The sequence below is a fragment of the Quatrionicoccus australiensis genome, assembly GCF_020510425.1.
In the GTDB taxonomy this organism is placed as follows: domain Bacteria; phylum Pseudomonadota; class Gammaproteobacteria; order Burkholderiales; family Rhodocyclaceae; genus Azonexus; species Azonexus australiensis_A.
Genome location: NZ_JAHBAH010000001.1, coordinates 1,351,871 through 1,408,022, shown reverse-complemented (window position 1 = coordinate 1,408,022; position 56,152 = coordinate 1,351,871). Strand labels below are relative to the sequence as shown.

Annotated in this window: 55 protein-coding genes (2 of these 55 cut by a window edge); 34 read left to right on the top strand and 21 right to left on the bottom strand. The window is 61.9% G+C overall.

Annotation, left to right across the window (positions count from 1 at the left end; all coding sequences use genetic code 11):
• Both yihA and hemB read left to right on the top strand, forming a co-directional pair.
• Positions 1-541 carry the 3' portion of a ribosome biogenesis GTP-binding protein YihA/YsxC gene (yihA, locus tag KIG99_RS06835; RefSeq protein WP_226459467.1) on the top strand. Its footprint begins 152 nt before the window's first position, so the window shows 541 of its 693 coding nt (coding positions 153-693); the start codon falls outside the window, past its left edge; the stop codon is at positions 539-541.
• A 133-nt stretch (positions 542-674) separates the two neighbouring features.
• Complete coding sequence (hemB, locus tag KIG99_RS06830) at positions 675-1,676, top strand: porphobilinogen synthase (RefSeq protein ID WP_226459466.1); 1,002 nt, start codon at positions 675-677, stop codon at positions 1,674-1,676.
• A 62-nt stretch (positions 1,677-1,738) separates the two neighbouring features.
• Here hemB and KIG99_RS06825 read toward each other — a convergent pair whose 3' ends face one another.
• From KIG99_RS06825 to ahpC, 3 genes are all read right to left on the bottom strand, one after another.
• A complete protein-coding gene (locus KIG99_RS06825) occupies positions 1,739-2,611 on the bottom strand; it encodes a transglutaminase-like domain-containing protein (RefSeq protein ID WP_226459465.1) in 873 nt (290 codons plus the stop codon).
• Positions 2,612-2,734: 123 nt separating this feature from the next.
• The gene (gene ahpF / locus KIG99_RS06820; RefSeq protein WP_226459464.1) at positions 2,735-4,288 is read right to left on the bottom strand and encodes an alkyl hydroperoxide reductase subunit F; all 1,554 of its coding nucleotides are present in this window, start codon (positions 4,286-4,288) and stop codon (positions 2,735-2,737) included.
• A 121-nt stretch (positions 4,289-4,409) separates the two neighbouring features.
• A complete protein-coding gene (ahpC, locus tag KIG99_RS06815) occupies positions 4,410-4,973 on the bottom strand; it encodes an alkyl hydroperoxide reductase subunit C (protein WP_226459463.1) in 564 nt (187 codons plus the stop codon).
• A 479-nt stretch (positions 4,974-5,452) separates the two neighbouring features.
• Between ahpC and KIG99_RS06810 the strand changes: the two genes are divergently transcribed.
• Positions 5,453-5,767, top strand: a complete 315-nt coding sequence (locus tag KIG99_RS06810) for an HU family DNA-binding protein (protein WP_226459462.1) — start codon at positions 5,453-5,455, stop codon at positions 5,765-5,767.
• 65 nt (positions 5,768-5,832) lie between these two features.
• On the opposite strand, the gene KIG99_RS06805 is transcribed toward KIG99_RS06810, so the two are convergent.
• Complete coding sequence (locus KIG99_RS06805) at positions 5,833-6,093, bottom strand: hypothetical protein (protein WP_226459461.1); 261 nt, start codon at positions 6,091-6,093, stop codon at positions 5,833-5,835.
• Between the two features lie 119 nt (positions 6,094-6,212).
• Here KIG99_RS06805 and KIG99_RS06800 point away from each other — a divergent pair, with 119 nt between their 5' ends.
• From KIG99_RS06800 to lpxC, 18 genes are all read left to right on the top strand, one after another.
• Positions 6,213-7,376, top strand: a complete 1,164-nt coding sequence (locus KIG99_RS06800) for a UbiH/UbiF family hydroxylase (protein ID WP_226459460.1) — start codon at positions 6,213-6,215, stop codon at positions 7,374-7,376.
• A gap of 9 nt (positions 7,377-7,385) precedes the next feature.
• Positions 7,386-8,090: a DsbC family protein gene (locus tag KIG99_RS06795; RefSeq protein ID WP_226459459.1), complete on the top strand. Its 705-nt coding sequence runs from the start codon at positions 7,386-7,388 to the stop codon at positions 8,088-8,090.
• Between the two features lie 350 nt (positions 8,091-8,440).
• Positions 8,441-8,887, top strand: coding sequence for a division/cell wall cluster transcriptional repressor MraZ (gene mraZ, locus KIG99_RS06790; RefSeq protein WP_226441237.1), 447 nt, complete (start codon positions 8,441-8,443; stop codon positions 8,885-8,887).
• Positions 8,884-9,810, top strand: coding sequence for a 16S rRNA (cytosine(1402)-N(4))-methyltransferase RsmH (rsmH, locus tag KIG99_RS06785; RefSeq protein WP_226459458.1), 927 nt, complete (start codon positions 8,884-8,886; stop codon positions 9,808-9,810). The genes mraZ and rsmH overlap by 4 nt, the downstream gene beginning before the upstream one ends.
• Entirely contained in the window at positions 9,810-10,085 is a 276-nt protein-coding gene (gene ftsL / locus KIG99_RS06780) for a cell division protein FtsL (protein ID WP_226459457.1), read from the top strand. Before rsmH ends, ftsL begins: the two co-directional genes overlap by 1 nt.
• Positions 10,085-11,833 carry a peptidoglycan D,D-transpeptidase FtsI family protein gene (locus tag KIG99_RS06775; protein WP_226459456.1) on the top strand — a complete coding sequence of 583 codons (1,749 nt, stop codon included), beginning with the start codon at positions 10,085-10,087 and terminating at the stop codon, positions 11,831-11,833. The genes ftsL and KIG99_RS06775 overlap by 1 nt, the downstream gene beginning before the upstream one ends.
• Positions 11,834-11,835: 2 nt before the next feature.
• Positions 11,836-13,311 carry a UDP-N-acetylmuramoyl-L-alanyl-D-glutamate--2,6-diaminopimelate ligase gene (locus KIG99_RS06770; protein ID WP_226459455.1) on the top strand — a complete coding sequence of 492 codons (1,476 nt, stop codon included), beginning with the start codon at positions 11,836-11,838 and terminating at the stop codon, positions 13,309-13,311.
• A complete protein-coding gene (locus tag KIG99_RS06765; RefSeq protein ID WP_226459454.1) occupies positions 13,308-14,678 on the top strand; it encodes a UDP-N-acetylmuramoyl-tripeptide--D-alanyl-D-alanine ligase in 1,371 nt (456 codons plus the stop codon). The genes KIG99_RS06770 and KIG99_RS06765 overlap by 4 nt, the downstream gene beginning before the upstream one ends.
• On the top strand, positions 14,678-15,781 hold the full coding sequence (gene mraY, locus KIG99_RS06760) for a phospho-N-acetylmuramoyl-pentapeptide-transferase (protein WP_226459453.1): 1,104 nt from the start codon (positions 14,678-14,680) through the stop codon (positions 15,779-15,781). Before KIG99_RS06765 ends, mraY begins: the two co-directional genes overlap by 1 nt.
• Positions 15,782-15,783: 2 nt before the next feature.
• Positions 15,784-17,136: a UDP-N-acetylmuramoyl-L-alanine--D-glutamate ligase gene (murD, locus tag KIG99_RS06755; RefSeq protein ID WP_226459452.1), complete on the top strand. Its 1,353-nt coding sequence runs from the start codon at positions 15,784-15,786 to the stop codon at positions 17,134-17,136.
• Positions 17,133-18,296 (top strand): putative lipid II flippase FtsW, encoded by a 1,164-nt coding sequence (gene ftsW / locus KIG99_RS06750; RefSeq protein ID WP_226459451.1) that lies wholly within the window; start codon positions 17,133-17,135, stop codon positions 18,294-18,296. Before murD ends, ftsW begins: the two co-directional genes overlap by 4 nt.
• On the top strand, positions 18,293-19,351 hold the full coding sequence (gene murG / locus KIG99_RS06745; RefSeq protein ID WP_226459450.1) for an undecaprenyldiphospho-muramoylpentapeptide beta-N-acetylglucosaminyltransferase: 1,059 nt from the start codon (positions 18,293-18,295) through the stop codon (positions 19,349-19,351). The genes ftsW and murG overlap by 4 nt, the downstream gene beginning before the upstream one ends.
• Entirely contained in the window at positions 19,348-20,754 is a 1,407-nt protein-coding gene (gene murC / locus KIG99_RS06740) for a UDP-N-acetylmuramate--L-alanine ligase (protein ID WP_226459449.1), read from the top strand. The genes murG and murC overlap by 4 nt, the downstream gene beginning before the upstream one ends.
• On the top strand, positions 20,751-21,656 hold the full coding sequence (locus tag KIG99_RS06735; protein ID WP_226459448.1) for a D-alanine--D-alanine ligase: 906 nt from the start codon (positions 20,751-20,753) through the stop codon (positions 21,654-21,656). The genes murC and KIG99_RS06735 overlap by 4 nt, the downstream gene beginning before the upstream one ends.
• An 8-nt stretch (positions 21,657-21,664) precedes the next feature.
• Positions 21,665-22,405 carry a cell division protein FtsQ/DivIB gene (locus KIG99_RS06730; RefSeq protein WP_226459447.1) on the top strand — a complete coding sequence of 247 codons (741 nt, stop codon included), beginning with the start codon at positions 21,665-21,667 and terminating at the stop codon, positions 22,403-22,405.
• A gap of 4 nt (positions 22,406-22,409) precedes the next feature.
• Positions 22,410-23,639 carry a cell division protein FtsA gene (ftsA, locus tag KIG99_RS06725; protein WP_226441224.1) on the top strand — a complete coding sequence of 410 codons (1,230 nt, stop codon included), beginning with the start codon at positions 22,410-22,412 and terminating at the stop codon, positions 23,637-23,639.
• A 35-nt stretch (positions 23,640-23,674) separates the two neighbouring features.
• Positions 23,675-24,856, top strand: a complete 1,182-nt coding sequence (gene ftsZ, locus KIG99_RS06720) for a cell division protein FtsZ (protein WP_226459446.1) — start codon at positions 23,675-23,677, stop codon at positions 24,854-24,856.
• An 81-nt stretch (positions 24,857-24,937) separates the two neighbouring features.
• Positions 24,938-25,852 (top strand): UDP-3-O-acyl-N-acetylglucosamine deacetylase, encoded by a 915-nt coding sequence (lpxC, locus tag KIG99_RS06715; protein ID WP_226459445.1) that lies wholly within the window; start codon positions 24,938-24,940, stop codon positions 25,850-25,852.
• Positions 25,853-25,929: 77 nt separating this feature from the next.
• On the opposite strand, the gene KIG99_RS06710 is transcribed toward lpxC, so the two are convergent.
• On the bottom strand, positions 25,930-26,364 hold the full coding sequence (locus tag KIG99_RS06710; protein WP_226459444.1) for a DUF721 domain-containing protein: 435 nt from the start codon (positions 26,362-26,364) through the stop codon (positions 25,930-25,932).
• A 10-nt stretch (positions 26,365-26,374) separates the two neighbouring features.
• Between KIG99_RS06710 and KIG99_RS06705 the strand changes: the two genes are divergently transcribed.
• The 4 genes from KIG99_RS06705 to ydiK all read left to right on the top strand — a co-directional run bounded on the left by KIG99_RS06705 (position 26,375) and on the right by ydiK (position 32,526).
• Positions 26,375-27,295 (top strand): M23 family metallopeptidase, encoded by a 921-nt coding sequence (locus tag KIG99_RS06705; RefSeq protein ID WP_226459443.1) that lies wholly within the window; start codon positions 26,375-26,377, stop codon positions 27,293-27,295.
• A gap of 107 nt (positions 27,296-27,402) precedes the next feature.
• A complete protein-coding gene (gene secA / locus KIG99_RS06700; RefSeq protein WP_264180399.1) occupies positions 27,403-30,114 on the top strand; it encodes a preprotein translocase subunit SecA in 2,712 nt (903 codons plus the stop codon).
• 60 nt (positions 30,115-30,174) lie between these two features.
• Positions 30,175-31,401 (top strand): bifunctional glutamate N-acetyltransferase/amino-acid acetyltransferase ArgJ, encoded by a 1,227-nt coding sequence (gene argJ / locus KIG99_RS06695; RefSeq protein WP_226459442.1) that lies wholly within the window; start codon positions 30,175-30,177, stop codon positions 31,399-31,401.
• Between the two features lie 27 nt (positions 31,402-31,428).
• A complete protein-coding gene (gene ydiK, locus KIG99_RS06690; protein WP_226459441.1) occupies positions 31,429-32,526 on the top strand; it encodes an AI-2E family transporter YdiK in 1,098 nt (365 codons plus the stop codon).
• Here ydiK and KIG99_RS06685 read toward each other — a convergent pair.
• Entirely contained in the window at positions 32,521-33,114 is a 594-nt protein-coding gene (locus KIG99_RS06685; RefSeq protein WP_226459440.1) for a class I SAM-dependent methyltransferase, read from the bottom strand. The genes ydiK and KIG99_RS06685 overlap by 6 nt on opposite strands.
• Entirely contained in the window at positions 33,111-33,494 is a 384-nt protein-coding gene (gene apaG, locus KIG99_RS06680; protein ID WP_226459439.1) for a Co2+/Mg2+ efflux protein ApaG, read from the bottom strand. The genes KIG99_RS06685 and apaG overlap by 4 nt, the downstream gene beginning before the upstream one ends.
• A gap of 40 nt (positions 33,495-33,534) precedes the next feature.
• Here apaG and rpe point away from each other — a divergent pair, with 40 nt between their 5' ends.
• From rpe to trpE, 3 genes are all read left to right on the top strand, one after another.
• A complete protein-coding gene (gene rpe / locus KIG99_RS06675; protein ID WP_226459438.1) occupies positions 33,535-34,236 on the top strand; it encodes a ribulose-phosphate 3-epimerase in 702 nt (233 codons plus the stop codon).
• Positions 34,236-34,907, top strand: coding sequence for a phosphoglycolate phosphatase (locus KIG99_RS06670; RefSeq protein WP_226459437.1), 672 nt, complete (start codon positions 34,236-34,238; stop codon positions 34,905-34,907). The genes rpe and KIG99_RS06670 overlap by 1 nt, the downstream gene beginning before the upstream one ends.
• A 139-nt stretch (positions 34,908-35,046) precedes the next feature.
• Positions 35,047-36,522 carry an anthranilate synthase component I gene (trpE, locus tag KIG99_RS06665; RefSeq protein WP_226459436.1) on the top strand — a complete coding sequence of 492 codons (1,476 nt, stop codon included), beginning with the start codon at positions 35,047-35,049 and terminating at the stop codon, positions 36,520-36,522.
• 47 nt (positions 36,523-36,569) lie between these two features.
• On the opposite strand, the gene KIG99_RS06660 is transcribed toward trpE, so the two are convergent.
• The 7 genes from KIG99_RS06660 to KIG99_RS06630 are packed head-to-tail and all read right to left on the bottom strand — an operon-like array spanning position 36,570 to position 44,747.
• The gene (locus KIG99_RS06660; protein WP_226459435.1) at positions 36,570-37,277 is read right to left on the bottom strand and encodes a phosphatase PAP2 family protein; all 708 of its coding nucleotides are present in this window, start codon (positions 37,275-37,277) and stop codon (positions 36,570-36,572) included.
• The gene (locus KIG99_RS06655) at positions 37,258-38,727 is read right to left on the bottom strand and encodes a glycosyltransferase family 39 protein (RefSeq protein WP_226459434.1); all 1,470 of its coding nucleotides are present in this window, start codon (positions 38,725-38,727) and stop codon (positions 37,258-37,260) included. Before KIG99_RS06655 ends, KIG99_RS06660 begins: the two co-directional genes overlap by 20 nt.
• Positions 38,724-39,734 (bottom strand): glycosyltransferase family 2 protein, encoded by a 1,011-nt coding sequence (locus tag KIG99_RS06650; protein ID WP_226459433.1) that lies wholly within the window; start codon positions 39,732-39,734, stop codon positions 38,724-38,726. Before KIG99_RS06650 ends, KIG99_RS06655 begins: the two co-directional genes overlap by 4 nt.
• Positions 39,735-39,789: 55 nt before the next feature.
• Entirely contained in the window at positions 39,790-40,383 is a 594-nt protein-coding gene (locus tag KIG99_RS06645; RefSeq protein ID WP_226459432.1) for a hypothetical protein, read from the bottom strand.
• Entirely contained in the window at positions 40,380-41,552 is a 1,173-nt protein-coding gene (locus KIG99_RS06640) for a sialidase family protein (protein WP_226459431.1), read from the bottom strand. Before KIG99_RS06640 ends, KIG99_RS06645 begins: the two co-directional genes overlap by 4 nt.
• Positions 41,549-43,294, bottom strand: a complete 1,746-nt coding sequence (locus KIG99_RS06635) for an ArnT family glycosyltransferase (protein ID WP_226459430.1) — start codon at positions 43,292-43,294, stop codon at positions 41,549-41,551. Before KIG99_RS06635 ends, KIG99_RS06640 begins: the two co-directional genes overlap by 4 nt.
• On the bottom strand, positions 43,221-44,747 hold the full coding sequence (locus KIG99_RS06630) for a glycosyltransferase family 39 protein (protein ID WP_226459429.1): 1,527 nt from the start codon (positions 44,745-44,747) through the stop codon (positions 43,221-43,223). The genes KIG99_RS06635 and KIG99_RS06630 overlap by 74 nt, the downstream gene beginning before the upstream one ends.
• A 477-nt stretch (positions 44,748-45,224) precedes the next feature.
• Here KIG99_RS06630 and KIG99_RS06625 point away from each other — a divergent pair, with 477 nt between their 5' ends.
• From KIG99_RS06625 to KIG99_RS06610, 4 genes are all read left to right on the top strand, one after another.
• Positions 45,225-45,794, top strand: coding sequence for an aminodeoxychorismate/anthranilate synthase component II (locus KIG99_RS06625; RefSeq protein WP_226441210.1), 570 nt, complete (start codon positions 45,225-45,227; stop codon positions 45,792-45,794).
• The gene (gene trpD, locus KIG99_RS06620) at positions 45,794-46,819 is read left to right on the top strand and encodes an anthranilate phosphoribosyltransferase (RefSeq protein ID WP_226459428.1); all 1,026 of its coding nucleotides are present in this window, start codon (positions 45,794-45,796) and stop codon (positions 46,817-46,819) included. Before KIG99_RS06625 ends, trpD begins: the two co-directional genes overlap by 1 nt.
• Positions 46,819-47,607 (top strand): indole-3-glycerol phosphate synthase TrpC, encoded by a 789-nt coding sequence (gene trpC, locus KIG99_RS06615; RefSeq protein WP_226459427.1) that lies wholly within the window; start codon positions 46,819-46,821, stop codon positions 47,605-47,607. The genes trpD and trpC overlap by 1 nt, the downstream gene beginning before the upstream one ends.
• A gap of 173 nt (positions 47,608-47,780) precedes the next feature.
• Positions 47,781-48,926, top strand: a complete 1,146-nt coding sequence (locus KIG99_RS06610; RefSeq protein ID WP_226459426.1) for a porin — start codon at positions 47,781-47,783, stop codon at positions 48,924-48,926.
• A 159-nt stretch (positions 48,927-49,085) separates the two neighbouring features.
• Here KIG99_RS06610 and proB read toward each other — a convergent pair whose 3' ends face one another.
• From proB to rplU, 4 genes are all read right to left on the bottom strand, one after another.
• Positions 49,086-50,204 (bottom strand): glutamate 5-kinase, encoded by a 1,119-nt coding sequence (gene proB, locus KIG99_RS06605; RefSeq protein WP_226459425.1) that lies wholly within the window; start codon positions 50,202-50,204, stop codon positions 49,086-49,088.
• A 2-nt stretch (positions 50,205-50,206) separates the two neighbouring features.
• Positions 50,207-51,298, bottom strand: a complete 1,092-nt coding sequence (gene cgtA, locus KIG99_RS06600) for an Obg family GTPase CgtA (RefSeq protein WP_226459424.1) — start codon at positions 51,296-51,298, stop codon at positions 50,207-50,209.
• Positions 51,299-51,399: 101 nt separating this feature from the next.
• Positions 51,400-51,663 carry a 50S ribosomal protein L27 gene (gene rpmA / locus KIG99_RS06595; protein ID WP_153149269.1) on the bottom strand — a complete coding sequence of 88 codons (264 nt, stop codon included), beginning with the start codon at positions 51,661-51,663 and terminating at the stop codon, positions 51,400-51,402.
• A 21-nt stretch (positions 51,664-51,684) separates the two neighbouring features.
• Positions 51,685-51,996: a 50S ribosomal protein L21 gene (gene rplU, locus KIG99_RS06590; RefSeq protein ID WP_066882854.1), complete on the bottom strand. Its 312-nt coding sequence runs from the start codon at positions 51,994-51,996 to the stop codon at positions 51,685-51,687.
• Positions 51,997-52,193: 197 nt separating this feature from the next.
• On the opposite strand from rplU, the gene KIG99_RS06585 reads away from it, so the two are divergent.
• Both KIG99_RS06585 and KIG99_RS06580 read left to right on the top strand, forming a co-directional pair.
• Positions 52,194-52,538: an FKBP-type peptidyl-prolyl cis-trans isomerase gene (locus KIG99_RS06585; protein WP_226441203.1), complete on the top strand. Its 345-nt coding sequence runs from the start codon at positions 52,194-52,196 to the stop codon at positions 52,536-52,538.
• Positions 52,535-53,653 carry a pseudouridine synthase gene (locus KIG99_RS06580; protein WP_226459423.1) on the top strand — a complete coding sequence of 373 codons (1,119 nt, stop codon included), beginning with the start codon at positions 52,535-52,537 and terminating at the stop codon, positions 53,651-53,653. The genes KIG99_RS06585 and KIG99_RS06580 overlap by 4 nt, the downstream gene beginning before the upstream one ends.
• Positions 53,654-53,734: 81 nt before the next feature.
• On the opposite strand, the gene KIG99_RS06575 is transcribed toward KIG99_RS06580, so the two are convergent.
• The 3 genes from KIG99_RS06575 to KIG99_RS06565 form a co-directional block, all read right to left on the bottom strand.
• Positions 53,735-54,157, bottom strand: coding sequence for a MaoC family dehydratase (locus tag KIG99_RS06575; protein ID WP_226441201.1), 423 nt, complete (start codon positions 54,155-54,157; stop codon positions 53,735-53,737).
• Between the two features lie 77 nt (positions 54,158-54,234).
• A complete protein-coding gene (locus tag KIG99_RS06570; RefSeq protein WP_226459422.1) occupies positions 54,235-55,434 on the bottom strand; it encodes an ABC transporter permease in 1,200 nt (399 codons plus the stop codon).
• Positions 55,435-55,436: 2 nt separating this feature from the next.
• Positions 55,437-56,152: the 3' portion of an ABC transporter permease gene (locus tag KIG99_RS06565; protein ID WP_226459421.1), read on the bottom strand. 493 nt of this gene lie beyond the right edge of the window; 716 of the gene's 1,209 nt are visible here — the last part of the coding sequence; the start codon falls outside the window, past its right edge; its stop codon occupies positions 55,437-55,439.

Genomic DNA, 56,152 nt, shown 5'->3' with positions numbered 1-56,152 from the left:
CTACGTCAGCAAGACGCCGGGCCGGACGCAGCATCTCAATTATTTCACGCTGGCCGACGGCAAGTATTTCGTCGACTTGCCCGGCTATGGCTATGCCAAGGCGCCGGAGGCGATCCGCTCGCAGTGGGAAGGCCTGATTGGCCCCTATCTCAGCAAGCGCGACCAGCTGGCCGGGCTGGTGGTGATCATGGACATCCGCCGGCCGATGACCGATCTCGATCTGAAACTGATCGACTGGTTCCGGCCGACCGGGCGGCCGATCCACATCCTGCTCTCGAAGGCCGACAAGCTGAGCCGGCAGGAGCAGACCAAGGCTCTGCGCTCCGTGACGGCGGAAGTGGCGACCTGGGGCGATGCCGAACTGTATTCGGTGCAGTTGTTTTCCAGCCTCAAGAAGGCGGGTGTCGAGGCGTGCGAAGGCGTCCTCGCCGGCTGGCTTGACATTGAAATCAAGCCCAAGGAAATGAAGCCGAAGGAAATCAAACCCAAGGAAAACAAAAGGCCCCCGGATAAGGGGGGTCCGGGGGCCAAAAAGCCTTAACAGGGTCAAGGCCGCCCGCTCAGGGAGGTGAAGCGGGAGACAGCGCGTGCCATCTGCAGTCTCTGACGTGGGTCAATCGCAAAAGTTCCGCCGGGTGCGAAAATTTTTGTTTCGAATTTATCGAGGATCAAGCATGAGTTCTACCGGACGTTTTCCAGGGACGCGCATGCGCCGGATGCGGCGTGACGATTTTTCGCGGCGCCTGATGCGCGAGTCGGTCCTGACGGTCGACGACTTCATTTACCCCGTTTTCGTCCTTGAGGGCGAAGGCCGGGTCGAGAAGGTCGGTTCGATGCCCGGCGTCGAGCGCCAGTCGCTCGATGTCCTGCTCAAGACCGCCGAGCGCGCCGTCAAGCTGGGTATTCCGGCAATCGCGCTGTTTCCGGTGGTCGATGCATCGCGGAAATCGCTGGGTGCCGAAGAGGCATTCAATCCGGACGGCCTGGTGCCGACCGTGGTCAGCGCCCTGAAGCGCGAATTTCCCGAACTGGGCGTGATTACCGATGGGGCGCTCGATCCCTACACGACGCATGGCCAGGACGGCTTGATCGACGCCAGTGGCTACGTGCTCAATGACGAAACAGTCGCCGTGCTGCAGAAGCAGGCGCTCTGCCATGCTGCCGCCGGGGTCGATGTGGTGGCGCCTTCCGACATGATGGATGGTCGCATTGGCAGCATTCGGGCGGCGCTCGACGGCGGCGGGTTCATCCATACGCGCATCCTCGCCTATTCGGCCAAGTACGCTTCCGCCTTCTATGGGCCGTTCCGCGATGCCGTGGGTTCGGCGGCCAATCTGGGCAAGGGCAACAAGTATTCCTACCAGATGGATCCGGCCAATTCGGATGAGGCGCTGAAAGAAGTGGCGCTCGATCTCGATGAAGGTGCCGACATGGTCATGGTCAAGCCCGGCATGCCGTATCTGGACATCGTGCGCCGGGTCAAGGACGAGTTCGGCGTGCCGACCTATGCCTACCAGGTCAGCGGCGAGTACGCGATGCTCAAGGCGGCGGCGCTGAACGGCTGGCTCGACGAAAAGGCGGTTGTCCTGGAAAGCCTGCTCGCCTTCAAGCGGGCCGGTGCCGACGGCATCCTGACCTACTTTGCGCTGGATGCTGCCGAGTACCTCAAGGGCTGAGGTTTGGCTGCACAAAAAAAGGACGGCCGCGGCCGTCCTTTTTTGTTTTCCGGAATCGGTATTCAGCGATTAGGTGCGTCGGTGGACAGCCCGTCCTGGCAGTGAAAGGGCTGGATCAGCTGACGTGCCGGATCTTCGATGGCTTCGATATTGAGCAGCGGCACCTCCGACTTGATGGCGCCAAAGATGGTGGCAAAGGAAATGTCGGCCGCATCGCGCCCGGTGCCGATACGCACGAAGCCCATCGGCATCGCCGTGCCGGACGGGTCGAAGATGTACCAGCGGCCGTCGAGGAAGACTTCAACGTAGGCATGGAAGTCGGTCGGTCCGAGTGCCGGGTCGGCGCCGTAATCGAGGCCGGAAGAAAAGCGGGCCGGGATGTTGAGGGCCCGGCACAGGGCGATCATCAGGTGGGCGAAGTCGCGGCAGACGCCGGCACGCTGGTGCAGCGTATCGACCGCCGAGGTGTTGAAATTGGTGCTGCCCGGTGCAAAGCGGGTGCGCTGGTTGACCCAGCGCCGGATATGTTCGACGCGCTGGTAGCCGGTCGGCAGGTGGCCGAATTCCTGGTTGGCGATTAAAGTCAGCTTGTCCGACTCGCAATAGCGGCTCGGGTAGAGGTAGGGCAGGACTTCGGTCGGCAACTCGGCTATCGGCAGTTCGCGGATTTTTTCCGGTGCCTCCTGGTGATGCCTGATATTGACTTCGGCCTGGTAGCTGATGCCGAGCAGGCCGGGTTCGGCGCGCAGGCGCAGCAGGCGGTGGCGCAGGACGGGGTCGTAATGGATCGTCGTCGGTACGGCCTGGCTGACCAGCAGCGATTCGTTGAGGACGGTCTGGCAGTCGGTGTGGGCGGCCTGGATGTTGAAGATGAAATCGGCGGGGCGGTCGAGGATTTCGTAATTGAGGCTGATCGAGAAGCGGAGGCGAACCATGACATCCTTAATGCGGTTTTGCAGCAGGCTGAAACATGTCGGTCATGGTGGGGGGAGTGGCCCGGAAATGCAACGCATCCTTGTAAAAAAGCCGGCAACCGCGTTGCGATTGCCGGCTTGCTTTCAGGCCGGGGCTGAAGTCCGGATCAGGTGGTCGAAGGCGCTCAACGAGGCGGTGGCGCCGGCGCCCATGGCAATGATGATCTGCTTGTAAGGCACGGTCGTGCAGTCGCCGGCCGCGAAGACGCCGGGTACGGAAGTCTGGCCCTTGGCATCGATCTCGATTTCGCCGCGATTCGACAGGTTGACCGTGCCCTTGAGCCAGTCGGTGTTGGGCAGCAGGCCGATCTGCACGAAGATGCCTTCGAGCTCGATGCGCTTCACCTCATCGGTGTCGCGATCCTTGTAGACCAGGCCATTCACCTTCTCGCCGTTGCCGGTGACTTCGGTCGATAGTGCCTTGGTGATCACCGTGACATTGGGCAGGCTGTGCAGTTTTTTCTGCAAAACGGCATCGGCGCGCAGTTGACCGTCAAACTCGAGCAGCGTGACATGACCGACGATGCCGGCCAGGTCGATCGCCGCCTCGACGCCGGAATTGCCGCCGCCGATCACCGCGACGCGCTTGCCCTTGAACAGCGGACCGTCGCAGTGCGGGCAGTAGGCAACGCCTTTGCCGCGGTACTCCTGCTCGCCGGGCACGTTCATTTCGCGCCAGCGGGCGCCGGTGGCGAGAATCACCGATTTGCTCTTCACCGAGGCGCCGTTTTCCAGCTTGATCTCGATGAGCTCACCGGGGATCAGCTGGCTGGCGCGCTGCAGGTTCATCACGTCGACCGGATATTCCTTGACGTGTTCCTCAAGGCCGGCGACCAGTTTCGGGCCTTCGGTGGCTTTCACCGAGATGAAGTTCTCGATGCCGACGGTGTCCATCACCTGGCCGCCGAAACGCTCGGCGAGCAGACCGGTGCGGATGCCCTTGCGGGCTGCGTAAATGGCCGCCGAGGCACCGGCCGGGCCGCCGCCGATGACCAGCACGTCGAAGGCTTCCTTGGCGGCGATCTTTTCGGCGTCACGCGCCGCGGCGCCGGTGTCGAGTTTGGCGATGATTTCCTCGACGCTCATGCGCCCGGCACCGAATTCCTCGCCGTTGAGGAAGACGGTCGGCACCGCCATGATCTTGCGCCGTTCGACTTCGTCCTGGAACAGCGCGCCGTCGATCATCGTGCTCGTCACGCCGGGGTTGAGCACGGCCATCAGATTGAGCGCCTGCACGACGTCCGGGCAGTTGTGGCAGGACAGCGAAATGAAGGTCTCGAAGCGGAAATTGCCGGGCAGGGCCTTGATCTGTTCGATCACGGCGGTGTCGACCTTGGGTGGATGGCCGCCGGTCTGGAGCAGGGCAAGGACCAGCGAGGTGAATTCGTGGCCCATGGGCAGGCCGGCAAAGGTGATGCGCGGCGTCTCGCCGGGTTGGCCGATGGCGAAGGACGGGCGCAAGGTGGCGTTGCCATCTTCGCGCAGGCTGACCTTGGTGGAGAGTTCGGCGATGTCGCTGAGCAGGCCGCGCATTTCCTGGGCGGCCGGACTGGCGTCGAGCGAGGCGACGAGTTCGATCGGGCGTTGCAGTTTCTCAAGATAGGCCTTGAGCTGGGCCTTGATGTTGCTGTCGAGCATGTTGTTCTCCCTGTGCTGAATTTCACTGGTTTTGAGCGGTCGACCGCTCAAAAGCGCTGAAATCCGGGGAGGATCGGCGCCGGGAAGGCGCGCGATCCTCAATTCGGAAACTGTTCGCTACTTAGATCTTGCCGACCAGGTCGAGCGACGGGGCCAGGGTGGCGTCGCCTTCCTGCCACTTGGCCGGGCACACTTCACCCGGATGGGAGGCAACGTACTGGGCTGCCTTGACCTTGCGCAGCAGCTCGGATGCATCACGGCCGATGCCCAGGTCGTGAATCTCGGCAACCTTGATGACGCCTTCCGGATTGATCACGAAGGTGCCGCGCAGCGCCAGGCCTTCTTCCTCGATCATCACGCCGAAGTTGCGGGTGATGACGCCGGTCGGGTCGCCGATCATCGGGTAGGTGATCTTCTTGATGGTGTCCGAGGTGTCGTGCCAGGCTTTGTGGGTGAAGTGCGTGTCGGTCGAGACGGAGTACACTTCGACGCCCAGCTTCTGGAATTCCGGATAGACGTCAGCCATGTCGCCCAGTTCGGTCGGGCAGACGAAGGTGAAGTCGGCAGGGTAGAAGAAGACGATGGACCATTTGCCCTTGAGGTCGGCGTCGCTGACCGGGACGAATTTGCCAGCGTGGAAAGCGGTGGCCTTGAAGGGTTTGATTTCGGTGTTGATGTTCGACATGGTGTTTCTCCTGTGGGTTGTGTAGTGAAGACAGCGCAATGTTAGGGATGCGGCGTTGATTGGGCTAATTGATTGCGTGTATATCGTGCATTGAGGTTTGCTATTGGTCTGTTGCTTGCCGAACGGGGCGGTTGAAAAATAAGCCGGTCGCGCAAGAGCTTCAGCCGAATGTCTGGCAAGCGCCTTCGATGCCCTTGTCGGCGGCGATCCGGTGCGGCGATCCGCAGGTTGTTTCCTGAACCTTTTCGGTGCATGACATTGCCTTGCCGGCAAGGAGGAAAAGCCGGCAAGCTGCAGTTGATCGGGCTTTTGCTGTGCCCGGTTGCGGTCAACGTGTGAAAATCGCAAAAAATCATGCTGTCTGTCGGAAATAAGCCTTTCCGTACCAACACTTATCCTGTCAGGTATGCTACTTTTATTGCGCTGCCGTTCCGACGGCCAGTTTTCTTAACTACTAACAAGTAACAGGAGTCACTTAGATGAATAAATCCGAGCTGGTCGAAGTTGCTGCAAAAGAAGCTGGTATTACTAAGGCTGCCGCTGACAAGGCGCTGTCTGCTATCATTGGTGCGGTTGTTCAGACCGTGTCGAAGGGGGAGTCTGTTACCCTGGTCGGTTTCGGTACGTTCAAGTCCGCCGAGCGCGCTGCACGCACTGGCAAGAACCCGAAAACCGGTGCGACGCTGAAAATTCCGGCGACCACGGTGCCGAAGTTCTCAGCCGGTACTGCCTTCAAGGCTGCGGTTGCTGCCAAGAAAACTGCTGCCAAGAAACCCGTTGCCAAGAAGAAGTAATCTGGCATTAACGTATGCGGGGCTCGCTATCACGGGCTCCGCTTTTTACTGTTGCAATGACTAATTCAAACCCAGAAAATCCGCCCGTAGTTGCGCCGCCCGCTCCGCCAGTTAACGATAACCGTCGTCGTCTGCGTGAGCTTCTGTCCATTCCCGAGCGGGATCGGACGGACGAGCAATGGGATGAAATCATCGAGCTGGAAATCCAGCTTGCGCCCGGTAATCGTATTTCCGGCAATGAACACACCGGCAATCTCGGTGGTGGTCAGCCGCATCACGGCAAGCCCGGCGGTGGCGGTGGCCCCGGCGGTCAGCAAAAAAAGCACCGGCCGCGCACCAACAACAATAACAACAATCGTCGTCCGCGCCAGAACAAGCCGCCTTCAGGCGGAAATCCGGCCTGACCGGTATTGCCCTGCAGCGCTAAAGCGGCATAATCGCCGGCATGCAGCATTTTGACCTGATCATCGTCGGCGGTGGGCTGGCCGGCGCCAGTCTGGCGGTCGCCCTGCGCGATACACGTCTGCGTATCGCCCTGGTCGAGCACCAGCCTCCTGTCCGGCCTGCTGGCTGGGATGCGCGTATCTACGCGATCAGCCCAAGCAATGTCGAATTCCTTGAGTCAATAGGTGCCTGGAAGCATCTCGATGCGGCGCGCATGGCCCCGATTCGCGGCATGTCCGTGGCCGGGGATGCCGGGGGCAAGCTCGCTTTCTCGGCGTTTGATACCGGTGTAAGCGAACTGGGCTGGATTCTCGAGTCCTCACTGATGGCCTGCGAACTTTGGGAAAGTGCCAAGCGTCAGGCCAATCTCACCATCTTTTGTCCGGCGCGCCCGGAGCAGCTTGAGTTTCGCCATGATGCGGCTCTTCTGCATCTTGCCGATGGGACTGTGCTATCGGCGCGTCTGCTGGTGGCGGCCGACGGTCGCGATTCCTGGGTAAGGCGGGCGGCAGGACTGGCGGCGGTCAATACGCCTTATGGCGAAAAAGGCCTTGTGGCCAATTTTGCCTGTGAAAAACCGCATCACGGCATTGCCCATCAGTGGTTTCGTGACGACGGTGTATTGGCTTATTTGCCCCTGCCGGGAAACCGTATCTCGATTGTCTGGTCTACGCCGGATGAACATGCTGACCAGCTTTGCGCGCTTGCCCCCGAAATTCTTTGTGACCGTGTCGCAGAGGCCGGCGGTCATGTGCTGGGCAAGCTCGAATTGCTGACGCCGGCTGCCGCTTTCGCGCTGCGTCTGATGCGCGTGCCGCAAACCGTTGCGCCGCGACTGGCGCTGGTTGGCGATGCCGGGCATGGCATTCATCCGCTTTCCGGGCATGGCATCAATCTCGGCTTTCAGGATGCCAGGGAGCTTGCTGCGCTACTGGCGGCGACGCAGCCCTGGCACGATATTGGCGATCTGCGTTTCCTGCAGCGCTATCAGCGGGCCCGGCGTGAGGAGACCTTGCTCATGCAGACAACCACGGATACCCTGCGCCGCTTTTTCCGGGCGTCGACGCCCGGTTTGCGTCCCTTGCGAAATATCGGGCTGACTTTGACGGATGGTCTGCCCTTCATAAAAAATGCCCTGGTGCGTTACGCGCTCGGAGCCCTCTAGGAGAACTGCATGTTCAGAAAATTGTCGTCGCTGGCCCTGGGTTTGATATTTTCGGTTGCTGTCATGGCTGATGAGGCAGAAATTCGTCGGGCGATGGAAGCCAAGCTCGGGACCAAAGTCGAGAGTGTCGCCAAGTCCGGTTATCTCGGTCTCTACGAAGTTTACGCAGACGGCAATATTTTTTACACGGACGACAAGGTCACGGCGATCATGGTTGGGGCGCAGATGATTGACGCCCGGAGCATGAAGAATGTCACTGAAGAGCGGATGCGCAAGCTGACTGCCATCAAGTTCAGCGAATTGCCGCTCGAGCGCGCCATCAAGCAGGTGCGCGGTGACGGCAAGCGCGTTCTGGCAACCTTCGAGGATCCGAATTGCGGCTACTGCAAGCGTCTGGCCAAGGATCTGCTGAAGCTCGACAACGTGACGGTGTACACCTTCCTGTATCCGATTTTGTCCGAGGATTCGGTGCGCAAGTCGCGGCAGATTTGGTGCTCGGCTGACCGTTCGCGGGCCTGGAATGACTGGATGATCGACGGCAAGGCGCCGGCCAGCAAGGAAGATTGCGATGTCTCGGCGGTTGCCAAGAACCAGGAGTTCGGGCGCAAGCTGAATATTACCGGCACGCCGACCATCTTCTTTGCTGATGGTGAGCGAGTTCCTGGTGCGGTGCCGCTGGCGCGTATCGAGCAGAAGCTTAACCAGACCAAATAAGTCGGCTGCCGGTTCGAAAAAAGGGGCGACCTTGGGTCGCCCTTTTTTTATTTGGCTTTTGCTACGCATCGCACGGTGTGAGGGGGCTTCTCCTGGTCGAAATTAACACGCCGGCATGGCTGTCGTTAGGTCTTTTCCCACTTTGTTTCAATCCTGACAAGTCACTTTAAGTGTTGTTTTTCTGACCTTGATTTTTAAGGGAAAAATTTCAATAAAACCACCTTGCAAAGTGCAGCTAAGTCCTTGTTGCATAAGAAAAAATTCCCGATTTTTCTATTGACTGAGCAGTGTTGTTGCTCTAAAGTGGGAAAACGTGTTGAAAAGTGGGTAAACGGGGAGCGAGGCAAGGGATGTTTGAAGGGGCTGCAGCAATCAGTCTGGATGCGAAGGGGCGGCTTGCCATACCGGCAAGACACCGCGAGTCCCTGCTCGCCGCCGCTGAGGGTTCGCTCGTCCTGACTGCGCATCCGCATCGTTGCCTGTTGCTTTACCCGTCGCCGGCCTGGCAGCCGATTCGCGACCAGATTCTCAAGGGCTCCAGCCTCAATCCGGCAATTGCCTCGATCAAGCGCGTGCTGGTCGGTAATGCGCGCACCGAGGAGCTCGATTCCGCCGGCCGCCTGCTGGTTTCCACCGAGTTGCGCGAATACGCCAATCTCGGCAAGACGGTCTATCTGGTCGGTATGGGGACGCACTTCGAAATCTGGAGCGAGGCCGGCTGGAAGGCGCAAAACGATCTGGCTGCGGAGGCGCTGTCCGGCGACCTGCCGCCGGGCTTCGGGGATTTGGTGCTGTGACCGCGGGTAGCACCCACGTCACGGTGCTGCTCGATGAGGCGGTAGATTCCCTGGCGATCAAGGCGGATGGCGTCTACATGGATGCCACTTTCGGGCGCGGCGGGCACAGCCGCCGGATTCTTTCCAAACTGAATGAAAAAGGCCGCCTGGTGGCGGTCGACCGTGACCTGCACGCGATTGCGGCTGGTGCGGCCATTGCCGACGCCCGTTTCCAGCTGGTGCATCGCGCGTTCGGTGAAATCGCCGAAGCGGCTGCCGAAGCCGGCGTGCGCGACGTCGATGGAATCCTTTTTGATGTGGGAGTGTCGTCGCCGCAGATCGACGACGGGGAGCGCGGTTTCAGCTTTCGCTACGACGCGCCGCTCGACATGCGCATGGATGTGACGCAGGGCGAGACGGCGGCCGAGTGGCTGGCGCGGGCCGAAATAAGGGAAATTACGGAGGTCATCAGAAATTATGGCGAAGAACGGTTTGCTTTCCAGATTGCAAAGAAGGTTGTGGCTACTCGGCTCGAACAACCTATTGTCACAACAGGTCAGTTCGCGACCCTCGTACGCGAGACCGTGCGCACCCGTGAGCCAGGGCAGGACCCGGCGACGCGCAGCTTTCAAGCTTTACGGATTCATATCAATCAAGAGCTCCGCCAGCTGGAGGTAGCTCTGCCGCAGGCGCTTGAGCTATTGCAGCCGGGCGGTCGTCTGGTGGTGATTTCCTTCCACTCGCTGGAAGATCGCATCGTCAAAAACTTCATGCGCGCGCAGTCGACCGCTGACACCCTGCCCAAGGGCTTGCCGCTGCGTGCCGATCAGTTGCCGCAACCGAAGCTGCGCCTGGTTGGCAAGATGATCAAGCCGTCGGCCGCCGAAATCGCAGCCAATCCGCGGGCGCGCAGCGCCGTGATGCGGGTGGCGGAGAAGTTGTGATGGTTCGCTTCAACATGATCCTCCTTCTGATTGCTGTCGTTTGTGCGCTCGGCGTGGTGACCTCCCAGCACCGGGCGCGCAAGCTGTTCCAGGATCTCGAAGGTGAGCAGGAGCGGGCGCGTCAGCTGGATGTGGAATATGGGCAGTTGCAGCTCGAACTGTCGACCTGGGCGACGCATCCGCGCGTCGAGCAGATTGCCCGCAGTCGTCTGCACATGGCCTTGCCGGATGCGGCCGGGCGGGTCGTGGTGCCATTGCCCAAGGGGGCGCGCTGATGGTCGTGCGTCGTCGCCCGCAACGCGGTCATCGCTTTACCGAAAGCCCGGTGCTGCAACTGGCCTTGCAGGGCTGGCGCTCGCGCACGGTGGGTTTGCTGCTGATGGCGGCTTTCCTCGCTCTGGTGGCGCGTGGTTTCTATCTGCAGGTGATCAACAATGATTTCCTGCAGGAGAAGGGCGACTCCCGTTATCGTCGCGACATCGAAGTCTCCGCTTCGCGCGGCAAGATTACCGATCGCAATGGCGACATGCTGGCCGTGTCTACGCCGATGAAGTCGATCTGGGCGATTCCCGGCGATGCCCGGACGATGGCGGGCGACCAGAAGAAGCAACTCGCCGCATTGCTCGAAATGAGCCCGCGCGAACTCGATGGCAAGCTCGCCTCGGAGAAGACCTTCACTTTCGTCAAGCGCCAGGTGCCGCCGGAAACCGCCGATCGCATCGCCAAGCTGAAGCTGCCTGGTGTGCATCAGGAGCTCGAATACCGCCGCTACTACCCGACCGGTGACATGACCGCCCACATCGTCGGCTTTACCGGTGTAGACGACAAGGGTCTGGAAGGCGTCGAGCTGGCCTTCCAGCAGAGCCTGCTTGGCCATCCGGGGAGTCGCACCGTCATCCGCGATCGCCGTGGCAGCATTGTCGAAGACGTCGGCGCGACCAAGCCGCCGCAGGATGGCAAGGATGTCCGCCTGGCGCTCGATTCGAAAATCCAGTATCTCGCCTTCAGCAATCTCAAGGCTGCCGTCGATACCAATAACGCCAAGGCAGGTGGCGCCATCGTCATCGATGCCCGCAGCGGCGAGATCCTCGCCCTGGCCAACTGGCCGACCTACAACCCGAACAACCGGCACAGCCTGTCCGGAGCGCAATTGCGTAACCGCGCCATCACCGACACCTTCGAGCCGGGTTCGGTGATGAAGCCGTTTACGGCCGCCCTGGCGCTTGATCGCGGCAAGGTGCGTTTCGATACCGTGATCAATACTGCGCCGGGCAAGCTGACCATCGGCACGGCGACGATCTCCGATGCTCACCCGCACGGGGCGCTGACCGTGGCCCAGGTCATCCAGAAATCGTCCAACGTCGGCACCGCCAAGATCGCGCTCGGTTTTCCGCCCAAGGAAATGTGGGAAATGTTCGACAGTGTCGGTTTTGGCCAGGCGCCGAATCTTGGCTTTCCCGGCGAGGTCAATGGCCGGCTGCGTCCCTGGAAAACCTGGAAACCGATCGAGCAGGCCACCATGTCCTACGGTCATGGCATCGCCGTCAGCCTGGTCCAGTTGGCCCGGGCTTATACCGTTTTTGCGCGCGACGGCGAGTTGATGCCGCTCTCGCTGATCCGTCTCGACGATACGCCGGTGCATGGCATCCGGATCTTTTCGCCGCAGACCGTGCGCGAAGTGCGCGCCATGCTGGAAATGGCCGTGCAGCCGGAAGGTACCGCACCCAAGGCGCGCGTCGCCGGTTATCGGGTGGGCGGCAAGACCGGGACGGCCTACAAGATCGAAGGCGGCGTTTATGCCCGCAAGTACGTGGCTTCCTTCGTCGGCATCGCGCCGATCAGCGAGCCGCGCCTGGTCGTTGCGGTGATGATCGACGAGCCGTCCGGCGGCGCCCACTATGGTGGCGATGTGGCCGGTCCGGCCTTTTCGCAGATCATGAGTGGCGCCTTGCGCACGCTTGGCGTGCCGCAGGATGCGCCGGTCCAGGTCGCCGAGTCGACCGCCGCAAAGGGGGCGCTGTGAGCATGCCGCGCGAAATCCTCGATCGCCTGGAAAGCATGAATGTCGTGCCGACCGGTGTCGCTGACGACAGCCGCCAGGTGCAGCCCGGTGATCTTTTTCTGGCTTATTCCGGCGATCTGGCTGATGGTCGTCGCTATATTGCCGATGCCGTCGCGCGTGGCGCGGTCGCCGTGGTCTGGCAGCCGGGTGGCGATTTTGCCTGGAATCCGGCGTTGACTATAGCCAATTTTGCACACGATGCCCTGCGCCCGCTGGCCGGGCCGCTGGCTCACGCCGTTTATGGTCATCCGAGCGAAGGCCTGTCCTTGATCGCGATTACCGGCACCAACGGCAAGACGACGATCAGTCAGTGCATTGCCCAGGCTTATGCCAAGCCGTGTGCCGTCATCGGCACGCTCGGCGCCGGCTTCCCCGATGCGCTGAGCGAAACCGGCTTCACAACGCCGGAAGCAACGACGCTGATGCGCTACCTGGCGCAATTCCGCGCCGCCGGTGCGGCGGCTTGCGCCCTCGAAGCCAGTTCGATCGGCATCGAGGAAGGGCGCATGAATGGCGCCCGCGTCGATGTTGCCGTGTTCACCAATTTCACCCGCGATCATCTCGACTACCACGGCAGCATGGAAGCCTACGCTGCCGCCAAGGAAAAGCTGTTCGCCTGGCCGCGCTTGCGTACCGCGATCATCAATCTGGATGACGAGCTGGGTCAGAAGCTGATTCGCGAAACGACGGCAATGCGCGTGCTCGGTTACGCCATTGGCGAGGCGAAGCGTGATTTCCCGGCGCTGGTGCGTGCCGAAAACCTGGTCGAAACCCCGTTCGGGCAGCGCTTCAGCCTGCATCTGCCGAATGGTCGTGGCACCGTCGATACGCCGCTGGTCGGGCGTTACAACATCTCCAACCTGCTCGCCGTGGCCGCCGTGTTGCACGATGCCGGCATCTCGGCGATGGAAGTGGTGCGCCGCCTGTCCGCGCTGACCGCACCGGCCGGCCGCATGCAGCGCCTGGGCGGCAATGATGAGCCGCTCGTGGTCGTCGATTATGCCCACACGCCGGATGCGCTGGAAAACGCGCTCGGCGCGCTGCGCCCGACCGCCGCGACGCGCGGCGGCAAACTCGCTGTCGTCTTCGGCTGCGGTGGCGATCGCGATCCCGGCAAGCGGCCGCAAATGGGCGCCGCGGCGGCTGCCCTGGCCGACCGGGTGCTGGTGACCAGCGACAATCCGCGCAGCGAAGTGCCGCAAGCCATCATTGAACAAATCATCGCCGGCATGAGCGCGCCCGAGGTCGAGGCCGATCGTGCGGCCGCCATCCGGCGCGCCATTCTCGAAGCCGACGCGCGCGACGTCATCCTGCTCGCCGGCAAGGGCCACGAGCAATACCAGGAAGTGGCCGGCGTGCGCAATCATTTTTCCGACCTCGAGCAGGCGCAGGCCGCGCTTGCCTTGCGTCAGACCCAATCCAGGGAGGTTGCCGCATGAACTGGCTGCTTTCGCGTGTTGCCCAGGCTGTAAATGGCCGTCTGGTCGGGGCGGATTTGCCCCTTTCCGGCGTGTCGACCGATACGCGCGCCATTGCGCCTGGCCAACTGTTCATCGCGCTGCGCGGCGAACGTTTCGATGCGCACGATTTCCTCGCGCCGGCCGTTGCGAGTGGAGCCACGGCGCTGCTGGCAGCCGACGAAGCGAAGCTGCCGGCCGGCGTTTCCGCCGTGGTCGTGGACGACACGCGGCTCGCCCTTGGCCGTCTCGCCGCCGCCTGGCGTGCCGAGTTCGATATTCCGGTGATCGCCGTGACCGGTTCGAACGGCAAGACGACGACCAAGGAAATGATCGCCGCCATTCTCAAGGCTGCCTTCGGCGATGCCGTGTTGGCGACGCGCGGCAACCTGAACAACGACATCGGCCTGCCGCTGACGCTGCTCGGCCTGAACGCAACGCATCGTGCCGCGGTGATCGAGATGGGCATGAACCATCCCGGCGAAATCGCCTACCTGGCGCCGCTCGGCGCGCCGACCGTGGCGTTGGTCACCAATGCGCAGCGTGCCCACCTCGAAGGCATGGGCGACCTCGACGAAGTGGCGCGCGAGAAGGGCAGCATCTTTGCCGGCCTGCAGGAAAAAGGCATCGCCGTGATCAATGCCGACGACGCTTACGCCGAAACCTGGCGGGCGATGGCGGCGCCGCATTTTGTGCGTACTTTCGGTGTCGACCGTGCGGCCGACGTGTTCGGCAAGGTCCGCCAGCATGGCCTGGAAACGGCCCTCGAAGTCTGCGCGCCGGAAGGCGAAGCGGCGATCCGCCTGAGCATTCCCGGCCGTCACAACGCGCGCAATGCGATGGCTGCCGCTGCCGCCTGCCTCGCCGCCGGCCTGCCGCTGTCGGCGGTGCTGGCCGGCCTGGAAAGCTTCGCCGGCGTCAAGGGACGTCTGCAGCGCCGGAGCGGCAAGAACGGCGCCGAGATCCTCGACGACACCTACAACGCCAATCCGGACTCGGTGCGTGCCGGTATCGACGTGCTCGCCGCGACCATCGGCCGCAAGCTGCTCGTCCTTGGCGACATGGGCGAGATCGGCGAAGCGAGCGGCCAGTATCACGACGAGATCGGCGGCTACGCCAAGAGCCAGGGCATCGACCGCCTGTACGCCTTGGGCGATGCGGCGCAGCAGGCGGTGCGCAACTTTGGTGAAGGCGCCCGTCATTACTGCAATGTCGAAAAGCTGATCGCAGCGGTCGACAAGGAATTGGGCCCGGAAACCACCGTACTGGTGAAGGGCTCGCGCTTCATGAAAATGGAACGGGTCGCCGACGCGCTCGCCGCCGTTGCCACCCCGCAGGAGAACCACTGATGCTGCTCGCATTGGCCCAATGGCTCGCACAGGACGTGCGTTTCTTCAACGTGTTCAACTACATCACGTTGCGTACCGTGCTGGCGGCGATGACTGCGTTGCTCATCTCCTTTGCCGCCGGCCCCGGCGTCATCCGCTGGCTGGCCGCCAAGAAAATCGGTCAGGCAGTGCGTACCGACGGGCCGCAGACGCATCTCGTCAAGTCCGGTACGCCGACCATGGGCGGCGTGCTGATCCTCATCGCGATCGGCATCACGACGCTGCTGTGGGGCGATTTGACCAATAAATACGTGTGGACCGTGCTGGTCGTCACGCTCGGCTACGGTATCGTCGGCTGGTACGACGACTGGAAGAAGGTGGTCTATCGCGATCCGGCCGGCCTGGCCGCCAAGTGGAAATACTTCTGGCAATCGGTGCTCGGCATCGGTGCCGCGCTCTTCCTTGCCTTCTCGGCCAAGTCCGGCGCCGAAACCCAGCTCATCGTGCCCTTCTTCAAGTCGGTTGCCTATCCGTTGGGCATCGTCGGCTTCATCACGCTGACCTATTTCGTCATCGTCGGCACCAGCAATGCGGTCAATCTGACCGATGGCCTCGACGGCCTGGCGATCATGCCGACCGTGATGATCGCCTCGGCCTTCGTGCTTTTCGCCTACGTTACCGGCCATGCGGTGTACGCCAAATATTTGCTGATTCCCTACGTGCCGGGCGCTGGCGAGTTGTGCATCTTCCTCGGTGCGATTGCCGGGGCCGGCCTCGGCTTCCTGTGGTTCAACGCCTATCCGGCCGAAGTCTTCATGGGTGACGTCGGCGCGCTGGCGCTTGGCGCTGCACTCGGCATCGTCGCCGTGATCATCCGCCAGGAAATCGTGCTGCTGATCATGGGCGGCGTCTTCGTCGTCGAAACCCTGTCGGTGATGCTGCAGGTCAGCTGGTTCAAATACACCAAGAAAAAATACGGCGAGGGCCGCCGCATCCTGCGCATGGCGCCGCTGCACCACCATTTCGAACAAACCGGCTGGAAGGAGACGCAGGTCGTCGTCCGCTTCTGGATCATCACCATCATGCTCGTGCTGGTCGGGCTGTCGTCGTTGAAGCTGCGGTAAACATGGAACTCAAGGGCAAACGCGTTCTGGTGATCGGGCTCGGTGAGTCCGGACTGGCGATGGCCAAGTGGCTGCATCGTCAGGGCGCGTTCGTCCGTGTCGCCGATTCGCGCACCAACCCGCCGAACGTTGAAGCCCTGCAAGCTGTGGCGCCTGGCGCAGAGCTGATTGCCGGCGAGTTCACGTCGGCGACCTTCGCCGCTTGCGAGGTGGTGGCCTTATCGCCGGGCGTAGCCAAGGCGACGCCGGCGATTGCCGCTTGCGGCCTGCCGCTCATTTCCGAAATCGAGCTGTTTGCCGCCGGCGTGCGCGAACAGGCGACGGGCTCGCAGATCATCGCGATTACCGGCAGCAACGGCAAGACGACGACCACGGCGCTGACCGCCTATCTGCTGAATGCGGCCGGCGTGCCGGCGATTGCCTGCGGCAACATCTCGCCGTCGGCGCTCGATGCGCTGATGGATGCGCAGGATGCCGGCGTCCTGCCGCAAGTCTGGGTGGTTGAACTGTCCAGTTTCCAGCTCGAAACGACACATCACCTGAATGCCGCCGCCGCGACCGTGCTCAATGTCTCGGAAGATCATCTCGATCGTTACGAGGGCAGCCTCGCCAATTACGCCGAAGCGAAGTCGCGCGTCTTCCAGGGCAAGGGCGCGATGATCCTCAATCGCGACGACGACTGGTCGATGGCGAATGGCCGTTGCGGTCGCAAGATGATCACCTTCGGCCTGAATGCCGCACCGCGCGGCGTCGATTACGGTTTTGTCGATGGCGCCATCTGCCGTGGAAAAGAGGCTTTGGTAACGGTCGACCGTCTGAAACTGTCCGGTTTGCACAATGCCGCCAACGCGATGGCGGCGCTGGCGCTGTGCGAAGCGGTTGGCGTCGCACCTGAACGTCTGGTCGAAGCGCTGCAGAGTTTTTCCGGCCTGCCGCACCGCGTCGAAACCGTGGCCGAGATCGGCGGCGTGCTCTACGTCGATGATTCCAAGGGCACCAATGTCGGCGCCACGCTGGCCGCCATCGAAGGCATGGGGCGCAAGGTCGGCATCGTGCTTGGCGGCGACGGCAAGGGCCAGGATTTCTCGCCCTTGAAGCCGGCGCTGGAAAAACATGGCCGTGCCGTGGCGCTGATTGGCCGCGATGCGGCCGCGATCGGCATGGCCCTCGAAGGCAGCGGCGTGCCTACCCGCATCCTCGGCGACATGGAAGCCGCCGTGCGCTGGCTGGCCGGTCATGCCGAAGCCGGCGACTGCGTGCTGCTCTCGCCGGCCTGCGCCAGTCTCGACATGTACAAGAATTACGCGCACCGGGCGCAGGCTTTCATCGATGCGGTGGGAGGGCTGACGGCATGATGATTGGTGCCCTCGACGCGCCGCGCCGCCAGGTGGCCGAGATCGATTACGCGCTGCTGTGGAGCGTGCTGATCCTGCTCTTCATCGGCCTGGTCATGGTCTATTCGGCCTCGATCGCCACCGCCGAAGGTGGCCGCTTCACCAATCACCAGCCGGCCTATTACCTGATCCGCCACGGTATCTTCCTGTGCATCGGCATGGTCGCTGCCGCCGTCACCTTCCAGGTGCCGATCAGCCTGTGGCAGAAATATTCGCCCTACCTGTTCATGGCCGGCGTCGTGCTGCTCGCCATCGTCCTGATTCCCGGTATCGGGCGTGACGTCAATGGCGCCCGTCGCTGGCTGCCGCTCGGCTTTGCCAATCTGCAGCCGTCCGAACTGATGAAAATGTTCGCCGTGCTCTATGCCGCCGACTACACCGTGCGCAAGATCAACGTCATGCATGACCTGAAACAGGCCTTCCTGCCAATGTTCGGCGCGATGGCCATCGTCGGCATGCTGCTGCTCAAGGAACCGGACTTCGGCGCCTTCGTCGTGATCATCTCGATCGCCATGGGCATCCTCTTCCTCGGCGGCCTGCGTGCGCGGCTGTTTGCGCTGCTCATCGTCGGCCTGCTGATCGCCTTCACGGTGATGATCATCGTCTCGCCCTACCGGCGCGACCGCGTCTTCGGCTTCATGGATCCGTGGGCCGATGCCTTCGGGCGCGGCTACCAGCTGTCGCACTCGCTGATCGCTTTCGGGCGTGGCGAGCTGTTCGGCGTCGGTCTCGGTGCCAGCGTCGAGAAGCTTTTCTACTTGCCGGAAGCGCATACCGACTTCCTGCTTGCCGTGATTGCAGAGGAAACGGGTTTCTTCGGCGTCGTCGCGGTGATCGGCTTGTTCGCGCTGCTCGTCCAGCGTGCCTTCGCCATCGGCCGCCAGTGCGTCCAGCTCGACCGCCTCTATCCGGCGCTGGTCGCGATGGGCATGGGGATCTGGTTCGGCGTGCAGTCCTTCATCAACATGGGCGTCAACATGGGCCTGCTGCCGACCAAGGGCCTGACCCTGCCGCTGATGAGCTTCGGCGGCTCCGGCATCTTCGCCAACTGCGTGGCGCTGGCGATTCTTCTGCGTGTGGATTGGGAGAATCGACAGCTGATGCGTGGGGGTAAATTATGAGCAAGACCATCATGATCATGGCTGGCGGTACCGGCGGCCACATTTTCCCGGCCCTCGCTGTTGCTCACAAGCTCCGCGATGCCGGCTGGCGCGTCGTCTGGCTGGGCAATCCGGATGGCATGGAAGCCCGTCTGGTGCCGCAGCACGGCTTCGAGATGGTCTGGGTCAAGTTTGCCGCGCTGCGCGGCAAGGGCCTGCTGCGCAAGCTGCTGCTGCCGATCAACCTGTTGCGTGGCTTCTGGCAGGCCTGGCAAGCGATCCGTCAGGTGCAGCCCAACGTCGTGCTCGGCATGGGCGGCTACATCACCTTCCCGGGCGGCATGATGGCGGCCCTGCTGGGCAAGCCGCTGGTCGTGCATGAACAGAATTCCGTAGCCGGGCTGGCCAATCGCGTCCTGGCCGGTGTTGCCGACCGGGTGGTGAGCGGTTTCCCCGACGTGCTCAAGGGCTGTGTCTGGGCTGGCAATCCGGTGCGCCCGGAAATTGCTGCCATTGCCGCACCCGCCGAGCGTTTTGCCGAGCGTACTGGCGCTCTGCGCCTGCTGGTCATTGGCGGCAGTCTCGGCGCCCAGGTGCTCAACGAGTCCGTACCCAAGGCGATGGCGCTGCTCGCTGCCGACCAGCAGCCGCAGATCGTGCATCAGGCCGGCGAGAAACACATCGAAGCCCTGCAGGCCAATTACGCCGCCGTCGGTGTGCAGGCGCACTGCGTGCCTTTCATCGAGGACATGGCCGGTGCCTACGAATGGGCCGATCTGGTTATTTGCCGTTCCGGCGCGTTGACCGTTGCGGAGCTGACTGCGGCCGGCGTCGCCAGCATCCTGGTGCCCTTCCCGCATGCGGTCGACGATCACCAGACCGGGAATGCGAAATTCCTGGTCAATGTCGGCGGCGCCTTCCTGCTGCCGCAAACCGAATTGACGCCGGAAGCCATCGCGCTGATCCGGAACTACAGCCGCAGCCAGCTGCTGGAAATGGCCGAAAAGGCCCGCAGCCTGGCCAAGCCCGACGCCACCGCAGAAGTGGCCAATATTTGCGCCGAGAGTGCCAAGTGAAACATAAAGTCAAACACATCCATTTCGTCGGTGTCGGTGGTTCCGGCATGAGCGGCATCGCCGAAGTGCTGGTCAATCTGGGGTACACGGTCAGCGGTTCCGACATCGCGGCCAGTGCGACGACCCGCCGCCTCGAAGGCGAAGGCATCCAGGTGACGATCGGCCACGCGGCCGAAAATATCCAGGGCGCCCAGGCTGTCGTCGTGTCCACCGCGGTCAAGGCCGATAACCCGGAAGTGGTCGCGGCGCGTGAGCGGCACATCCCGGTCGTGCCGCGCGCCCTGATGCTGGCCGAACTGATGCGCCTGAAGCGCGGTATCGCGATTGCCGGCACGCACGGCAAGACGACGACAACCAGCCTGGTGACCAGCATCCTCGCCGAAGGTGGCATCGATCCGACCTTCGTCATCGGCGGTCGCCTGAATGCGGCCGGCGCCAATGCCCGGCTCGGTTCCGGCGACTTCATCGTGGCCGAGGCCGACGAGTCGGATGCTTCCTTTCTGTTCCTGTCGCCGGTCATCTCGGTGGTCACCAATATCGATGCCGACCACATGGAAACCTATGGCCACGACTTCGAGCGTCTCAAGGGCGCCTTCGTCGATTTCCTGAATCGTCTGCCGTTCTACGGCGTCGCCGTGGTTTGCGGCGACGACGCCAACGTGCGCGCCATCCTGCCGCAGGTTGCCAAGCAGATCATCACTTACGGCCTGTCCAGCGAGTGCAATTTCTACGCCGAGAACATCGTCGCCGACGCCGGCCAGATGCGCTTCGACTGCGTGCGGGTCAATGGTTCGGTGTCGCGCTTGTCGATCACGCTCAACACGCCGGGCATGCATAACGTGCTCAATGCGCTGGCGGCGATTGCCGTGGCGACCGAAGTGCAGGTGCCGGATGCCGCCATCGTCAAGGCGCTCGCCGAGTTCAAGGGCGTCGGCCGCCGCTTCCAGCGCTACGGTGAAGTGGCCCTGCGCAGTGAGGACGGTACTTCGGGCGGTTCCTTCACGCTGGTCGACGACTACGGGCATCACCCGGTCGAAATGGCCGCGACCCTGGCCGCTGCCCGCGGTGCTTTCCCCGGTCGTCGTCTCGTGCTCGCCTTCCAGCCGCACCGCTATACGCGCACCCGCGACTGCTTCGAGGACTTCATCAAGGTGCTCTCAACGGTCGACGCGCTTTTACTGGCCGAAATCTACGCCGCCGGCGAAGCGCCGATTGTCGCTGCCGATGGCCGTTCGCTGGCCCGCGCCCTGCGCGTCGGCGGCAAGGTCGAGCCGGTGTTTGTCGAAGATATCGCGGCAATGCCGCAAACGATCATGGATGTCGCGCGTGACGGCGACGTGGTGTTGTGCATGGGCGCTGGTTCGATCGGCGCCGTTCCGGGCAAGGTGGTGGAGTTCAAATGAGCGGTTTCGGTAAAGTCGCAGTCCTTTTCGGCGGTACGTCCGCCGAACGCGAAGTCTCCCTCAACAGCGGTTCGCGCGTGCTCGCCGCATTGCAGGGACAGGGCATCGACGCCCACTCGTTCGATCCGGCCGAGCAGCCGCTCGATGCGCTCAAGGGTTATGACCGCGCCTTCGTCGCGCTGCACGGTCGACACGGCGAAGACGGCACAATTCAGGGCGCCCTCGAACTGATGCACATCCCCTATACCGGTTCCGGTGTGATGGCGTCGGCGCTCGGCATGGACAAATTCCGCACCAAGCTGCTGTGGCGCGCCGCCGGCCTGCCGATTCCCGATTACGCGCTGCTTACCGCCGATTCGGATTTCGACGAAGTCGAGGAAGAGCTTGGCCTGCCGATTTTCGTCAAGCCGGCGCATGAAGGTTCGTCGATCGGCATCAGCAAGGTCAAGGAGCGCGGCACGCTGCGCGCCGCCTATGCCGAGGCCGCCAAGTACGACTCGCTGGTGATCGCCGAGCGCGGCGTCATGGGCGGCGAATACACGGTCGGCATCCTCGGCGACCAGGCCCTGCCGATCATCAAGATCGAGCCGGCTTCCGAGTGGTACGACTACGAAGCCAAGTACAACCGCGACGACACGCGCTACCTGTGTCCCTGCGGCCTGCCGGAAGCCAAGGAACTGGAAATCCGCAAGGGTGCCCTCGAGGCTTTCCGCATCCTCGGTGGCCGCGGCTGGGGCCGGGTCGATTTCCTAATGGATGAAGACGGCAATCACTATTTCCTGGAAGTGAACACCGCACCGGGCATGACCGATCACTCGCTGGTGCCGATGGCGGCCCGCGTGAACGGCATGGAGTATCCGGCGTTGGTGCGTCGGGTCCTCGAAATGGCTGCCAACGATTGAGTGGATGAATGTGGAACAAACCGCACCTGCTGAACGCCATTGCCGACCTGCTGATGCTGGTCGCTTCGGCTGCCCTGCTCGCCGCAGCGGCGGTCTGGCTGGTGCGCGTGCCGTCCTTGCCGGTGCGTCAGGTGGTTTTCGCCGACGTGCTGCCGCATACGCAGCGTCTGGAAATCGAGCAGGTGCTGCCGGGGGCGCTGAAGGGCAATTTCTTCAGCCTGAATCTGGAAGCCGTGCGCGGCACGCTGGAAAAGCTGCCCTGGGTGCGCAAGGTCGATGTGCGGCGCGTCTGGCCGGCCCGGCTGGAAGTCCGGATCGAGGAACACCGGCCGGTGGCGCGCTGGGGCGAGGGGCGGGGCGAGCTGGTGAACAGTTATGGCGAGGTTTTCACTGCCGTGCTCGGCGACTCGGAGCTCGCCGTGCTGCCTTTGCTGGCCGGTCCGGCCGGCAGTTCGCAAGAAGTGCTGCGCCGTTACAGCGAGCTGGTCGGCAGTTTCCGGACGGTCGGCGAGAAGCCGGTGCAGGTGACCTTGTCGCCGCGTCTGGCCTGGCAGTTGAAGCTGGAGAACGGAATGTTGGTGGACATGGGGCGCGAGCAGGCCAAGGCGCCGCTCGGGGTGCGTCTGCAACGTTTTATCGAGGTTTATCCGGAAACGGTCGCCAAGCGGGCGATACGGCCGGCAGTGGTGGATTTGCGCTATCCGAACGGCTTCGCGATGCGAGTCGCGGGCGAAGGGAAGGGAAAGTAGGCATATGAGCAGGGATAACAAGGATCTGGTCGTTGGTCTGGACATCGGGACGTCGAAGATCGTCGCGCTGGTCGCCGAGATCAACCAGGAAGGCCAGTTGAACGTGATCGGCATGGGCTCGCAGGATTCGCGCGGCCTGAAAAAAGGCGTCGTGGTGAACATCGAGGAAACGGTGCACACCATCAGCCGCGTCGTGCAGGAGGTCGAACTGATGGCCGACTGCAAGGTGCGCGACGTCTATACCGGGATCGCTGGCAGCCACATCAAGAGCTTCAATTCGAACGGCATGGTCGCGATCAAGGACAAGGAAGTCACGCCGTCCGACGTCGAGCGCGTCATCGAGACCGCCAAGGCGATGCCGATTCCGGCCGATCAGGAAATCCTGCACATCCTGACGCAGGAATTCGTCATCGACGGCCAGGACGGCATCCGCGAGCCGATCGGCATGAGCGGCATGCGCCTCGAAGTGAAAACGCATATCGTCACCGGCGCCGTCTCGGCCGCCCAGAACATCGTCAAGTGCGTGCGCCGCTGCGGTCTGGAAGTGAATGACCTGGTGCTGCAGCCGCTCGCTTCCAGCTATGCCGTGCTCTCCGAAGACGAAAAGGATCTCGGCGTCTGCCTGATCGACATTGGCGGCGGCACGACCGATCTCGCCGTGTGGACGCAGGGCGCCATCCGCCACACTTCGGTGATTCCCATCGCCGGCGATCAGATCACCAACGACATTGCCATGGCGCTGCGTACGCCGACCCGCGAGGCCGAAGACATCAAGTGCAAGTACGGCTGCGCCCTGTCGCAACTGGCCGATGCCGCCGAGAACATGGAAGTCGCCGGCGTCGACGACCGGCCGAGTCGCAAGTTGAGCCGCCGCGCCCTGGCCGATGTCATCCAGCCGCGCGTCGAGGAACTCTACGAGCTGATCCAGAACGAACTGCGCCGTGCCGGTTTCGAGGAGGTTTTGTCCTCCGGCATCGTGTTGACCGGTGGCGCCAGCGTCATGCCGGGCATGGTCGAGCTGGGCGAGGAAATTTTTCACATGCCGGTCCGTCTCGGCAACCCGAAATACCACGGCAGCCTGGCCGATGTTGTCCAGAACCCGCGTTTCTCGACCGCCTACGGCCTGCTGCTCGAAGCCCAGGCGCAGCGCAAGCGCGGCCAGAAGATCCAGGAAAAGCAGGGCTTCATGGATGTTTTCCAGGGAATGAAGTCCTGGTTCGTAAAGAATTTTTGATTTGTATTTGAACAGTTTTTTCAGAGGAGGTAGTCATGTTTGAGATCATCGAGAAGGACGAGGAAGTCGGCACGATCATCAAGGTGTTCGGGGTCGGCGGTGCCGGTGGCAATGCCATCGAGCACATGATTCGCGAAGGCGTGAACGGCGTTGAATTCATCGCCGCCAACACCGACGCACAGGCGCTCAGCCGCAATGCTGCAGCGAGCAAGCTGTCGCTCGGCAAGACCGGCCTCGGTGCCGGTGCCAAGCCGGAAAAGGGCCAGGAAGCTGCCCAGGCGCATCGCGACGAAATCCGTGCGACGCTGGAAGGCGCTCACATGGCTTTCATCACCGCCGGCATGGGCGGTGGCACGGGTACCGGTGCGGCTCCCGTGGTCGCCGAAATTGCCCGCGAAATGGGCATCCTGACGGTCGGTGTCGTGACCAAGCCGTTCAGTTTTGAAGGCAACAAGCGGATGAAGTCCGCCGAAGCCGGTATTGCCGAATTCTCCAAGCATGTCGATTCGCTGATCGTCATCCTCAATGACAAGCTGATGGAAGTCATGGGCGACGATGCCGATGTCGACGATTGCTTCAAGGCAGCTGACGATGTGCTGAAAAACGCCGTCGGCGGTATTGCCGAAATCATTACCTACCCGGGTCTGGTTAACGTCGACTTTGAAGACGTGCGTACCGTGATGGGTGAAATGGGCCGTGCCATGATGGGTTCCGCTGCTGCTGCCGGCGTTGATCGCGCCCGCATCGCTGCTGAACAGGCCGTCGCTTCGCCGCTGCTCGAAGGCGTCAACCTGTCCGGTGCCAAGGGCGTGCTGGTCAACATCACGGCTGCCAAGGGCGGCCTGAAGATGAAGGAAGTCAATGAAGTGATGAACACCGTCAAGGCCTTTGCGGCCGAAGACGCACACATCATCTTCGGCGCCGTGTACGACGAACTGATGGGCGACCAGCTGCGCGTCACCGTGGTTGCCACCGGTCTCGGTCAGGCGGTTGCCAAGCGTCAGACTTTCGAAGTCATCAATACCCCGGTCCTGCAGGCGCAAGCCACCGGCACGCACGATGCCGTGGCCTTCTCCAGCGGTTCGGCCATCGACTACAACCAGATCGCCGATGTCCCGGCCGTGGTGCGCAAGCGCAACGTGACGGTCGAGGCGCTGGCCAACAGTGGTGTGGATCGTTACGACATTCCGGCTTTCCTGCGCAAGCAGGCGGATTGATGTAACAAAGCCTTTCTCTGAAAAAGGGCGGCGGCGCGTTGTGTTACAATGCGCCGCTCCCCAAATTATTCAAGCACTTGCATGCTCAAGCAACGCACGCTCAAGACAATTATTCGCGCCTCAGGTGTTGGCCTGCATGGCGGCGTCAAGGTCAATATGGCCCTGCGCCCGGCTGCCCCCGATACCGGCATCGTCTTCCGTCGCGTCGATTTGCCCGAGCCGGTGGATATTCCCGCCAAGGCCTTCATGGTCGGCGACACCCGCATGTGCTCCTGTCTGGAACTGGACGGGGTGAAAGTGGGCACCATCGAACACCTGATGTCGGCCTTTGCCGGTCTCGGTATCGATAATGCCTGGGTGGACCTGGATGCGCCGGAAGTGCCCATCCTTGACGGTTCGGCTGCACCGTTTGTTTTCCTGATCCAGTCCGCTGGCATCGAGGAACAGAATGCCGCCAAGAAATTCATACGCGTCACGCAGCCAATCGAAGTTCGCGATGGCGACAAATGGGCGCGTTTCGAGCCTTACGACGGCTACAAGCTGGCTTTTTCCATCGTTTTCAATCACCCGGCGATCGACAAGTCGGCGCAAAAGGCGGTCATCGACTTCGCCGAGCAGTCCTACACGCGCGAAGTGGCGCGGGCGCGCACCTTCGGCTTCATGCAGGAAGTCGAATACCTGCGCGAAAACGGTCTGGCGCTGGGTGGCGGTCTGGAAAACGCGATCGTTCTCGACGAATTCCGCGTCCTCAACCAGGATGGCCTGCGTTACGGCGACGAGTTCGTGAAGCACAAGATTCTCGACGCGGTCGGCGATCTCTATCTGCTCGGTCATCCGCTGCTTGCCGCGTATTCGTCGCACAAGGGCGGGCATGCGCTGAACAATCAGCTGGCGCGCGAACTGCTCAATCATCAGGAATCCTGGGAGTTCGCTTCCTTCGATGTCGCCGAGCAGGCGCCGGTTGGCGTCACGCGCTGGCTGAATCAGCCGGCCTGATTTTCCGGTCGCAGCGGCGGCCGGTTTTCCCTGTTTTTTGTTGGTCGACCGCTACGCCGAGGCATGCCGGATACGGCTCAGTCGCGCCGGGCAGCGCGCTCGAGCAGGCGGTCGAGCGCTTCGCGCAGCGGGCCTTTTGGCAGTTTTTCGGTAGTCGACCGCAGTGCGTCGCAGGCCTTGTCGGAAATCGGCTTCTGCGTGGAAGTTGTTGATTGCGAAAGAATTTCGCGGGGTTGAACTTTTACTTCCATGACGCTACACTCCGCCCCTCCTTTCGATAACTCGCTGCACAAGCGCTGACTCATCTGGCGAATTTTGGCGGCGACCGCACCGTTGTCGGTGTGGATAACGATTTTCCCCGACTTGTAATTGGCGACCCGCGCCGAGTGCTGAAAAGCCTCTGGCGCAATCGTTTCGAAGTGGCGTGAGAGCTGGAGCAAAAGGCGTGCGTGGGCCATGAAGCGGCCACTGGCGGCGTCACGGTCGAGATAGTGCTCTGGCCCGTTGTACATAGGAGGTTCCGTGCAGATTATTCTGGTTTCGCGCCATCTGAAGGCGGCGCGCACAATCACCATTATGCCTCGTCATGTCGTGGCGGTGCTTGCCGTCGTGTTGACCCTGGTCTTTTCCACCTCGGCGATCTTTTCCTGGCTGTCGGTACATTTCCGTCTGCCGCTGGTCGAAGACCTGATGTTGTCGCTGCAACGTCAGGAGTCGCAGAAGTCGCGCGACTACGTCAGCAACAACCTGCAACTGATGGCAACCCGGCTCGGCGAACTGCAGGCGCAGGTATTGCAACTCGATGCCCTGAGCGAGCGGGTGGCAAATCTTTCCGGCATCAAGCGCGAAGCGCCGGCGGTTCGCGGCAAAGCCGGGCAGGGCGGCCCTTATTTGCCGGCGCCGATGACGGAAAACGAGTTGCAGGGCGAAATCGAACGCCTGATGGCGACTGTCGAGCGCAAGACCGATGAGCTTGCCGTGCTTGAGTCACGTCTGCTCGAGAAGAAAGTGCGCGACCGTCTGTTGCCGACCACCTTGCCGGTCAAGGATGCGGCGCTGGGGTCCGCCTTTGGCCACCGCAGTGACCCGATTGCCGGCTTGCGGGCCATGCACGAGGGGCTGGACTTTACCGCGGATATCGGCACGCCGGTTATCGCAGCGGCGGACGGCGTGATTCTCTCGGCTGGCTATCATCCGGATTTCGGCAACGTCATCGATATCGATCATGGCGATGGCCTGAGCTCGCGTTACGCCCATTTGTCGCGTATCGATGCCAAGCCGGGCGGTCTGGTCAAGCGCGGCGAGCTGATCGGAGCGGTCGGCACGACCGGGCGGTCGACCGGTGCCCACCTGCATTTCGAGGTGCGAATGCTGGGTGTGGCGCAGGACCCGGCGCTGTTCCTGAAAAAGGGTATCGAGTTCGCCCAGGTCAAGCGCCGTTGATGTAGGTCAAGTCGGCATAAAGACATAAGTCAGCCGGGCAGCGTCCGTTCGGGACTGCGTGCTAGAATCGGCGCTTTGCTGCAGCGCGCAACCAACCTTCGAACGCGATGATTTCTGGCCTACTCAAAAAGATTTTCGGCAGCCGCAATGACCGGCTGATCAAACAATATTCCCAGACCGTACGCCGCATCAATGCGCTCGAGCCCTCGCTCGAAGCCTTGAGCGACGAGCAGCTGCGCGCCAAGACGGACGAGTTCCGCCAGCGCTACGCCAACGGTGAAACACTCGACGACCTGCTGCCGGAGGCCTTTGCGGTCGTTCGTGAAGCCGGCAAACGCGAGCTGGGCATGCGTCACTTCGATGTCCAGATGATCGGCGGCATGGTGCTGCATTACGGCAAGATCGCCGAAATGCGCACCGGTGAAGGCAAGACGCTGGTCGGCACGCTGCCGGCCTATCTCAATGCCATCTCGGGCAAGGGCGTGCATGTCATCACGGTGAACGATTACCTGGCCACCCGTGACTCGGAATGGATGGGGCGGCTGCATCGCTTCCTCGGCCTGAGCGTCGGCGTCAATCTGTCGCAGATGGATCACGAGGCCAAGCAGGCTGCCTACGCGGCCGACATCACCTACGGCACCAACAACGAATTCGGTTTCGACTACCTGCGCGACAACATGGTCTATACGGCCGGCGAACGCGTCCAGCGCAGTCTCAATTTCGCCATCGTCGACGAAGTGGACTCGATCCTGATCGACGAAGCGCGTACGCCGCTGATCATTTCCGGCCAAGCCGACGACCAGACCGATCTCTATGTCCGCATGCGCGCCGTCGTGCCGCTGCTGTCGCGGGCTGCCGAAGAAAACGGCGAAGGTGATTTCTGGGTCGACGAGAAGGGCCACCAGGTCCATCTGTCCGAAGCCGGTTACGTGCATGCCGAGGAACTGCTTGCCGAGCATGGCATCCTCAAGGAAGGCACCAGCCTCTACGACGCCGCCAACATCACGCTGATGCATCACCTGAACGCGGCATTGCGTGCCATGACGCTGTTCCACAAGGATCAGCATTACGTCGTGCAGAATGGCGAAATCGTCATCGTCGACGAGTTCACCGGTCGCCTGATGTCCGGTCGCCGCTGGTCGGATGGCCTGCACCAGGCTGTCGAAGCCAAGGAAGGTGTGGCCATCCAGGCCGAGAACCAGACCCTGGCCTCGATCACCTTCCAGAACTACTTCCGCATGTACGGCAAGCTGGCCGGCATGACCGGCACGGCCGATACCGAAGCCTACGAATTCCACCAGATCTACGGTCTGGAAACCGTCGTCGTCCCGACGCATCGTGCCATGGTGCGCAAGGACATGAACGATCTGGTTTTCAAGACGGCGGACGAAAAGCACGCGGCGATCATTGCCGACATCAAGGAATGCGCCAAGCGCGGCCAGCCGGTGCTGGTCGGCACGACCTCGATCGAAGCCTCGGAACTGCTCTCCGGCCTGCTCGACAAGGAAGGCCTGGCGCACAACGTGCTCAATGCCAAGCAGCATGCCCGCGAAGCAGAAATCGTCATTGAAGCCGGTCGACCGGGTGTGATCACCATCGCCACCAACATGGCCGGTCGCGGTACCGACATCGTGCTCGGCGGCAGCATCGAAAAGGCGACTTCGGCGATCAAGCACGACGAATCGCTGCCGCCAGCCGAACGCGACGCCAAAATCGCCGAAATGCGTGCCGAATGGCAGAAGGCGCACGATCAGGTGCTCGCTTCCGGCGGCCTGCACATCATCGGTTCCGAACGCCACGAATCGCGCCGCATCGACAACCAGTTGCGCGGTCGCGCCGGTCGTCAGGGCGATGCCGGTTCCTCGCGTTTCTACCTGTCGCTCGACGATCCCTTGTTGCGCATCTTTGCCGGCGAGCGCCTGCGCGCCATCATGGACAAGCTGAAAATGCCGGAAGGCGAGGCGATCGAGCATCCGCTCGTTACCCGCTCGCTGGAATCGGCGCAGCGCAAGGTGGAAGCGCGCAACTTCGACATCCGCAAGCAACTGCTCGAATACGACGACGTCGCCAACGACCAGCGCAAGGTGATCTACCAGCAGCGCAACGAACTGCTCGAAACCGACGACATCTCGGAAACCATCACTGCGATGCGCCACAGCGTCATCGCCGAAACCTTCCGTCTCTACGTGCCGGCCGAATCGGTCGAAGAGCAATGGGACATGGAAGGCCTGGAGCGTGCGCTGGCCGCCGATCTGCTGATCGAAGCGCCGGTTGCCGAATGGTTCAAGAACGAGCCGACGCTGTCCGACGAAGACATCCTGTCGCGCATCGTGCATCGCGCCGATGAGGCCTATCAGGCCAAGGTCGATCTGGTCGGTGGCCCGAACTTCCACCAGTTCGAACGCAATGTCATGCTGCAGAGCCTCGACTCGCACTGGCGCGAACACCTGGCGGCGCTCGATCACCTGCGTCAGGGCATCCATCTGCGCGGCTACGCCCAGAAGAACCCGAAGCAGGAATACAAGCGCGAAGCCTTCGAGCTGTTCGAAGGCCTGCTCGACCTGGTGCGCAAGGAAGTCACCCGCATCGTGTTCACCGTGCAGATCCGCTCGGCGGAAGACGTCGAGGAAACCGCGCCGCATGCCGACGTGCAGAACGTGCAGTACCAGCACACCGGTTACGACGAAGCGCTCGGCGATCCCGAAGCGGCCGGCGCAGCCCCTGCTGCGGCAGACGATGCACCGAAGATCGGTCGCAACGATCCCTGCCCCTGCGGTTCGGGCAAGAAGTACAAGCACTGCCACGGAAAACTGTCCTGATTTTTACTGATTCCCCCCAAGGCACCCGCGTGGTGCCTTGATGCTTTTGGAGCCATGAGAATGCCTGTCAATTACGCTACCCCTGCTGCCGATCAACTCTTTCCCGTGGCCGGTGTGCGCCTTGGTGTTGCCGAGGCCGAAATCCGCAAGAAGAACCGCCGTGACCTGACCCTGGTGGCGCTCGACGCCGGTTGCACGGTGGCCGGCGTGTTCACGCAGAACCGCTTCTGTGCTGCGCCGGTGCAGATCTGTCGCAAGCATCTGGCGGGGGGGCAAGAGATTCGTGCCCTGGTCATCAATACCGGGATTGCCAACGCTGGCACCGGCGAGCCGGGCCGTCAGGCGGCGCAGGAAACCTGTGTTGCGGTCGGTGCCCTGCTCGGCGTTGCGCCGGAACAGGTACTGCCGTTCTCGACCGGGGTGATTCTCGAGCTGTTGCCGGTCGACCGCATCAAGGCCGGTCTTCCGGCTGTTTTCGCCGATCTGAAAGCGGATAACTGGCATGCCGCCGCGCACGGCATCATGACCACCGACACCGTTGCCAAGGCCGCTTCGCGCGTCCTGACGGTCAACGGCAAAAAAATCAGCATTTCCGGTGTCTCCAAGGGCGCCGGCATGATCAAGCCGAACATGGCGACCATGCTCGGTTTCCTCGCCACCGATGCTGGTATCGCGCAGCCGCTGCTTGATGCGCTGGTCAAGGAAGCCGCCGACGCTTCCTTCAACTGCATCACGGTCGACGGCGACACCTCGACCAACGATTCCTTCGTGATGATCGCCTCCGGCCAGTCCGGCGCCAGCTTCGCGTCTGCCAGCGACGCCGGCTGGGCCGAGGTCAAGGCCGCGATCATCGCCGTTTCGGTCGAACTTGCCCAGGCCATCGTGCGCGACGGCGAAGGCGCCACCAAGTTCATCACGGTCGCCGTCCAAGGCGGCAAGTCGGTTGAAGAGTGCCGCCAGGTCGGTTACGCGATCGGCCACTCGCCGCTGGTCAAGACCGCCTTTTTTGCCTCCGACCCCAATCTCGGGCGCATTCTCGCCGCCGTCGGCTATGCCGGCATCACCGATCTCGACGTCGATGGCGTCAAGGTCTGGCTGGACGATGTGCTGGTCGCCGAAAACGGCGGTCGGGCAGCGGCCTACAAGGAAGAAGATGGCGCCCGCGTCATGGCGCAGGCCGAAATCACCGTGCGCGTCGATCTCGGTCGTGGTGCGGCGCAGGCCAGTGTTTACACCTGCGATTTCTCCTACGATTACGTCAAGATCAACGCCGACTACCGCTCGTAACAGCCAAGTCCGGGCCGGGAGCTTCGCATGACCGACATTCGCCGCGACCTGGCCCGCAATACGCTGGCCATTTTCTGCATCATTGGCCTGATCGGCCTGTCGCTCTGGGTTTTGCGCCCCTTTCTGGCGGCGGCGGTGTGGGCGACGATGATCGTCGTCGCCACCTGGCCGCTGTTCCGCTCGCTTGAAGCCCGTCTCGGCAACCGCCGCTCGCCGGCGGTGATCCTGATGTCGCTCGCCATGCTGCTTTTGCTGGTACTGCCGCTGTGGCTGGCAATCGATACCATTTCCGATCATTTCGGGCAGTTGACCGCTGCCGGGCGCTCGCTGGCTGAAAACGGCCTGCCTCCGCCGCCGGCCTGGGTCTCCGGGCTGCCGCTGGTTGGCGAGTCGGTTGCCGGTTTCTGGCAGCAAGTCGCGCTCGACGGTTCGACCGGAGTCGTCGCCAAAGTGACGCCCTATGCTGCCGATACGGGTAAGTGGGTGCTCGCTCAGGTAGGTGGTCTGGGCGGCATGCTGATTCAGTTTTTCCTGGTCGTGACGATTGCCGCGATTCTTTATTCCTCGGGCGAGACCGGCGCGCGCATGGCCTTGCGCTTCGGTCGCCGGTTGGCCGGCGAGCGCGGCGAAAAGTCGATCGTGCTGGCCGGGCAGGCGATCCGTGGCGTCGCACTCGGCGTTGGCGTCACCGCCATCGTCCAGACGGTACTTGGCGGCATCGGTCTGGCTGTGGTCGGCATTCCTTTCGCGTCGTTGCTCTCGGCCTTGATGCTGATGCTGTGCATTGCCCAGATCGGGCCGATGCTGGTGCTGCTGCCGGCCGTCGGCTGGATGTACTGGCAGGGCGATACGGGCTGGGCGACGGGCTTGCTGGTGTGGAGTCTGATCGTTGGCAGCCTGGATAATTTCCTGCGTCCCATGCTGATCCGGCGCGGCGCCGATCTGCCCCTGCTGCTGATCTTCGCCGGCGTCATCGGCGGCATGCTCGGCTTCGGCCTGGTCGGCATTTTCGTCGGGCCGGTCGTGCTCGCCGTCACCTATACCCTGATGCAGGCCTGGGTTGAAGATGGCCTTGGCAAGGATGAAAGCGACGCCGAGCCGGCAGTGCCTTTGCCGCCTTCATAGCCGGCGCAGGCGGAGCAGTCGGAACCAGCCGCCGGCTAGGGCCGGCTGGTCGTGCTCCAGCGCCAGATCCGGCGCGGCAGCGAGCACTTCCTCGAAGACGACATCGAGCCGCGTTGCCAGTCGCCGCATCAGCGGATTGACCAGGCGGCGCAACAAGGCCGGCTGGCCGGCGCGCAGGAACTTGTCGAAAACCAGGACCTGGCCGCCCGGTCGCACGACGCGGGCGATTTCCGCAAAGCACAGGGCCGGCTGCGGCACCACCGCCAGGATCAGGTGCAGCACGGCGCTGTCAAAACTGTGATCGGCAAAGGGCAGGCGCTGCGCATCGCCCTGAACCGGTACGAAGTCGGCCCGGCCGGCGCGCGGCAGGGCGCGGCGCAGCATGGCATGGGTCAGGTCGAGGCCAACATAATGGTGTTGCGGTGGCAGGTGCGGCAGGTCGAGGCCGGTGCCGACGCCGGCCAGTAGCACGCGTCCGGGCTGTTCTGGCAGAGCGCGCAGGCTGTGCTGGCGGGCCGCCCGTGTCGCCCGGTCAATCGCCGCGTCGTAAAACGGTGCGATCAGCGTATAGCTGCGCTGCAGGCTCAATGCAGGGTGCGCGGCATGGCGAGGACGAACTCGGGGATTTCCGCCTCGAAGTGCGTGCCGTCCTCGGCCACCATCTGGTAAGTCCCTTTCATCGTGCCGACCGGTGTGGTCAGCGACGAGCCGCTGGTGTACTGGAAGCTTTCGCCCGGCTTGAGCAGCGGCTGCTTGCCGACGACGCCGAGGCCGCGCACTTCCTGCACCTCGTTGTTGGCGTCGGTGATGATCCAGTGCCGCGATACCAGCTGCGCCGCGACATCGCCGACATTGACGATGGTGATGGTGTAGGCGAACAGGTAGCGCTGGGCTTCCGGGTCGGATTGTTCGGGAATGAATAGCGGGCTGGATTCAACCTTGATGCAGTACTTGTCGGTGTCGGGCATGGGATAATTTCGTTTGTCTGTTTTTGTTCAGGGAACCATCATGTCAGTCAAAGATTACGTCATTGCACCGAGCATTCTTTCCGCCAATTTCGCCAAGCTGGGCGAGGAAGTGGCCAACGTCATCGCTGCGGGTGCCGACTGGATTCACTTTGACGTGATGGACAACCATTATGTTCCCAATTTAACCATCGGCCCGCTGGTTTGCGAGGCGATCCGCCCGTGCACCACGGCGCCGATCGACGTGCATCTGATGGTCAAGCCGGTTGATCGCATCATCCCCGATTTTGCCAAGGCCGGGGCCAATATCATCACCTTCCACCCGGAAGCTTCCGATCACGTTGATCGCAGCCTGTCGCTGATCCGCGATGCCGGCTGTCAGGGCGGCCTGGTTTTCAACCCGGCGACGCCGCTCGATTACATGGACTATGTGCTCGACAAGATCGACGTCATCCTGCTGATGAGTGTCAATCCCGGCTTCGGCGGCCAGAAATTCATTCCCGGTACGCTGGCCAAGGCGCGTCAGGCACGGGCCAAACTCGATGCCTATGAAAAGGAAAGCGGCCGGCGTATCCGCCTGGAAATCGATGGCGGCGTGAATACCGGCAACATTGCCGAGATCGCCCGCGCCGGCGTCGATGCCTTCGTTGCCGGCTCGGCGGTTTATGGCGCCGGCAAGGCGGAAGATCCGCATCGCTACGATACGATCATTGGCGCGCTGCGCAGCGAACTGGCGAAGGTCTGATGTATTTCCAGTCGGTCACTTTCGATCTCGACGGCACGCTGCTCGACACCATTGCCGATCTGGCCGAAGCCTGCCGGCTGATGCTTGATGAAATCGGCGCACCGCCGCGCTCGCCGGCCGAAGTACACAGCTTCGTCGGCAAGGGCATGGCGGTGCTGGTCGAGCGCTGCCTGACGCATGCGCAGCCGCCGTCGGTGGAGCAGCTCAATGTGGCGATCGCATCGTTCAAGCGGCATTACGCAGCGGTCAACGGTCGTTTGACGACGATTTATCCCGGCGTGATCGCCGGTCTCGATGTCTGGAAGGCGAGCGGCCTCCGGATGGGCGTCGTCACCAACAAGCCGGGCATGTTCACCGAGGTGCTGCTCGAACACATGGGGCTGGCCGGCTATTTCGACGTGGTCGTTTCCGGCGATACGACGGCGCACAAGAAACCGCATCCGGAGCCCATACTGCACGCCTGCCGCATCCTTGGCGTGCGGCCGGACCGCAATCTGCACATCGGCGACTCGAAACACGACATCCATGCCGCGCATGCCGCCGGTTGCCTGGCCTATGCCGTGCCCTACGGCTACAACGAGGGCGAGCCGGTGGACAGTTTTGATTGTGATGCGCTAGTATCCGACCTGCTCGCCGCCTATCGGCAAGCGCTCACTTTCAAGACCTCCTGACCAAATGACCTTCTTGCACTTCTGGAACATCGAGCTTCGTTGGCGCCGCTGGCGTCCGTAATCTCTCGTCCGTTCGGCGCCCACGTTGATACAGGGCGCATCCAGTTGCGCAACACCCACGTCATTTCCGAGGCTTCCCATGACTGAAACCGAATTCAACGCGCTTGCCGCGCAAGGCTACAACCGTATTCCCGTTACGCTGGAAACGTTCGCCGATCTCGACACGCCGCTCTCGATTTACCTAAAGCTGGCCAATACGCCCTACACCTACCTGCTCGAATCGGTGCAGGGCGGCGAGCGCTTTGGCCGCTACTCGATCATCGGCCTGGCCGCATCGACGCGCATCGTCGTCAACGGCCACCAGGTGCTGGTCCTGACCGGCAACCGCATCGCCGAGCGCGAGGACGACACCAACCCGCTCGAGTTCATCGGCAATTACATGAAGCGCTTCCGCGCGCCGGCCACGTCCGGCCTGCCGCGCTTCTGCGGCGGCCTGGTCGGCTGTTTCGGCTACGACACCGTGCGCTATGTCGAAACCCGTCTGACCCGCACCAACAAGCCGGACGAAATCGGCACGCCGGACATCGGCCTGCTGCTCTCCGAAGAAATCGCCGTCGTCGACAACCTGTCCGGCAAACTGACCCTGATCGTCTACGCCGAGCCGGGCTTCCCGGGCGCCTATCAAAAGGCACGCGCCCGCCTCAAGGAGTTGCTGCAAAAACTGCGCACCCCGGTCAATCTGCCCAGCGAACAGCCGGTGCATTCCGAGCCGGCCGTTTCGGTGTTCGGCGAGGCTGCCTTCAAGCAGGCGGTGCTCAAGGCCAAGGCCTACATCACCGAAGGCGACATCATGCAGGTCGTCCTTTCGCAGCGCATGACCAAGCCCTTCCACGCCAGCCCGCTGGCGCTGTATCGCACCCTGCGCAGCCTGAATCCGTCGCCCTACATGTTCTATTTCGATTTCGAGGATTTCCATGTCGTCGGCGCCTCGCCGGAGATCCTGGTTCGCCTCGAAGGCGAGCGCGTCACCGTGCGGCCGATTGCCGGCACACGTAAACGCGGTGCTTCGCCGGAAGAGGATGCCGCGCTGGCCGAAGAGTTGCTCTCCGACCAGAAAGAACTGGCCGAGCATACCCAGTTGCTTGATCTCGGGCGCAACGATTGCGGTCGCGTCGCGCGTGTCGGCTCGGTGAAACTCACCGATCGCATGGTGATCGAGCGCTACTCGCACGTGATGCACATCGTCTCCAATGTCGAAGGCAAGCTGCAACCCGGCCTCGATGCGCTCGACGTGCTGCGCGCCACCTTCCCGGCCGGTACCGTGTCCGGCGCACCGAAGGTGCGGGCGATGGAAATCATCGACGAGCTGGAACCGGTCAAGCGCGGCATCTACGCCGGTTCGGTCGGCTATCTCGGCTTCAATGGCGACATGGATGTGGCGATCGCGATCCGCACCGCCGTGCTCAAGGACAAGAAGCTCTACGTGCAGGCCGGCGCCGGCATCGTCGCCGACTCCGATCCCAATTCGGAATGGACTGAAACCCTGAACAAGGCCCGTGCCGTGCTGCGCGCCGCCGAACTGGCCGAACAGGGCCTGGATACGCGCATCGACTGAGTTCTACCGGTCGACATGAAAAAACCGCCTGAAATCAGGCGGTTTTTTTACGTCGACCGTTCGGTGCCTTCGCTTTGCGGTGGCAGCCAGCCGCGCCAACGGAAGAAAAGCTCGGTCAGCCACAGGCCGTAATAGGTCGCGAACCAGGCAAAGATGGTGTCGGACAGGAAATGGCCGCCGGCCGACATGCGAACGACTGCGAGCAGGCTTCCTGCGGCGAGGCTGGCAAATAGCCAGCGGCGGCGTATGGCCGGTGCGCCTAGCCAGCCAAAAACCATGATGAAAGAGGCGCTGGCGACATGGCCACTGACGAAGGAACAGTTTTTTCTGCACTCCTCGGTCGGGACGAACGCCGGGGAAAACTGCTTAGCGCCATTGAAGGCGGTGGTGTTGGTCGGGCGGGCGCGGCCCCACTGGTCTTTGAGCATGACATCAACCAGAAGGATCGGCCCCAGCAGGGCGCCGGCCAACATGAAAGCCAGCAGGTGGCGCTTAGCCCGGAACTGGTGAAACGGGCGAAAACAGCCGAGCAGGAGGCCGAGAGCAAAGAGCCCGAGGAGGCCCTGGCCGAGGCGTGGGATGCCACGGTAAAGCCACTCGAACAGGGGCCAGTTGCCACCGGAGAATGCCCAGCGCCCGTCAGAAAAAAAGATGGCGCTGGCCGCCAGGTCAATTTCCGGGAAGGCGAAAAAGAGGAATGCCAGTAGCAGGAACAGGCCGCTGGCAATGCGTAGTTCAGTAGCCCTTGAATTCATGAAGCAGGTATACATGCATCGAGCGGGATGTGGTGGCGTCGAGGGGGGCTTCCAGCGTCGCCAGCTTTTCGATCCGGGCAAAGCGTGTGGCAAACTCTGCGCCTGCCGCATCCTGGGTGATCAGGATGGCATCCTTGTTGATATACGGGCGAAGGTCTGTCGTCAGTTTGTAATGGTCGCTCGGGATGCCGCTCGGATTCCAGCTGGCTGCTGCCAGCTTCAGGTCGCGCAGTTCGTAGCGCATGTGGGCAAGCAGTGTCCGGTTGTCGGCTACGAGCACGGTATCCGGATGGGCCTGGATGATCGGCTTCAGTTGCCGGCCAAGCTCATCCCAGCCCTGAGCGCGTTTGAACGGGTTGAGCCGGGCGCTGTATTTAGCGTCTACCATGCCGGTAGCGACCGTCAATTGTTGCCAGTGATAGCTGACGCCGACAGCGACCAGGTTGATCACCAGGCCGATGATCAGCAGCTTGTCCTTTTGGCGCTGCAACAACCAGGCAACGACGGCAATCGTCGCCGGCGCGAAGGCGGGGGCCGCCCAGTTTGCATTGGCGCTGCTCTTTACTGCCTGCAGCGCGACGACGGTCCACAGCGGTAGGGCGAACCATAGCAAGAAGCGGATGTTTTGATCGCGCCAGCTCTGCCGGATGCTGAACAACATCACCAGAAAGATGCTGCCGAACAGCGGACCGAAGGAAATCCATTGGGCTGCGCTGAATTCGCCAAGTGCGGCCAGTCCCCCGCCGGCTTTGCGATTCAGTGTGATGTCAGCCGTATGCTTGAGCGTCGGAAAGTCATGGATGACATTCCACCAGATATTCGGTGCCAGGATGAGCAGCGCCAGAGCGGCTGCCAGCCAGGGCTTGGGCGATTTTAGGCGGGGCCGCTCGAAGGCGAGCAGGTGCAGGAAGGCGGCGCCCAGCCAGGCGGCCATTGTGTATTTGGAAAGCAGGCCGAGGCCGCAGATTAGGCCAAGCAGCAGCCAGTCGCGCCAGCGGTTGTGGTCAAGCGCGCGCAGATAGGCCCATAGGGCTCCGGCCCAAAACAGGGTGAGCAGGGCGTCGGTGGAAACAAACAGGCCCAGCCAGGAAAATATGGGCAGGGTCAGTACGGCAATAGCCGACCAGAAGGCCGTGCGTTCATCATAGAGGCGGTGAGCAATCGCCCAGCAGGCTGCCGCGGCAAGCGGATAGCACAGCATGGCGAGCGCCTTGACGCCGAGCAGGCCATTGCCGAACAGGGCGGTCGACAGCCAGATGAGCGCCATAATGCCCGGCGGTTTGGAGAAGTAGCCCCAGTCAGGTTGCTGCACCCATGTCCAGTACTGCGCCTCATCGACATAAAGCGTAATCCCGAGTTGCGGCAGCAGCCAGATTCGCCAGGCAATGAGTGCTACGCTCAGCGCAACCAGGATGCCGATGCGCTGAGTGCCGTTGAGTGCAGGGGTCACGCCGCTTTGTGCCAGCCTTCGTCAGCCGCCAGCGAGCGTTCCGGGCGCGCCGAGTAGGAGCGGATGCTGCCGGATTCGAAATAGATGCGGGCGAGCAGTTCGGACAGGACGCCGGTGGTGATGAAGTGGATGCCGGCAATCAACGTGCCGATGCCGACAATCAGCAGCGGGCGGCCGCCGATGTTTTCGCCGAGGCCGAATTTGACCCAGGCCAGCCAGGTCATGATCAGGCCGGAAAGCGCCGTCAGGCCGAGACCGATGCCGCCGAAGAAATGACCTGGGCGGGCGCGGAAGCGCATGAAGAAATAGACCGCGATCAAGTCGAGAATAACGCGGAAGGTGCGCGAGATGCCGTACTTGGAAACGCCGGCCGTGCGCGCGTGGTGCGTCGTCGGCTCCTGCGCGATGCGGCGCGGTGTCGTCACCGTCGCCAGCCAGGCCGGGATGAAGCGGTGCATTTCGCCGTACAGGCGCACGCTCTTGATGACGCTGCCGCGGAAAGCCTTAAGGCTGCAGCCGTAATCGCGCAGATGCACGCCAGTCATGCGGGCGATCAGCTTGTTGGCGATCTTCGATGGAATCTTGCGCAGGAACAGGCCGTCCTGGCGGTTCTGGCGCCAGCCGGCGACGAGATCGAGATTTTCGTTGAGCAGGCGGGCGACCATGCGCGGGATATCGACCGGGTCATTCTGCAGGTCGCCGTCCATGGTGACGATCACGTCGCCACGCGCCGCGTCGATGCCGGCCTGCATGGCGGCGGTCTGCTTGAAATTGCGCGTCAGCTCGACGATGCGCACATGCGGCCCGTATTCCTTCGCCGATTCGAGCGCCCGGTCCACTGTCGCATCGCTGCTACCGTCATCGACCAGGACCAATTCCCACGGGTTTTCATAACCGACCAGCGCTTCATGCACGCGCTTGACCAGCGGTGCGATGTTGTCTTCCTCGTTGTAGAACGGGACGACGATGGAAAGGCTGTGCGGGGGCATCGAAAGGGCTGCGCTCATGGTGAATCCGGCGGCAAATGTTTGAAAGAGGGCGAATTTTAATCGAAAAGCCGGGTCAGGTACTTGTCGAATCGGCCGGTGCGTAATTTGCCTTGGCCGGGCATCTCCGGTTGCGATAGGCCAGGATCAGGCAAACGAACACCAGTTGCGGGTCAAGCAAGCTATCCCAGAGATTTCGGGAGAGTTCGAACTCCTGGGCGAATGCCAGCAGGTCGATGCTCAGTAGCCACAGCCACAGGGCCTGTCCTCGCCACCAAAGGAAAAGGGCGAGCGTAGCCAGGACGCCGAGCAGTATGCCGGGTTGATAGCCCAGTCGGTAAGGGTCGGTCATGCCCAGCTTGATGGCACCACCCAGCGCCAGCGTGTAAAACAGTACGCCGCCCAGGCCGATCAGCAGGGGGGCACGCCAATCTTGGGTAAGTGGCTTGGGAGCGCGGCCGAGCATGGCGAGAGCAAGCAATTGAATGCTGGTGACGCTGGGGTCGCCAAAAAAGCCGCGCAGATGGCCGGCGAGTGGCATGCCGGCAAGCGGCAGAGCCGCCAGCAGCAGGCCGAAAGGCCATGCCCAGCGATTCTTGAACGGCTGCTGCAGCAGCCAGCCGAGCATCAGGCCTTGCAGGAAGTATGCGATCAGCGTGTTGGTGGTCATGGAATGGGCCTGCTTTTCGCAGCCTGGCTGTCGAGGAATTCGGCAGTGAAGGATTGCAGGCGAATATGTTCGCGTTTCCATGTGTAAGCGACATGAATCATGCCGGCATGATCCTGGAGGAGCGCGGGGTATGAGAATTCGGCGCTGTCTTGTCCGGCCTCCAGCGTCATTGCGGGTGTCCAGCGCTTTCCGTCGGAGGAGAGTGCCAGGGCGAGTTGTTGCCGGCTCGATTCCTGCGGGTTGTAGGCCAGCAGCAGTCGCCCGTCGTTGAGGCGGAGCAGCGCGACGCTGGCATTCGGGTTGGCGAGGTTGACGGCTTCCAGGTTCGACCAGTGTCGACCGGCGTCCCCACTGTGGCTGACGTGGATGGCGTTTTGCCCGCTACCGGCATCTCTGGTCACCATGACGGCCTGGTTAGGGTCGAGTGCAACGGCAGAGGGTTGTATCTGGTGCCGGGCACCATCGATGCGGAGCTTGTCGACGACCTTGCCTGAGTGGTCCAGGCGCAGCCATTCCGAATGTTTCGAAATGAACTCGTGGTAGACCGGAAGGGCAAAGCCCCCGTCGCTTAGCGGCAGCGGCGGTGTGCGGACGAGCGTCGAAAGGTTCCAGAAGGGAGAAGAGATCAGTTTTTCCGCGGGCTGCCAGCTTGTTCCCTGGTCGTATGAAATCTGGTGGTTGATGCTGCTGCCGGCCCAGCCGCCATACGCCACGCTGACAAACCACAAATGCAGGCGTGCATCCTTGTCCAGCCAGAGCACTGGGTTGCCGAGTTTGCGGGTGATGCGTCCCTGGTCGTCTTGCAGCTTTTCGTTGCTGGCAATGACTCGGGGTTCTTGCCACTGCGTGCCATCGAAGCGACTGAAGACAATGCTGACATCGCTGGCACCTTCGCGGCTGCCGGAAAACCAGGCGGCACCCAGTTGCTGTCCTCCGAGATCGACGAGGCTGGCACTGTGGGCGGAGGCTGCCGGGTTTGGCAAGTCGCGGATCACCGGCCCCTGTTGCTGGCTGAGTCTTGGCGCGGGGGCGGGCTGGCTTTCTGTTATGGCGAATGTGGTTTGCGGTAAAGGGCGCAAGCTGTCGCCGACCGCGGCCAGTGCAATGAGGAATGCAATCAGCGCTGCCGGCTTGCGCGCGAAGAGATTCTTGGGTAGTTCGTGTTTCACGGCAGGATTTCGTAAAAAATGACGGTGGACATCAGGTGCTGAGGACTTCTCTCTTGCCATGCCTGTTGCCAATCCTGCCAGGTGCTGCCCTGCTTGCCGAAGCGGATGCCGGAGCCCGCTGTCGTGAGGGACTGGTAGCGATAGATTTCCCGGGCATTACGCTGTGTGTCGCGTAGTTCTCCCTGGAAACGAAGTTCATCTTCCTGGCGAATGCTGATTATCGACCCAGCCACAAGCAGGTTGTTAGCATCGTGCAGGTGTTGTACATGGCGCATGGCTCGTTTCGACAGGATCGGCAACAAGGCGGGTTGCGGGCCTTCGAACATGAATAGCTGGCGGTTTTTGGACAGTTCGATTGCCGTGTCGGGAGTGGCATTGACCTTCAGTGACGGAAAGCCGATGCCCCAGGCGACCGACCATAGCAGGGCTGCCGAGAGGATCAGGGAAGGTGCGCTGGTCTGGTTGTTTGCCTGGGTATTCCATACCAGGATGAAGGGAACCAAGGCGCCGCCGACAATCAATGCGGTGGTGCCGTGTTCCCAACGCCACAAAAGGGCGCACAGCAAGCCAACGGCAAATGTCGGTAGCAGCGCCCCGAGCTTAAGGGGCCAGCGTTCGCTGCGCCCATGTTGCAGACCGTAGGCGCAGATCAGGGCAAAGGCCGGTAGCGAGCCGAGCAGGTAGCGCTCAAAGCTGCGAACGAAAAAGAAGGGCAGCAAACTGATCATGAGCCATGCCGCCAGGCGCCGGATTTCCGGTGCGCGACGGTTGCGAAAAAGACTGTTCAGGCCGATTAGCGTCCAGGGAATCGTCAGCAGCAAGAGGCCGGAAAGAGGGGCAAAGGACGGTCCGGAATTGCTGCGCGCCTCGATTTCATCCTGGGCGGCGGCGGAAAATTGTTCCGGATAAGTATGGATTGCATCCATGTACCATAGCGCTGGCAGCAGACAGGCCAGCGCACCGCAAACAATGTAGGCGCCAGCGTGCTGTTTGAAGTGCTGACAGGCACGCGAAATGCAGGATTGAGCGGAGAGGGCCTCGGTTGTCACGTCCGGTGTCAGCCAGAGTGCGACAAAGCCGCTGCCGAAGGCAACCAGGGCGACCGGGCCTTTGGTCATCAGGGCGGCCGCCAGCAGTCCGGCGGTGAGTAGTAGTGGACGCCAGCGCGGCTGCTTCAGCCATGCCAGGTAGGTGCAGAAAGCGGCTGTCGAGAGTGCGGCGACCGGAATGTCCAGCATCAGGCGGCGTGACTCGGTCGCCATGCCGGCAAAGCCGAGCATGATACCTGCCGCAAGCAGGCCGGTTGTCCACTTGCCGCTGAAGTATTTGCCCAGCCATGCGGTCGACGCCAGCAGAAGCAGGGAAAAGGAGATAGTCACCAGGCGGGCGCTGAGCAAGCTAGCCCCAAAGCTTTCGTAACTGAGGCGGGTCAGCCAGTAAATGAAGGGGGGCTTGCGCAGGCGAGGCTCTGCGTCGATGAAGGGAATCCACCAGTTATTACGCTCGATCATTTCGAGCGGGATGCGCAGGCCGAGGAAATACTCGTCCTTGCCCGTTAGTCCGGTGGGGGCGCTGATTCCCAGGCTCAGTACCAGGCCCGCAAACAAAAATGCGGCAAGAAACCAGAACAGTCGGGGAGCGTGTTGTGTGCTTAAGCTCATGCTGTCTCTAGTTGTCCGCGCCGTTGCTGGTTGAAGGCGAGGCGGAAAGGGCAAACCACCAGCTCGATTCGCGGTACCCAAGGGGTTTCCACAGATGAGACCAAGGGACTTTGACCACGTTGATGCTCAGGTTTTCGCCGGCTGTTTTGCTGGGCGGTGCGCCTGGATTGGTCCTGACGCAGCTTGCGGCTGGACAATCCGGCGCCGGGCCTGGTGTGGCGGTTTTTTCCAGGATGACATGGCTGTCCGGGAAATAAGCGCGCAGGTTGCCACCGAGGGCTGCATCACTGGTGAGGATCGTTCCTTGTCGGAATCCGGCGGCCCGCATGTCTTCCGCCAGCACTGCGTAGGGCTCACCCCAGCGGCAGATGCGGCAAACCGGTTCGTGTACGTACATGTGCGCCAGACGAACCAGCAGCGCGATCAGTGAAATCACTAGTGCCAGCTTCATGAAGCGCTGGCCGACCTGAGCGGGAGGTGCTGTTTGCCGTGCCAGATCGGCGAGTGCGACTGGCAAGACGAGAAACAGGGGCAGCAGGTCCTGGACGGAATAGCGTTGCAGACCAAAGGCAACACTGATGATGATGAATCCGGCCCATTCAAGCATGACGGTGTGCAGGATCAGGCGTGTCCAGTCGGGTTCCCGGTCTGTTTCGTGATTGGCGCGCAGGCGCCTGATCAGCGCACCCAAGCTGCGTGGAAACAGGGCAAACAGAAAAATGATGTACGGTGAAAGAGCGAGGATCGGTGTTTCAATGCTTTTCCACAGGGCTTCCAGCGGTGGCGCACCGATGCCGGCCCAGGCGCTGGGGTGCATGCTTTCGCCAAAGGCAGTCAGCCGCTCCGGCGACTGCAACAGCCACAGCGCGTGGGGTGAAATGATCAGCAGGGTGAGTGGTAAGGCGAAGAGGAGCTTTCCTGTGGCGAGTCGTTGGCGCAGCGATGGCTGCATGAGGCAGGCACCAGCCATGGCCAGGACGAAGATGCTGAAGGTTAGCTGGGTCAGGCAGCCCAGGCCGATAATGCTGCCCAGAATGGCATAGTCCCGGAGGTGCTGTCGGTCGACGCAGCGTATCAAGGCCCAGGCCGCAGCCAGCGAGAAAACCATGGCGCCAATCAGATGGGTATGCGTTTCATGCAGGCGCCAGAAAATCTGATAAATGAGTGCCATCGACTCGACGGCAATCAATGCCCATTGCGCGCTGCCGGTCACGCGTCGTGCAACCAGGAACATGAAACAGGCCAGGGCGACGAGCAGCGAGTATTTCAGGAGCAGGAAGGACGTCACATCGGGCGGGAGCAGTTGCTGCAGTCCCCAGATCAGCCAGTCATAGAGAGGCAGCTGGTTTGGGCTGTAACCGCCGGCCAAGGCTTGTGCATAGATGTTTTCGAGCGGTTCCTGCTCGCCCAGGTTGTGCGAAGCGCCCAGTCTCGCCAGTGAATGCACCAAACCATAGAGCATGGCAAATCCTGCCACGATGCTCAGGGTAACGGGCAGCTTGGCTTTTTCGGGTTGGCTTGCAGCAGTGGTCATTGATGTTGAGTAAGTGTGGGCGCAGGCGAAGTGCCGGACGCCTTCTCGCTTGCCGGCCCTGCTTCCGGTCGGCGCCTTCGTGGTGGCGAGGGCGTTGTTCGTGCGTTGGCGAAATGCCCTGATTCCGGCGTCGAGATGTCCGGTATGACGTCGCGGGCTGCGCCCATGGTTTGCTTGCGATTGACTGAGTTGCCGGCCATTTTAGTCGAAAGGGCTCGATCCGGGGCGGTGGGCCCGGATCGCCGGCCGGGCTTGATAGGCATCTTGCCGACACGAAGGTAAAATCAGGCTATGCAGCAAATTTTCCATATCAGCCGGTTCTTGTACTACCGATGGCGGTACTAGCCAATGCGCCCCTGCGGCCACCCGGCGCCAATGTGGCTAGCCGGCAACGGGGGAGATGGATGGTAAGAGCCGCTCGGTTGCAGAAAGCCGGCACGTTTGTTTAATGAATGAAATCAATTGTCTGGAAAAGCCATGCTGCTAATGATCGATAACTACGACAGTTTTACCTACAACATCGTCCAGTATTTCGGCGAATTGGGCCAGGATGTGCAGGTCTATCGCAACGACGCCATCACCATTGCCGACATCGAGCGTCTCCAGCCGCAATACCTGGTGATTTCGCCCGGCCCTTGCGCCCCGGCCCAGGCCGGCGTGTCGCTGGCGGCGATCAAGCATTTCGCCGGCAAGATTCCTCTGCTTGGTGTCTGCCTCGGTCATCAGGCAATCGGTGAAGCCTTCGGCGGGCGCATTGTGCATGCCAAGCAACTGATGCATGGCAAGGTTTCACCGGTCCACCATAAAGATATGGGCGTTTTCCGTGGTCTGCCCAATCCGCTGACCTGCACGCGCTATCACTCGCTGGCCATCGAGCGCGAGAGTTTGCCGGAATGTCTCGAAATTACTGCGTGGACCGATGACGGCGAAATCATGGGTGTGCGCCACAAGACGCTGGCCGTCGAAGGCGTGCAGTTCCACCCGGAATCGATCCTGACCGAGCGCGGCCACGACCTGCTCAAGAACTTTCTCGAGGAACACAAATAATGACTCCCCAGGCCGCGCTGCAGCGCGTTATCGAACACCGCGAAATTTTCCATGACGAAATGGTCTCCCTGATGCGCCAGATCATGGGCGGCGAAGTCACGCCGGTCATGATTGCCGCGATCGTCACCGGGCTGCGCGTCAAGAAGGAAACCATCGGCGAAATCGCCGCGGCGGCCAGCGTCATGCGCGAGCTGGCGACGCCGGTCAAGGTGCCCTACGACAAGCATTTCGTCGATATTGTCGGCACCGGCGGCGATGCCGCACACAGCTTCAATATCTCGACGACCTCGATCTTCGTTGCCGCCGCGGCCGGCGCCAAGGTCGCCAAGCACGGCGGACGCAGCGTCTCGTCGAGCTCGGGCAGCGCCGACGTGCTCGAGGCGCTCGGCGCCAATATCAATCTGTCGCCGGAACAGGTGGCTGCCTGTATCGAGGAAACCGGCATCGGCTTCATGTTCGCACCCAATCACCACAGCGCGATGAAGCACGTTGCGCCGGTGCGCCGCGAGATGGGCGTGCGTACGCTGTTCAATATTCTCGGCCCGCTGACCAATCCGGCCGGTGCGCCGAATACCGTGATGGGTGTCTTCCACCCCGATCTGGTCGGCATCCAGGTACGTGTCATGCAGCGCCTTGGCGCCGAACGTGTCCTGGTCGTGCACGGCAAAGACAATCTCGACGAGATCTCGCTCGGTGCGGCAACCTTGGTCGGCGAACTGAAAGACGGCGAAGTGCGCGAGTACGAAGTGCATCCGGAAGACTTCGGCCTGCAGATGATGTCGCTGCGCAACCTGCGCGTCGCCAATGCCGACGAGTCGAAGGCGATGCTGCTCGGCGCCCTGGACAACAAGCCGGGGGCGGCGCGCGAGATCGTCTGTCTGAATGCCGGTGCGGCGCTGTATGTCGCCAATGTCGCCGACAGCATCGCTGACGGCATCGTTCGGGCGCGCGAGGCGATTGCCTCCGGTGCTGCACGGGCGCAACTCGATGGCTTTGTCCAATGCACGCAAAGGTTGGGGCGCTGATGTCCGATATCCTGAACAAGATCATCGCGACCAAGCGCGAGGAAATCGCTGCCGCACTCGCGGTGCGACCGCTCGCGCAAGTCGAGGTCGAAGCAGCCGCGCAGCCTGCACCGCGCGACTTTGTCGGTGCCATCCGCGGCAAAATCGCCAGCGGTCGACCGGCCGTAATTGCCGAAATCAAGAAGGCCAGCCCGTCGAAAGGCGTTATCCGTCCCGATTTTCATCCGGCTGAAATCGCCAGCAGCTACGAACAACATGGTGCGGCCTGCCTGTCGGTGCTGACTGACAAGCAATATTTCCAGGGTGCGCCGGAATATCTCCAGGCCGCTCGCGCCGCCTGCGCCTTGCCGGTTTTGCGCAAGGATTTCATGGTTGGCCGCTATCAGGTGGTCGAGGCGCGCGCGATGGGGGCCGACTGCATCCTGCTCATTGCTGCCGCATTGAGTCTGGCCGAAATGCAGGAACTGGAAGCCTTGGCCCATAGCTACGGCATGGCTGTGCTGGTCGAAGTGCATAACGGCGAAGAACTGGATGCTGCCTTGCACTTGCAAACGCCCTTGCTCGGCATCAATAACCGCAACCTGCGCAGCTTCGAAGTGAGCCTGGATACAACACTCGGCTTGCTGGCGCGAGTGCCGGCGGATCGCATCGTGGTCACCGAAAGCGGCATCGTGACGCCGCAGGATGTCGCGTTGATGCGCGCCAACAAGGTTGAAACCTTCCTGGTCGGCGAAGCTTTCATGCGGGCGCAAGAGCCGGGAATCGAGCTGGCACGGCTGTTTGCCTGAGTTCTGTTGCGTCGAAACAACAGAACTTTAAGGAACTCTTTCCTGCAATCAAACACTCGTTGCCCTTGTCTTCCGCTCTTTGCGACAATCAGGGCCAACTTCTCGATCCGAGAGGTAAAGCTTAATCAGTTCGCAAGATCGGATTAAAAACTAACCACTAAGGAGATTTTCTGATGCAAAAGAAGATTATCGCTGTTGCTGTTGCCGCTCTGGCCTCTACCGCTGCTTTCGCACAAACCAACGTTACCGTTTACGGCGTTGTTGACGTTCAACAGGCTTTCGTGAAGTCCTCCAGTGCTGCTTACGGTGGTAACACCCAGCAGAACGTTGGTCGTCTCGATGCCCATGGCAACTACATCGGCTTCAAGGGCGTTGAAGATCTGGGCAACGGCCTGAAGGCTGTCTTCGTTTACGAATCTGCTTTCGGTACCGACACCGGCGCTGGCCTGACCGGCACCCGTGACTCCTACATTGGCCTGGCTGGTGGTTTCGGTACTGTTGCTGCTGGTCGTTTGACCCACCCGCTGCGTGCTTTCGGCGCCAAGGTTGAACTGCTGCCGGGCGCTGCCGGTTTCGGTACGACCGCTTCTGTTACCGGCACCATTGCTGGTCTGAAGACCGGTGCTGATGACCGTGCTGACAACGCCATCGCCTACATCTCGCCGTCTTTCAGCGGCGTGACCGTGATCGCTGCCTATGTTAACGGCGAAAACAGAACCAATGCTGCGAACGCTACGCCGAATGTCAATAACCGTCAGTGGCAAATTGCTGCTCAGTACGAAAACGGCCCGCTGTTCGCCGGTATCGGTTACCACCGTGACCATGACTACGCTGCAACTGTAACTGACGGTGGCGCACCTGGTCAGCCGGCTTACACCGCTACGCTCGGCGCTGCCGATGGTGGCAAGGCTTCCGTTATTCGTGCCGTTGGTGTTTACACTTTCCCGAGCAACACCAAGGTGACCGCTCTGTTCGATCGCACCAAGGCTGACTCCAATATTGGCGAGTTGAAGCGTAATGCCTTCTCCCTGGGTGTTGCTCAAGGCTTTGGCAAGAACACCGTTGGTCTGGAATACGGCCGTGCTTTCAAGCTGAAGGCTGCAGGTAGCGCTGTTGAGGAAACCTCTGCCAACATCGTTTCCGCCATTTACAGCTACGATCTGAGCAAGCGCACCATGCTGCACGCTCGTTACAGCCGCCTGTCCAATGGCGATGCTGTTAACAACAACTTCTACAACAAGGATGTTAATAACGGCGAAGCTACCGGTACCGGCGCTAACTACACCGGCTTCTCGGTTGGTCTGCGTCACTCCTTCTAATCTGGCTTAGCTAGATTAAAAGATAGAAAGGGCACTTCGGTGCCCTTTTTTATTGCTCATGTTTTGGGTTGATCCCGGGTTTTGGCCCGGGGTTTCTCATTTCTTCGGGCGTAAAAAAGCCTCGGCATGCCGAGGCTTTTTGTTTGGGTGCTGGGCCGATCAGCTGAGAATCAGATTGTCGCGATGAATGATTTCCGGTTCATCGACGTAACCCAGGATGCTCTCAATCTCCGGTGTGTTCTTGCGGGCGATCAGGCGGGCTTCGCCGCTGCCGTAGTTGCTCAGGCCGCGGGCGATTTCGTGACCGTCGGGGCTGATGCAAGCGACAGCAGCGCCGCGTTCGAATTCGCCTTCGGCGGCAATGACGCCGATCGGCAGCAGGCTTTTGCCTGATTTCAGCGCGTCGACCGCGCCGGCGTCGAGCAGCAGGCGGCCGGCCAGTTGCAGGTGGTCGGCCAGCCATTGTTTGCGCGCGGCGAGCGGTTGCGTATGTGAGACAAGCAGGGTGCCGACTGCTTCGCCATTGGCCAGGCGAATGATCGGGTCGCTTTCGCGGCCGCTGGCGATCGCGGTGTGGGCGCCGCTGCGCGCGGCGCGTTTGGCAGCGATCACCTTGGTGATCATGCCGCCGGTGCCGATGCGGGTGCCGGCGCCGCCGGCCATGGCTTCGAGCGACTCGTCACCGGCGGTGGCTTCGCTGATCAGCGTGGCGTTCGGGTCCTTGCGCGGGTCGGCGGTAAACAGGCCGATCTGGTCGGTCAGGATGATCAGGGCGTCGGCCTCGATCAGGTTGGCGACCAGGGCGCCCAGCGTGTCGTTGTCGCCGAACTTGATTTCGTCGGTAACGACCGTGTCGTTTTCGTTGATGATCGGCACGACGCCGAGTTCAAGCAGTGTGGTCAGCGTCGAGCGGGCGTTCAGGTAGCGCTTGCGGTCGGCCAGGTCTTCGTGGGTGAGCAGGATCTGGGCGGTTTGCAGGCCGTATTTCGAGAAGGCGCCTTCGTAGACCTGGACCAGTCCCATCTGGCCAACGGCAGCTGCCGCCTGCAGTTCGTGTACCGATTGCGGCCGCTTGGCCCAGCCCAGGCGCTGCATGCCGCAGGCTATCGCGCCGGAAGAAACCATCACCACCTGCTTGCCTTGCTGGCGCAGGACGCTGATCTGGCGTGCCCAGTCGTCAATGGCGGCGAGGTCGAGGCCGGTGCCGTTATTGGTGACGAGGGCGGAGCCGACTTTGACGACGAAGCGTTTGGCGGAGGCGAGGCGGGTGGTTTGCATGATCAGTCTTGCTTGGCGGGGATTTCGTCGCTGTCGGCGTCGTTGTCATCAAGGTCGCCGATTTCCGGCTTGGCCATCTGTTCGAGGGCTTCGCTGATCGCGTAAATCAGCGGCTTGGTGCCTTCGCCGTTGATGGCTGAAATCGAGAAATGGGGGCCGTCGTACTTGGTGGCTTTCTTGTAGGCCTTGAGGAAATCCTTGGCGGCCTTTTCGCGGTCTTCTTCCGGAATCAGGTCGAGCTTGTTGAGGACTAGCCAGCGTGGCTTGTTGGCGAGTTCGGGATCGTGCTTGATCAGTTCGCCGACGATGGCCTTGGCGTCGCGCACCGGGTTGGAGTCCGGATCGATCGGGGCAATGTCGACGAGGTGCAGCAGGATGCGTGTGCGCTGCAGGTGCTTCAGGAAGCGGATGCCGAGGCCGGCACCGTCGGCGGCGCCTTCGATCAGGCCCGGTACATCGGCCATGACGAAGCTCTTTTCGTCATCAACGCGGACGACGCCGAGATTCGGGTGCAGCGTGGTGAACGGGTAGTCGGCAACCTTCGGGCGGGCCGAGGAAATGGCGCGGATAAGCGTGCTCTTGCCGGCATTGGGCAGGCCGAGCAGGCCGACGTCGGCGAGGACGCGCAGTTCCAGGCGCAGGTCGAATTCTTCGCCCTGTTCGCCGTTGGTTTTCTGGCGTGGGGCGCGGTTGGTCGATGACTTGAAGTGCAGGTTGCCGAGGCCACCTTTGCCGCCCTTGGCGATCAGGACCTTCTGGTCGTGTTCGGAGAGGTCGGCAACGATTTCTTCGGTGTGTTCGTTGTAAATCACCGTGCCGACCGGCATGCGCAGGATGATGTCGTCGCCGCCGGCGCCGTACTGGTCTGCGCCGCCGCCGTTTTCACCGCGCTTTCCGATGAATTTGCGGGTGTAGCGATAGTCGACCAGTGTGTTGATGTTGCGATCCGCCACGGCGTAGATGCTGCCGCCGCGTCCGCCATCGCCGCCGTTCGGGCCTCCCATCGGGATGTATTTTTCGCGACGGAAGGTCGCCGCGCCATTGCCGCCATCGCCGGCTTTCAGGTAAATCTTGGCTTCGTCGATAAATTTCATGTTCCGCCTCTACATCTGCTGGGGGCCACTAAAAATCGGTGGCATAAAGTAAAAAAGCCCTATCCAGGCGGATAGGGCTCTTGGGTTCCGCCGTGCCTGATTTATTCGGCAGCCGGAACGATGGTCACAACGCGGCGCTTTTTCAAGCCCTTGACGGAGAACTGAATCACGCCGTCCTTCAGTGCGAACAGGGTGTGATCCTTGCCGCAGCCAACGTTTTCGCCCGGGTGGAATTCGGTGCCGCGCTGACGAACAATGATGTTGCCAGCCAGGACGAATTGACCGCCGTAGCGCTTGACGCCCAGTCGTTGGGCTTGTGAGTCGCGGCCGTTACGTGAACTACCGCCTGCTTTTTTGTGTGCCATTTATTAGCTCCTTGTCTGAACTTAAGCGGCGATCGAATCGATGCGCAGTTCGGTGTAGTTCTGACGATGGCCTTGATGCTTCTGGTAATGCTTACGACGACGCATCTTGAAGATCTTGACCTTGTCGTGGCGGCCGTGCGAAATCACGGTGGCTTTGACGGTTGCGCCAGCAAGGAAGGGAGCGCCGATCTTTACCGACTCGCCTTCGCCTGCCATGAGGACCTGGTCGAGAGTAACTTCTGCGCCAACGTCTGCCGGTATCTGTTCTACTTTAAGTTTTAGACCATTGGTAACGCGATACTGCTTACCGCCGGTTTTTATGACCGCATACATGGGTTGGACTCCGAAAATAAATCTAAAGGGTGCTACAAAGAACCGCGCATTATACGGAAATTCTCTGGCAAGTCAAAGTCTTGTGCCGGGGTTGTGGTAGACTTTTCGCCTTTCTTTCCACCCGATCCTGTCATCCCGCTTGTGGCGGGCAAACAGCGATTCGCGAGTCGAACGACTCGGCAACCCTGGAGCTATTCATGGCTGAAATTACCACGGCCTCCGGCCTGATCTACGAAGACACCGTTGTTGGCGAAGGCGCCGAAGCCAAGGCTGGCGATCACGTTGTCGTGCATTACACCGGCTGGCTGACCAATGGCAGCAAGTTTGATTCGAGCAAGGATCGTAACGATCCCTTCGATTTCCCGCTCGGTCAGCGTCACGTGATCGCTGGTTGGGACGAAGGCGTTCAGGGCATGAAGATCGGCGGTACGCGCAAGCTGACCATTCCGTCGGAACTTGGCTATGGCGCCCGTGGTGCCGGCGGCGTGATTCCGCCGAATGCGACGCTGATTTTCGAGGTCGAACTGCTTGCAGTGCAATGAGCGATAACACGCGCGATTACAAGTCGAAAAAGCCGGCGGCCGCGCCGGCTGGTGACGATCCGTGGGCCAAGTGGCGCCAGCCGGAAGCCGCTGCGAAGCCGGTTGCGGCAGCGCGCCCGGCGCCAGCGGTCGACGCTGAAATCAAGGCAGAAATGCTGGCTGCAGAGCCTGAGGTTCGCGAGCGGCCGACCGGCACGCTGAGCGCGGTCAAGTCCGCCGAATCGTCGCGTTCGGAGGCGAAAAAGCCCTTGCGCAAGTCGGAACTGAACAGCAACAAGCATCGGCCGCGCGAGCAGGACAAGCCGGGTACGGCAGCACCGACGCGCGACGCGCGTCCGCCGGTGCGCCAGCCGGTAGTTCGTCCGGTGCGCGATCCGGCCGATGTGCCGAGCGGCGTGCGTCTCTCCAAAGTGATGTCAGAGCGCGCCATGTGTTCGCGCCGCGAGGCCGATTTGTGGATCGAGCGTGGCTGGGTCTTCGTCAATGGCGAACGGGTTTCCGAGCTTGGTTCGCGCATCGACCCGAACGCCGAGATCACGATCACCAAGGAAGCCAAGCATGACCAGGCCAAGCAGGTCACCATCCTGCTCAACAAGCCGGTCGGTTATGTTTCCAGTCAGCCCGAGCCGGGCTTTACGCCGGCAGTCACCTTGATTTCGGCGGAAACCTGGGTACGCCAGTCCGGCGATCCGGAATTCAAGCCGTGGATGATGCGCGGTCTGGCGCCGGCCGGGCGGCTCGACGTCGACTCCACCGGTCTGCTGGTCCTGACCCAGGATGGTCGGGTCGCCAAGAAGCTGATCGGCGAGGAAAGCGATGCCGAGAAGGAATATCTGGTCCGGGTTGCTGGCGAGATGATCCCGGGTGGCCTGCGTCTGCTGCAGTTCGGTCTCGAGCTCGACGGCAAGCCGCTCAAGAAGGCCTGGGTCAAGCAACTGAACGAAGATCAGCTGCACTTCATCCTGAAGGAAGGCAAGAAGCGCCAGATTCGCCGCATGTGCGAGCTGGTCGGCTTGCGTGTCATCGGCTTGAAGCGGGTGCGCATCGGTCGGGTCAAACTAGGTGATTTGCCGCTCGGCCATTGGCGTTTCCTGCGCGCCGACGAGGCTTTCTGATTTTGGCCTGAATTTTCCGGTCGACCGCTACAAACAAAAACGCCGGCTCGCAGCCGGCGTTTTTTACTTTGCAGCCTGCACTCAGGCGGCCGGACGAACCGGCGGCATCATCAGGCATTCGCCTTCGATGACGGTCTTGCCGGCCACGGTGCACACGGTGTCGAGAATGACGCGGTTCTTGGCGGCATTGACTTCGCGCACGGTGACGGTGGCGGTGACGGTGTCGCCCGGCTTGACCGGGGCCTTGAACTTCAGGGTTTGCGACAGGTAAATGGTGCCGGGTCCGGGCAGCTTGTTGGCCAGGGTGGCCGAGATGAAGCCGGCGGAGAGCATGCCGTGGGCGATGCGCGTGCCGAACATGGTGCCCTTGGCGTATTCCTCGTCGAGGTGGGCCGGATTGACGTCGGTCGAGATACCGGCAAACAGGATGATGTCGGCTTCGGTGACGGTCTTCGAGGTGCTGGCCGACATGCCGGGTTCGAGCTGATCGATGTAATAAGTCATGCTGATCTCCTGATCGTCTGATTGAAATTTGAATGATGAACTCTAGCATACGTCAGCGTATGGAGGTGTGACAGGCCTTACTCGGAGCGCAAGGCTTCGACCGGATCGAGGCGTGCCGCCCGGCGGGCGGGTAAAACCCCGGCGGCGAGGCCGATGCTGATGGCGATCGCCTCGGCCAGCAGCACGAAGCTGAGCGGGGTGTGTACCGGCAGGGCGGGCAGGGCGAAATGAATCAGCTGTGCCAGTCCGACGCCGAGGAGCAGGCCGAGCAGGCCGCCGATCGCCGAGAGCGCGACCGCTTCGCCGAGAAACAGCAGCAGGATGGTGCGGCGCCGGGCGCCGAGCGCGACCAGCAGGCCGATCTCGCCGGTGCGTTCGCTGACGGCGATGGTCATGATGGTGACGATGCCGACACCGCCGACCAGCAGTGAAATGCCGCCCAGCGCGCCCACTGCCATGGTCAGTACGTTGAGGATGTTGGACAGCGTCTTCAACATTTCTTCCTGCGAGATCACCGTGAAATCCTCGCGTCCGTGGCGGGCAATCAGGCGCTGCTTGATCGCGCTGGCGACGATGCTCGATGGCACGCCTTCTTCGGCGGCAATATTGATTTCATCGACGCCTTCGCGATTGAACAACTCCTGGGCGCGTGCGGTCGGGATGAAGGCGGTGTCGTCGAGATCGATGCCGAGGAACTGGCCTTTCGCGGCCATCACGCCGATTACCCGGAAATGCAGGCCGCCGATGCGCAGGCGTTGGCCGAGCGGATTCTCGCTGCCGAACAGCTCAGTGCGCAGCTTGCTGCCAAGCACGACGAAGGCGCGCGCGCTGCCCTCATCGTCCGGTGGCAAAAACTGGCCGCTCTGGACGGTCGACCGGAAAATCAGGGGCAATTTCGCATTGACGCCATATATAAGTGTACGTCGCGTCCGGCCATTGCCCTCGACCTCGGCATTGCCGCGCACATTGGGTGTGACGGCAACGACGTGCGGCAGGCGTTCGAGCGAGCGGGCATCTTCGATCGATAAGGGGCGGGCGCTCGACGGCAGGCCGGAAGTCGAGCCGCCGGTCTTGGTCTTGCCGGGGGCAGCCGAGATGACGTTGGTACCGAATTGCGTGAACTCGCCGAGCACGAAACGATGGATGCCCTCGCCGATCGAGGTGAGCAGGATCACGGCGGCAATGCCGACGGCGATGCCGAGTAGGGTCAGGAAGCTGCGCAGGCGTTGCGCGGTGACGGCGCGAATGGCGAGGCGAAGCGAATCGGCGAGCAGCATGGTCAGTGCTTCATCAAGGCTTGCACCGGATCAAGCCGGGCGGCGCGGCGGGCCGGCATGACGCCGAACAGCAGTCCGGTGCCGAGCGCTGTGCCGAGGCCGGCGATCACTGCCCAGTCCGGCGGATAAGCCGGAAAGACCGGAAAGACCTGGCGCAGGATGAAAGCGCCGAGCTGACCGAGCAGGTAACCGACCAGGGCACCGACAGTAGACAGCATCGCGGCTTCGGCCAGGAAGGCCAGCCGGATCGTGCGCGCTGTTGCGCCGAGCGCCTTGAGCAGGCCGATTTCGCCGGTGCGCTGGGTGACCGCGACCAGCATCACGTTCATCACCAGGATGCCGGCGACGGCCAGGCTGATTGCCGCGATGCCGGCGACGCCCATGGTCAGCGCGCCGAGCAGCTTGTCGAAGGTGGCGAGGATGGCATCCTGGGTGATGACGGTGACGTCTTCTTCGCCACGGTGGCGTTGCTTGAGGATGTCCATGACCTGTTCCTTGGCCTCGGGAATCGCCTCGCGGCTCTTGGCTTCGACCAGGATGCGGAACAGGGTGTTGGAATTGAACATCGCCTGGGCCAGTGCGACCGGGACGATGACCAGTTCGTCGGTATTCATGCCCAGACCCTGGCCGACCGACTTGAGTACGCCAATCACGCGCAGGCGGCGATCGCCGACCCGGATCAACTGGCCGACGGCCGGCATGCTGCCGAACATTTCCT

Excerpts from the sequence above, each read along its gene's own strand:
- KIG99_RS06710 (WP_226459444.1), bottom strand. The coding sequence starts at position 26,364 with ATGTACAACGGGCCAGAGCACTATCTCGACCGTGACGCCGCCAGTGGC.
- trpE (WP_226459436.1), top strand. The coding sequence starts at position 35,047 with ATGACTGAAACCGAATTCAACGCGCTTGCCGCGCAAGGCTACAACCGT.
- trpC (WP_226459427.1), top strand. The coding sequence starts at position 46,819 with ATGTCCGATATCCTGAACAAGATCATCGCGACCAAGCGCGAGGAAATC.
- KIG99_RS06825 (WP_226459465.1), bottom strand. The coding sequence starts at position 2,611 with ATGGTTCGCCTCCGCTTCTCGATCAGCCTCAATTACGAAATCCTCGAC.
- cgtA (WP_226459424.1), bottom strand. The coding sequence starts at position 51,298 with ATGAAATTTATCGACGAAGCCAAGATTTACCTGAAAGCCGGCGATGGC.
- KIG99_RS06570 (WP_226459422.1), bottom strand. The coding sequence starts at position 55,434 with ATGCTGCTCGCCGATTCGCTTCGCCTCGCCATTCGCGCCGTCACCGCG.
- rpe (WP_226459438.1), top strand. The coding sequence starts at position 33,535 with ATGTCAGTCAAAGATTACGTCATTGCACCGAGCATTCTTTCCGCCAAT.
- ftsZ (WP_226459446.1), top strand. The coding sequence starts at position 23,675 with ATGTTTGAGATCATCGAGAAGGACGAGGAAGTCGGCACGATCATCAAG.
- ftsA (WP_226441224.1), top strand. The coding sequence starts at position 22,410 with ATGAGCAGGGATAACAAGGATCTGGTCGTTGGTCTGGACATCGGGACG.
- ftsL (WP_226459457.1), top strand. The coding sequence starts at position 9,810 with ATGGTTCGCTTCAACATGATCCTCCTTCTGATTGCTGTCGTTTGTGCG.
- ahpC (WP_226459463.1), bottom strand. The coding sequence starts at position 4,973 with ATGTCGAACATCAACACCGAAATCAAACCCTTCAAGGCCACCGCTTTC.
- KIG99_RS06800 (WP_226459460.1), top strand. The coding sequence starts at position 6,213 with ATGCAGCATTTTGACCTGATCATCGTCGGCGGTGGGCTGGCCGGCGCC.
- KIG99_RS06580 (WP_226459423.1), top strand. The coding sequence starts at position 52,535 with ATGAGCGATAACACGCGCGATTACAAGTCGAAAAAGCCGGCGGCCGCG.
- KIG99_RS06775 (WP_226459456.1), top strand. The coding sequence starts at position 10,085 with ATGGTCGTGCGTCGTCGCCCGCAACGCGGTCATCGCTTTACCGAAAGC.
- KIG99_RS06650 (WP_226459433.1), bottom strand. The coding sequence starts at position 39,734 with ATGAGCGCAGCCCTTTCGATGCCCCCGCACAGCCTTTCCATCGTCGTC.
- KIG99_RS06795 (WP_226459459.1), top strand. The coding sequence starts at position 7,386 with ATGTTCAGAAAATTGTCGTCGCTGGCCCTGGGTTTGATATTTTCGGTT.
- ydiK (WP_226459441.1), top strand. The coding sequence starts at position 31,429 with ATGACCGACATTCGCCGCGACCTGGCCCGCAATACGCTGGCCATTTTC.
- lpxC (WP_226459445.1), top strand. The coding sequence starts at position 24,938 with ATGCTCAAGCAACGCACGCTCAAGACAATTATTCGCGCCTCAGGTGTT.
- KIG99_RS06670 (WP_226459437.1), top strand. The coding sequence starts at position 34,236 with ATGTATTTCCAGTCGGTCACTTTCGATCTCGACGGCACGCTGCTCGAC.
- KIG99_RS06730 (WP_226459447.1), top strand. The coding sequence starts at position 21,665 with ATGTGGAACAAACCGCACCTGCTGAACGCCATTGCCGACCTGCTGATG.
- KIG99_RS06625 (WP_226441210.1), top strand. The coding sequence starts at position 45,225 with ATGCTGCTAATGATCGATAACTACGACAGTTTTACCTACAACATCGTC.
- KIG99_RS06770 (WP_226459455.1), top strand. The coding sequence starts at position 11,836 with ATGCCGCGCGAAATCCTCGATCGCCTGGAAAGCATGAATGTCGTGCCG.
- KIG99_RS06735 (WP_226459448.1), top strand. The coding sequence starts at position 20,751 with ATGAGCGGTTTCGGTAAAGTCGCAGTCCTTTTCGGCGGTACGTCCGCC.
- murD (WP_226459452.1), top strand. The coding sequence starts at position 15,784 with ATGGAACTCAAGGGCAAACGCGTTCTGGTGATCGGGCTCGGTGAGTCC.
- KIG99_RS06645 (WP_226459432.1), bottom strand. The coding sequence starts at position 40,383 with ATGACCACCAACACGCTGATCGCATACTTCCTGCAAGGCCTGATGCTC.
- ahpF (WP_226459464.1), bottom strand. The coding sequence starts at position 4,288 with ATGCTCGACAGCAACATCAAGGCCCAGCTCAAGGCCTATCTTGAGAAA.
- murG (WP_226459450.1), top strand. The coding sequence starts at position 18,293 with ATGAGCAAGACCATCATGATCATGGCTGGCGGTACCGGCGGCCACATT.
- KIG99_RS06630 (WP_226459429.1), bottom strand. The coding sequence starts at position 44,747 with ATGACCACTGCTGCAAGCCAACCCGAAAAAGCCAAGCTGCCCGTTACC.
- secA (WP_264180399.1), top strand. The coding sequence starts at position 27,403 with ATGATTTCTGGCCTACTCAAAAAGATTTTCGGCAGCCGCAATGACCGG.
- trpD (WP_226459428.1), top strand. The coding sequence starts at position 45,794 with ATGACTCCCCAGGCCGCGCTGCAGCGCGTTATCGAACACCGCGAAATT.
- KIG99_RS06575 (WP_226441201.1), bottom strand. The coding sequence starts at position 54,157 with ATGACTTATTACATCGATCAGCTCGAACCCGGCATGTCGGCCAGCACC.
- KIG99_RS06810 (WP_226459462.1), top strand. The coding sequence starts at position 5,453 with ATGAATAAATCCGAGCTGGTCGAAGTTGCTGCAAAAGAAGCTGGTATT.
- hemB (WP_226459466.1), top strand. The coding sequence starts at position 675 with ATGAGTTCTACCGGACGTTTTCCAGGGACGCGCATGCGCCGGATGCGG.
- apaG (WP_226459439.1), bottom strand. The coding sequence starts at position 33,494 with ATGCCCGACACCGACAAGTACTGCATCAAGGTTGAATCCAGCCCGCTA.
- rpmA (WP_153149269.1), bottom strand. The coding sequence starts at position 51,663 with ATGGCACACAAAAAAGCAGGCGGTAGTTCACGTAACGGCCGCGACTCA.
- KIG99_RS06585 (WP_226441203.1), top strand. The coding sequence starts at position 52,194 with ATGGCTGAAATTACCACGGCCTCCGGCCTGATCTACGAAGACACCGTT.
- proB (WP_226459425.1), bottom strand. The coding sequence starts at position 50,204 with ATGCAAACCACCCGCCTCGCCTCCGCCAAACGCTTCGTCGTCAAAGTC.
- mraZ (WP_226441237.1), top strand. The coding sequence starts at position 8,441 with ATGTTTGAAGGGGCTGCAGCAATCAGTCTGGATGCGAAGGGGCGGCTT.
- ftsW (WP_226459451.1), top strand. The coding sequence starts at position 17,133 with ATGATGATTGGTGCCCTCGACGCGCCGCGCCGCCAGGTGGCCGAGATC.
- argJ (WP_226459442.1), top strand. The coding sequence starts at position 30,175 with ATGCCTGTCAATTACGCTACCCCTGCTGCCGATCAACTCTTTCCCGTG.
- KIG99_RS06660 (WP_226459435.1), bottom strand. The coding sequence starts at position 37,277 with ATGAATTCAAGGGCTACTGAACTACGCATTGCCAGCGGCCTGTTCCTG.
- KIG99_RS06610 (WP_226459426.1), top strand. The coding sequence starts at position 47,781 with ATGCAAAAGAAGATTATCGCTGTTGCTGTTGCCGCTCTGGCCTCTACC.
- KIG99_RS06765 (WP_226459454.1), top strand. The coding sequence starts at position 13,308 with ATGAACTGGCTGCTTTCGCGTGTTGCCCAGGCTGTAAATGGCCGTCTG.
- rplU (WP_066882854.1), bottom strand. The coding sequence starts at position 51,996 with ATGTATGCGGTCATAAAAACCGGCGGTAAGCAGTATCGCGTTACCAAT.
- mraY (WP_226459453.1), top strand. The coding sequence starts at position 14,678 with ATGCTGCTCGCATTGGCCCAATGGCTCGCACAGGACGTGCGTTTCTTC.